Genomic DNA, 56,315 nt, shown 5'->3' on the forward strand with positions numbered 1-56,315 from the left:
AAATCACCGCAGACAGCCAGATCATCCAGGGTCTGGCGCTGCGGTCTTCTGTTCTGCCCGATGACACCGTGTCGGATCAGGTTGCCTCTGCCGTGCTGGCCGCCAACAGCCGTACCGCCGAGGCAGAGCTGCGCGCCGCCACCCTCCGCTCGGAAGCGGCGAGCAAGAACTGGTTGCCCAAGATCGGGCCGCAGGTCAGCTTGACATCTTTGGGGTCGCTGGCCGCCAATTTGGTGGTGGATCAGGTGCTGTTTGACAATGGCCGCCGTGCGGGTGAACGCGCCTTTGCCGTGGCCGATGTCGAGGTCGCTGCCGTGTCGCTGGCGCAAGATACGAACGACCGCGTGGCGACCGCGCTGAAGCTCTATACCAACGCGATCGAGGCGCGCGATACCGCCGCGCTGAACCGTGTCGCGCTTAAGGATATGACGCATTTCGAATGGGTGATGCAGGAACGGGTCAAAGGCGGCGTGTCCGATGTGTCCGACCTGACCATCCTGCGCCAGAAACTCCTTGAAATCCGCGCAACGCTTGATGCCTCCGTCGAACGCGAAGCCACGTCGATGTCCGAGCTGAACGCCATGTCGATCCGCCCGCTGGATACGCTGCACGGCCTGCCCGAAGTGCCCGTGAACAGCTTTGCCGGTGCGCCTTTGTCCGTGGTGCGTGCCGAGGCCGAAAAGACCCGCGCCATCGCCGCCGCCAAGGTGGAACGCGCCGGATTGCTGCCGGGGCTGTCGGCGGGTGCGACCATCGGTGAAGGGGGCGGCGCAGGGCTGAGCCTTGAATCGGATCAGCTTCTGGGTCTGGGCACCAAAGCCTCGCTTGATGCGTCGGCGATGGCCGAGGAAACCGCGACCCGCAAGGTCCGGCAATCGGTCGAGGATGCCAATCGCGCGCTTCGCCGTCTGGAAAAACAGCTTAGCGCCACGACCCGTCAGACCGCCGAAGCAGCGACCCTCGCGACACAGGCCAAACGCAACCTCGACCTGTTTCAGGAACAATATGACGCCGGTCAGCGTCAGGTCATGGATGTTGTCGGCGTCTACGAGACCTATTCGCGTCAGCAGCAGTCGCAGATCACCCTCAAGTACGAGGCCGTGCGTCTGAAGATCGAGATGGCGCAGATACAGGGCGTGTTGGCGGACGGGAGCGCGATTTGACCCAGAAGCCGACCTTTACGCTGACAATCACCAACGGCAATCAGGGTCGGATGGCGGCGGCGGATGCCCCCCAGCCCAAGGCAGAGAACGCCAACCGCCCCGAAGACCGTCTGATGGCGCGGGCCAAACTGGCCGCGACCTATGCCGGATTGCTGGGCGTCACCACCGCGCCACGCGACATCTTTGAAATCGTCGCGACGGCCCCCTTGCAAGGCAATGATCCGCAGGTAGAGGCCGAAGCACTGGCCCGCGGGATGGAAAGCGCAGGGCTGGTGACACAAGTCAGCCGGGCGCGAGGGATCTCCAAGGATATGTGGCCTGCGCTGGCCTATATGACCTCGGGGCAGGTCTTGCTTGTCATGGGGCAGCAGCGCGGTGATCTGATCCTGTATGACACAACCTGCACCGACAATCGCGCGATGGTGCCAATCAGCGATTTCAAACCCTTCTTTGCGGGGCTGATCCTGCGGGCCGAAGCCTCGCTGAAAACCGTGGCCGAAACCCATAACACCGATGGCGCGCCTGCGCATTGGTTCTGGGGGCAGTTTCCGCGCTTTCGTCGCCAGCTGATAGAGGTCGCGACAGGGTCTTTCGTGGCCAACCTGCTGGCCGTCGCTGTGGCGCTGTTTTCCTTGCAGGTCTATGACCGTGTGATCCCGCATCAGTCCGAAGCGACGCTTTGGGTGCTCGCCGCCGGTGCGGGGCTCGCGTTGCTGATGGAGGCTTTCCTCAAGATGGCGCGGGCGCGTCTGATGGATGGGGCAGGGCGGCAGATCGAGCTGTCGGTGCAAGACATCCTGATGCGTCGATTGCTGGGGATGCGGTCCGACACGCGCGGGCAAGCCCCCAACCAGCTGTTTTCCGCGATGCGAGAATTCGGATCGGTGCGCGAATTCTTTACTGCGTCGACCATTGGCACGATCGCGGATATCCCCTTTATCTTCGTGTTCCTCTTCCTCGTGGCCAGCATTGCGGGCAATGTGGTCTGGGTGCTGGTGCTTGGCGGTATCTTGATGCTGGTGCCGGGGTTCTTTCTGCAAAAGAAAGCGATCCAGCTGACGCAGGAGACCCAAGGGGCCTCGACCAAATCCTCGCGGCTGCTGCACGAGGCGATATTCGAACTGGATACGGTCAAGACCCAGCGGGCAGAGGACCGCGTGCTGCGTCTGTGGACCGAACTGAACACGCTGTCGTCCGTCAAATCGTCAGAGCAACGCAAGCTCGCGTCCTTCCTCACGTTCTGGAGCCAAGGGGTCCAGCAGGCCACCTATGTCGCGGCGGTCATCGTGGGCACCTATCTGGTGTTTGCGGGGGAATTTACCGTGGGGTCGATCATCGCGGTCGGTATCCTGACGGGCCGGACGCTGGGGCCGCTGACGCAGCTTTCGGGCACGATGGCGCGGTGGGGCAATGTCAAAGGCGCGCTTGACGGGCTCGACGCGATTGTCGCCGCGCCGCAGGACACCGCAGAGGCGCGCACCTATCTGCGCCGCGAAAAGCTGAAAGGCCAGTTCGAACTGCGCGACGTGATCTTCCGTTACGAAGATGACGGCGCACCGACGGTGGACATTAAGGGCATGTTGATCCAGCCGGGGCAGCATGTCGCCGTGCTGGGGGCCAATGGATCGGGCAAATCGACACTGCTGAAGATGCTCAGCGGGCTTTATGCTCCGACCGAAGGGCGCATTCTGGTGGACGGCACAGAGCTTGGCCAGATCGAGCCGCGCGACCTGCGCCGGCTGATCGGCTATCTGGGACAGGACGTGCGCCTGTTCTCGGGCACGCTGCGCGATAACCTGAACCTCACCATGCTGGAACGCGACGACGACCGCCTGCACGCCGCGCTTGATTTTGCGGGTCTGGGGCCGTTTGTGCGCAACCACCACAAGGGGCTGGACCTAGAGATCAAAGACGCAGGCGCGGGCCTGTCCATCGGGCAGCGTCAGTCCATCGGCTGGGCGCGCCTGTGGTTGCAGGATCCGGCGATCTGCCTGCTGGACGAACCCACCGCAGCGCTGGACCAAAGGCTGGAGGCGACGCTGGTCTCGCGGTTGCAAAGCTGGATGGCAGGGCGCACCGCGATCATCGCAACCCACCGCGCCCCGATCCTTGCGCTGACCGAACGCACACTGGTGCTGCAGGATGGCCGCATGACCATCGACGGGCCCAAGGAAAAAGTGCTTGCCCATCTGGCGGGCCAGAAGGGGCATGTGGCATGAACAGTCTCAGCACCACGCCACTGGGCGCGCAGATGTCGGGGCAGATGCGGGGGCCGTCTATGGTGATCTGGCTCTGCGGCGCATCGGTGCTGGTCTTCCTGCTGTGGGCTGCCTTTGCCTGGGTCGATGAAATCGTGCGCGCCGAAGGGTCGATGATTTCCAGCTCGCGGCCCCAGATCATCCAGAACCTTGAAGGCGGTATTCTGGCAGAACTTGCCGTGGGCGAGGGCGACCATGTGGAAAAGGGCGACGTGTTGGCCCGTCTGCATGGCACCCAGTTCCAATCCGCCGTGGACGACCTGCGCGACCAGATCAGCGCCTTTGAAATCCGCCGTCTGCGTCTGGAGGCAGAGCTGGCCGGACAGTACGACTTTGACGTGCCCGACGCTTTCGCCACGCGCACGCCCGATATCGTCGCCTCTGAACGGGCATTGCTGAAAGCGCGGCAATCGGACTTTGTCTCGCGCTCCGAAGGGGCGGGGCGGGTGCTGACCGAGGCGTTGAAAGAGCGTGAGCTGCTTGAGAATATGCTCAAGAAAAAGATCGTTTCGCTGATCGAGGTGACGCGCGCGCGCAAGACCCATGCGGATGCGCGGATCAAGCTGGACGAGATCGTCACCGGCACAGAGCTGGAGCGCGCGCAGGAATATTCCGATGTCCTCAAAGAACTGGCGACGCTGAAACAGAACCTCAAGGCGAGCACGGACCAGCTGAACCGCACCGTCCTGGTCAGCCCCCTGCGCGGCATCGTCAACAATCTTAGCGTGACCACCATCGGCGGCGTCGTGCGCCCGGGCGAGGAGATTTTGCAGATCATCCCGTTGGACGAAGAGCTTTTCGTCGAGGCCCGCGTCAAGCCCGAAGACATCGCCGGCGTGCGCCCCGGCCAAGAGGCGACGGTAAAGCTGTCGGCCTATGACTATACGATTTACGGCACGTTGAAGGGCACGGTCAAATTGATCTCGGCCGATACGTTCAAGGACGAACGATCCCGCGCGCCGGATGGGGATCCGCACTATAAGGTCACGTTGCAGGTGGACACAGAACACCTCACCCCGCGGCAGGCGTCTTTGCAAATCCGACCCGGCATGCAGGCAAGTGTGGAACTGCACACAGGGTCAAAGACGGTTCTGCAGTATCTGTTGAAGCCGCTTTACAAGTCCAAAGAGGCGTTTCGGGAGCCGTAGGCTTGGCAAGGGGGGCTGTCTGCCCCCCTGACCCCCCGAGGATTTTGGACCATTTGGAAGATCAGGGGTTTTCTGTGTCGAGCCAGAGGGTGACGGGGCCGTCGTTGGTGAGCGCGACGGACATATCGGCTCCGAATGAACCGGTTTGGACGGGAATGCCGAGGGCGTCGACGCAGGCTATGAAATCTTCGTATAGCGTTTTGGCCTGATCGGGCTTGGCGGCGCGCGAGAAACCGGGGCGGGTCCCGCGGGAGGTATCGGCGGCAAGGGTGAACTGGCTGACAATCAGCGCGCTGCCGCCCGTATCCGGCAGGCTGCGGTTCATTTTGCCCGCGTCATCTTTGAACAGACGCAGTTTGGCGATCTTTTGTGCCAGTCCTTGCGCGGTCGCATGTGTATCGTCGGGCATGGCGCAGACGAAGATCAGCAGCCCGTGTTCGATTTGACCGATGATCTGACCGTCGACAGTGACGGAGGCGTTGCTGACGCGTTGTAGGAGTGCGCGCATATCAGGATTTCCAATCGATGATGTCTTCAGGGGTGGCACGCTGCGTCCGGAACCGGTTGATCGGTGCTGTGTCATCTGCATAGCCAAAGGAGATCGCGCAAAGGATCAGGCGGTCTTGCGGCAGGTCGAAATGCTGTCGCACGGTGGGCGCATAGGCAGCCACGGCGGCTTGGGCAATGGTGGCCACCCCAAGCGCCGTTGCCGCCAGCGTAAAGGCCGTGACAAAGCCGCCGCTGTCCATCGCGCCGTAGGCCCCAAGCTCTGCCGGGGAGGTCACGATCGCCACATGGGGCGCGTCAAACAAGGCATAGTTCCGCATCATCTGCGCCATGCGGCCCGCATGGTCCGATTTCTCGATCCCGACGGCGTCATAAAGCTGGAACCCGCAGGTCCGCCGCCGGTCGCCGTAGACGCCGCTGTAAGAGGCGGGCCAGTCCAGATCCGGGGCGGGGGGCGTGCCTTTGGCAATCTCTAGCGCCAGGGCGTCGCGGAAGCGGTCGGTCGCGGCCCCTTTGGTGATGGTGAGCTGCCAAGGCTGCGCATTGCACCACGACGGCACGTGGCGCGCCGCGTCGACGATACGGGTGATGATCGCGTCGTCGACCGGATCGGGGCGAAAGGCGCGGCACGAAGAACGCGCGCGCAAGATGTCGGTGAATGTATCGATCGGGGTCATTTTTGCAGCGCCATAAAATAGCCAACGACCCCGGCGACAATCAGGCCAAGGATCACGGCAAAGGTGATTTTTACAGCGGAATAGGGGCGTTCGCCCTGTACGCTGCCTGTGCGGCCGTTGACCACAAAACGATAGGTCTTGCCGCGATACTTGTAAGCTGCCAGCCAGACCGGCAGCAGGATATGTTTGAACGTCACATCGCCGACCTGCGTCTGGATATTGTGGATGCGCTGACGGTCGCCGCCGATATCAAAACGCACATCACGCTGGATCATCGCGTCCATCACCTCGCGTGCCTGCGCATAGCCTTCATCAAGCGTCACCGCATAGGCTTCGGCGCGAAAACCGGCGAGGTATTCCGGGGCATAGGGTTCAAGGGCCGCCAGATCCCACGGGGCCAGCGCATCGGTGAACCTTTTGGGGAGCGATTTCGACGCCAGCACCAGCACATCATCAAAGAACCGCGCCACCCGACCCGAGGTCGCCCGCCAGCGGATTTTCGGCACCTGCTGCTGCACCCGTTTGCCGTCGCGCATGACGGTCTGGGTGACGTAATAGACCGTGCCCCTTTCGCCCGAATAGCTGGAGCGCGTGTCGGCGTCATAGGTCCAGTAGGGCACATAGATGCCTTGCATCTTGCGGCCCTTGCGTGCGTATTCCTGCAGGCCATTGGGGGCAAACCACAGGCTGCCCAGCCAGTCAGTCATGGCATCGCGTGCGGTATTTTCGGTCAGGCCAAAGGGCAGTACGGCGCGGGGTTTGATGTGGCGGTTCACACCGGTATCGATCACCACAGGGGTCGCGCAGAACGGACATTCGGTGGCGTGTTTGCCGGGGTCGAACTCTACCTGTGCGGCGCAGTTGGGGCAGGTTGTGACCCGTGTATCCTCCATCTGCGATTGGGGTAGCGCGCTGGCCAGTGCGGCCTGGAAATCAAGCTCGGCGATGGGGTTATGCAGGCCGCGCGTGCCTGAAATCTCTTCGGTATTGCCGCAGTGGTCGCAGACCAGCAGATATCTTTCGGGATCAAACCGCAGATCGGACCCGCAGGTGTCACAGGGGAACCGGTGTTCCTCGGCCGGTGTGGGGGGCAGGTCGGGGTCGTCAAAGCCGGTGCTGGCGGGCATAGATCTGTCCTTTGGTCAGGCCTGCCCCAGACATAGGGCAGTGCGCCCCCTGCCGCCAGAGCAGGGTCACAAAAAACGGTGCAGCACTTTAGGGGCCATGATGCGCAGGGCGTTGTCGTGCAGGCGAAGGTGACGCCAGATGTGAAATACGGCATGGGCCAGTGCGATGCCTGCAAGAGCGTAGAATTCGATGCTGTGGATCAGCCCGACGAGGTCGTTGGCGCGCGGCATATCAAGGGGCACGGCAATCGGGACGATCCCACCGGCCCAAAGCTGCACGGTCGAGGTCACCCCGATCAGCAGCCCTGTCAGGGCGACGCCGAAGATACCCCAGATCAATGTCTTGTGCAGCACCGGATGCAGCCAACGGGCCCAGCCCCGAAGCTTGGGGCCGGGGCGCCCCAGCAAGCCGCGCCGGATGTAGGACACCCACCACAACAGGGCCGCGCTGACAAAGACCAAGCCCATGACCGAATGGAACCGCACCGCCGCAGGCCCGATCCGCGCCACATCCGCCGGCTGCACCAGCAGGAACCAGATAAACAAAGGCACCATGCCCCAATGCAAAAGCTTCATCAGGGTCCGACGGTGGGGCAGCAAGGGGCGACGGCGTGGGGTCATAGCCTAGACACGCGCCTTGCCCGTTCCAAGTTTCACAGAGCCTTACGCAGGAGGCGGCGGGGGCGGCAGCACGGTAAAGAGCTGCGCCAGCTCGGCCACATCGTCTGCTTTAAGCCAGCCATCCTGACCGGGGGTCCAGACATAGGTCTCGCGGGTCAACCCGCCATCTGTGGCCATTCGGCCCAATGCGGCCTTTGAAAACGGGCCCTTGGTCTGGCCGTTCTCTGCCAGATGCCAGACCTTTTCAGGTTGCGGCGGGGGCGGTGGCGTCTGTGCAGCGGGGGCCGCAGCCGCGGGGCGCGGGCCCCATGGGCCTGCCTGCGCGGCGGCGGCCTGGCCCATCTGCATGCCCAATCCGGCGCCCAGACCGGTCTGCATTGCTGCGCCCGCAGCGCCCTCGTGGCCCAATGCCTCTGCCGCCTGGAACTGCGTGAACTTGTTCAAATCCCCGATCACCCCCATCGACGACCGTTTGTCCATCACTTCCTCCACGGCGGGGGGGAGCGAGATGTTTTCGATATAAAGTTCGGGGATGGTCAGCCCGTATTCTGCAATGGTGGCCGAGATTTCGGTGCTCACCAGTTTGCCCAGCTCACGGGTATTGGCGGCCATATCCATGACCGGAATATTGGACAGCGCGATGCTGCGCGAGAATTCCTGCACGATGATATTGCGGATTTGATAGCTGATCTCGTCCATGGTGAATTCACCATCGGTGCCCACAATTTCGGTCAGGAACCGCGCGGGGTCCGACACTTTGACAGAGTAAGTGCCATAGGAACGCAGGCGCACGGGGCCGAATTCGGGGTCGCGCACGATGATCGGGTTCTTGGTGCCCCATTTCAGATCGTTGAAACGGGTGGTGTTGACGAAATAGATCTCGGACTTGAAGGGGCTTTTGAAGCCGTGATCCCAATGCTGCAGCGATGTCATGATCGGCATGTTGTTGGTTTCAAGCATATAAAGGCCGGGCGTGAACACATCAGCCAGCTGGCCTTCGTGGACAAAGACCGCCGCTTGCCCTTCGCGCACCGTCAGCTTGGCCCCGTATTTGATCTCGTGGCCTTCGCGCTCGAACCGGGACACCATCGTGTCGCGGGTGTCGTCCGTCCAATGGATAACGTCGATGAATTGGCCAGAGAGAAAATCGAGAATACCCATGTCTTGGTCCTTTCGGGGGAGGTCGGTGGCGGGTTAAACGGGCCCGCCGATCAGTTCGAACGCGATCTTGCGGGCCACGGGGGTTGCCTCTTCGGCGGTCATGCCGGCGTGCAAGCGCGGGTCATAGAGCATTTTCAGCAGCAGCTCGTCGTGACGGGTGAGCAGCGCGAATTCATCGTCATCGTTAAAGATCGACGGGCGTGCGGTGGGGCTGTCGTTGGCAAGGCCAAGGCCCTGCGCAAGTTCTTCATGGATACACGACAGCCGCATAAGCGATGGGTTCTCGGCTCGGATGACGGCAACGGCAGCGGTATAGGTGCTTGGGTCCGCGCCACCGGCATAGGCGGCGACGATGCAATAGGTATCGCGGCGCAGATCGCTAAGCGCGGCAAGGCTTTCGGCGGTCACACCGGGGATGCGTTCGGCGGCTTGGGCAAGGGCGGCGGGGCGGTCATCCTCGCCCGCGATAATCACAATAAAGTTCGGCTTGCCGCCCACGGTGATGGAGTGCTGCGTCGTGGCGGCGAGGCGGGTGGCATAGTCGCGGATCGAGGCCGCATCGCGGTCACGTTCGGACGGGGGGACGCTGTCGCCAAAGACGACCTCCATCCGGACGGGGCGTTCCCAGCGGCGCATGGGGGTTTTGTCGCCGCGTCCGGTCAGGGTGGCGTTATATTCGTTGTAAAAAGCGATCTGTTCAAAGTTACGCACCAGCATGTCGGCGGTAAAGGGCGTGTCCTGCCCGCCACCATCCCGGCGCAGCAATCCCTGGCTCAACTGGGCCTGCTGCACTTGGTTGAAATAGCTGCGCAGCTTGGCGCTTTTTTGCGACGTCGGCTTGGCCACCACGGGGGGAGGGGCCGGCGGCGTGTCGGGGCGCGCGATGGGTTTCAGCGTCGGTTCAACAGGGGGCTGCGGGGTGCAGGCGGCCAGCGCGGCGACCACAGCCGCCGTGCCGATCCATCCTGTTCGCCCCAACCGTTGCCATACCATATCGCGCGCTCCAGGTCTTGACGGGGTTATGCCGCAGGGGACGCGGGCTTGGCCGCTTTGGCAGAGGCCAGCGTGTCGCGCAGATTGGCCTCCATCTCTTGCAGGTCTTTCTCGGCAGAGGCACGGCGCGCCTTGCCTTCGTCGGCGATCTGTAGCGATTCCTGAATGGTCCCAATCAGGTCGGCATTGGCTTGTTTGACGGCTTCGATGTCGAAGACACCGCGTTCCATCTCGGTCCGGATGACCTTGTTACTTTCGCGCAGGTTCTGCGCGTTAGAGGTCAACAGCTCGTTCGTCAGGTCATTGGCGTCACGCACAGCGGCGGCAGCTTCGGCGCTGCGCTGGATGGTGACCGCCTGTGCCAGCTGGGTTTCCCACAGCGGCACGGTGTTCACGAGGGTCGAATTGATCTTGGTCACCAGCGACTTGTCGTTTTCCTGCACCAAGCGGATCGAGGGGAGCGATTGCATCGTCACCTGACGGGTCAGTTTCAGGTCATGCACACGGCGTTCCAGATCGTCCCGCGCGGCGCGGATGTCGCGCAGTTCCTGTGCGACCATGACCTGATCCGCCTCTGGTGCGGCGTCGACCTCTGCCTGTTTGGCGGGGATGGTGGTCGCGTCAAGCTCTGCCAGTTTGGCCTCGCCTGCGGCGATATAAAGCGCAAGCTCATCATAGAACTGCAGCGTCTTTTCGTACAGCATATCAAGGGATTTGATATCCTTGAGCAGGGTATGTTCGTGGGTCAGCAGCTCGTCCGTGACGCGGTCGATCTGACCCTGTACCTTTTCGAACTTGGCGGTGAATTTGGCAAAGGGGGCCGCGCGGCCCAAAAGGCGCTCCCACCAGCTGCGATCACGGCGCACGTCCAGCTCGGACACGGAAAAACCGCGGATGGTTGTCACGATCGTGCGCAGGCTGTCACCGGCGGGGCCGACATCCTTGTTGCGCACGTCCTGCAACATCGCCTGACTGATCTCCTGCAGCTCGGCCTGTGCGCCGGACCCGAAACCGATGATCGACTGCGTGTCGCCCATGTCGATCTCTGCCATGCGGCTTTTGATCTCTGCCGATTGTGGCGCATCGGCTTTCTCAAGCGAGACGACGGCATCCGCAGGGGCGGGGTCGGGCAGGATCTGCGCGTTGACCTCTTCCACCAGCGCTACGGATTGGGTCGCTTTGTCACGAACGGTATCAGACATGTTTCAAGTATTCCTATGCTTTTGGGGCGGGGCGCGTCAGTCGAGACGCACGCCTTCTCGGGAAAGCCGCTCGCGCAGCACGTCGATTTCGATGTTCAGGTCGGTCTTGTCTTCCAATAGCGATTTTTGGGTGCGCGCGGCAAAGTTTTTGTCCAGATCATCCAGCAAAGCCAGATAATCGGCGCGTGCCTGCGCATCGCCGGTGCTGGCGTAGATATCCGCGAACTTGATCGTCGCGTCACGTGCGCCCAGCAGATAGACCGACAGGTATTTGCGCGCACCGGTCAGATCACGTGGATCATCCTGCACGGTGCGGATCAGGGTGCGCGCGGTGTCTTGAAACTGCGCCAGCCGGTCGCGCGCCTTGCGGTCGCCCGCGCGTGCAATGGCGGTGTTCATCGCGGCAAGATGCTTTTCTGCCTCGTCCACGACACGGGCGACGCGGTCTTTCTGGAAGCTGTCCACGCCCTCCATCCCTTTGGATGTCAGCGGATCGATGCCAAAGGCCGACACATGCAACCCCATCGCGGCCAGCGCATAAAGCACAGGGGCCGCCAGTCCGGGGTCATTCTTATAGGCGGCCAGCGCCACGCCGGCACCGGTCAGAAAGCTGGCGATGATCTTGCGCGGCAGGGCGGGGCGTTCGGCAACCTTGCGCGCGGTATAGGCGGCTTCGGCTTTCAGCCCCTCGCGCAGCATCCATGCGGCACCGGTCAGCGTCGCCGCCGCCAGCAGCCCCAATGCAAGCCCCTGCGCCCCGTCGTTCAACGACATGAACACAAGCGGAATGGCGGGGATGAACAAGATTTTCGCCCGCCCGCTTGCGGGGTCGACCTCTATCCGTTTGGCACGGGTGCCCTGCGGGGGCGGCGTGCTGCCGTTCGTGTCATGATTGCTGTATTTACCGCCAAAGCGCTGCGCCATGGATCAAAGCCCCCCGAGCCAGCCGGTAGAGACACCGAACAGCAAGACGACAAGCGCGGCATAGGTGATTTTCTGAAACGGTGTCGGTGCCATGGGGCGATAAACCTCCTGTCCATGCGCTGGTGTCGATGCACGACGGCCCGCGTCCAGAATCCTTGCGATGATTGTCACCAAAACGGCGACAAACGCAACAATCAGCGCCAGCGTGGCGACAAAGACAAGCAATCGACCCATCGGACCTTCCTTTGCACGACATATAGTCGCAGTGCCCGCCACCCGCTAGGGTCACGCACGCAAAAGTAGCGGCCAAAGGGCCGTAAACCCACAGAAATCAGGGTTTACGAGTGGATTTTACGCGGGTGCCGAACTTGCGCGGCGCGGGGTCGGACGCGGGTCGTGCGGGCTTGGACTTGCCATAACCGGGCTTGGGCTTGCCGGGGATGGTCTTGCCTGTCGCGGTCTTGTCGCCGGGTTCTTTGGGCAGGCCGGGGCGACCGGGGCCCGGCTCTCCGGGTTTGCGGGCCTTGCGCTTGATGATGCGCGCGGGCTTTTTCTTGACCGCGGTGCCGGTGGTATCGGCAATCTCGAGGCCCAGCTGGTCGCGGACCACTTTGCGCTTCAGTTCCTCGACCTCGCCGGTTTTCAGCTCGCCAAGCTGGAACGGGCCATAGCTGGTGCGGATCAGCCGGTTGACCGACAGGTTCACCGCCTCCATCGCGCGGCGGATTTCGCGGTTCTTGCCTTCACGCAGACCGACAGTGAGCCAGGCGTTCGCCCCCTGTTGCCGGTCCAACGTGACCGTCATCGGCTGAAAATCCTCACCATCGACGGTGATGCCCTTGCGCAGCGGTTCGAGCATATCGTCCGTGGGGCGGCCATTGACGCGCACGCGGTAGCGGCGCAGCCACCCGTTCGAGGGCAGTTCGAGGCGGCGCTTGACCTCGCCATCATTGGTCAGCAGCAGCAACCCTTCGGAGTTGAGGTCAAGACGACCGATGCTCATGACGCGGGGCATGTCTTCGGGCAGATCGTCAAAGATCGTGCCGCGGCCCTTTTCGTCGCGGTTGGTGGTGACCAGCCCCGTGGGCTTGTGGAACAGCCAGACGCGGGGTGGTTCGGGCTCTCCTACCGGTTTGCCGTCGACGGTGATCGCGTCCGAGGGCGTCACGTTCAACGCAGGCGAATCGATCTGTGCACCGTTGACGCGCACGCGACCGGCCTCGATCATGCGTTCGGCCTCGCGGCGGCTGGCGATGCCGGCACGGGACAGGACTTTGGCAATGCGGTCACCGGGAGGGGTGCCGGATTTCGGGGGCTGGGAGGGTGTATCTGCGCTCATACTTCAGCGCTTACCCTGTTTCCCGCGCTTGCGAAAGGGCGGCGTTTGCGGGCAAGAGAGGTGTATGAGCTTTACGTCCTACATGTCCGTGGCGCTGGAAGAGGCCCGCGCCGCCGCCGCCCGTGGTGAAGTGCCCGTGGGCGCGGTCATCGTGGCACCCGACGGAAGGGTCGTCGCGCAGGCGGGCAACCGGACGCGCGAGCTGAACGATCCCACCGCCCATGCCGAGATGCTGGCGATCCGCGCTGCCTGTGCGGCGGCGGGGTCCGAAAGGCTGGGCGGGCATGCGCTTTATGTGACGCTGGAACCCTGCGCCATGTGTGCCGCCGCGATCTCTGCCGCGCGGGTGGCACGCTTGTACTATGGCGCGTCAGACCCCAAGTCTGGCGGTGTGGCGCAGGGGGCGCGGGTGTTTTCCCACGCGCAATGTCACCACGCCCCCGACGTCTATGACGCCATCGCAGCGCCTGAAAGCGAACAGCTGCTAAAGGCGTTTTTTGCAGAGAAACGAAAAGGATAGACCCATATGGCCCAACGGGACGAGCTGAGCATTTTCGTGCGCGAGGCCTTGGCCGCAGGCAAGTCACGGGCCGAGATCACATCCGCGCTGACCCACGCGGGCTGGCGCAGCGCAGAGGTGCAGGATGCGCTGAACGGCTGGGACGAGATGCCGTTCTCTCCGCCGATCCCGCGGCCTGTGGCGACGGTGTCTGCGCGGGACTTCTTTACCTATGCGCTGACGTTCTGCGTCTTGATCCTTGGCGCGTTAAATCTGGTTGTCGTATTACAGGCGCTGGTCGATGTGGTCTTTGCCACGGGCGACGGCGGCAGCGACCGGTCGATCCGCTGGGGTGTTGCGGTGCTGATCGTGACCGGACCGATGTATCTGTGGCTGACCCTGCGCGAGCGGCGGAAACTGGCGCGCGACCCTGCGCTGTACCGTTCTGCGATCCGAAAATGGATGATTTATATCGGCCTGCTTTTGGCCGCGCTGACGATGTTAGGGGATTCGATTGCCACCATCTATGCGCTGCTGACCGGTGATCTGACGCTGCAATTCGTGCTCAAGGCGCTGGTGGTGCTGGTCGTCGCCGGGGGCATCTTTGGCTATTATCTGCGGGACCTGCGCGAAGAGGCCCCGGCGTGAACAAGCTGCTGCTGATCTGCATGTCTGTGCTGGTCGGTGGTGCCATCATTGGAGGCTTGGTCGTGGTGGGCGGCCCGCAGCACGCGAGGTTTGCCCAGCAGGACAGACAGCGCCTAAGCGATCTGCGGACCTTGCACACGCATCTGATGTGCCTTGGTCACCCGCGCAAACCTTTGCCGCAAGCGCTTGCCGATGACAGCTATTGCCCCGGCACGCGGCCCGGTCTGCGCGATGTGCTGACCCAAGGCGACCCTGCAACGGGCGCGCCTTACGCCTATCACCGCCTCAGCGATACCGCGTTCGAGGTCTGCGCCACACTGTCGCTTGATCCGGCAGAGGCGCGCAAAGCTGAGTTTGATCACGACACCATCGCCCTGCGCGCCAACGACACCCTCTGTTTCATCGGGGATCGCGCCGGTTCTTCCAATTAAACCGTTTTACAGGCTGATCGGCTTAAGCACCTCAGGCTCGATCACATCCACGCCGGGCAAGCCGTCGATCAGTACCTGCGCCGATTGTTCAAGCGCGTCGAAGGTGCGGTAGTGGCAGGGGATCACGGTCTTGAAGTCAAAATACCGTCTCGCCGCATAGGCCGCCCCGGCCATATCCATGGTGAAGTGGCCGCCCGCGCTGAGGATGCCGATATCGGGTTTGTGATAGTCGCCCATCCAATCCATATCCGCCATAATATCCGTATCGCCCGAGACATAGATCGTGTGACCTTCACCCTTGATCATAAAGCCGATTTCAGCCCCCATATAGATCGGACCCGCGTCCCCATCGACTGAAGAGGAATGCGACGCCGGCACCATCGTCACGTCAACCTTGCCGCAGCGGATCGTGCCGCCCTTGTTGAAGCCCGTGGTTTTTTCCACGCCTTGCGCGCCGAAATACCCCATCAGTTCGACCATGCCTGCAACCGGCGCGCCGGTTTTCTCGGCCACCATCTTGAGGTCCTGGGTGTGGTCGAAATGCCCGTGGGTCATCAGGATTTGCGTGACGCCTGCCAATGCGGCCTCGTGCTGCGCGTCGTCCAGCATCGGATTGCCGGTGAGCCAGGGGTCGACCAGCAGAATCTGATCCTCGATCTCGATGCGAAAGCTGCCGTGGCCTAGCCAGATGATATCCATTTGGGTCTCCCTTATTCCGTGTCTTTAGCGGACTGTAGCGCGTGACGCGGCTTTGGGGAGCCTCCGGCGGGAGTTTATTTGGCAAAATGAAGGGTCAACCGGCGCGATTGCGGGTCAGAGGCAGCCCCCAGACTTGCGGGGGCGGGCAGGGGGCGATAAACGGCACCCAATCAGATGAAGGAGCGCCCATGTCCATTGACGAGTCCACAGCCGCACGGGTGGCGAAACTGGCCCGCATCAAGGTCGAACCCGACGCCTTGCCCGCGCTGGCGCAAGAGTTCAACAATATCCTCGGCTTTATCGAGCAGTTGAACGAAGTCGATGTCGACGGGATAGAGCCGATGACATCGGTCACGCCACAGGTGTTGAAAAAGCGCGAGGACGTGGTGCGCGATGGCGACCAGCAGGCCAAGGTGCTGGCCAATGCGCCCGACGCGCGCGAAGGATTTTTTGCGGTTCCGAAGGTGGTTGAATAATGGCTGATCTGAATAAACTGGGCCTTGCCGATGCACGTGACGCGCTGCGCAAGGGGGATGTGACCTCGGCCGAGCTGACGGCGGCATGTCTGAGCGCAATTGAGGGCGCGGGCGCGCTGAATGCTTTTGTCCACCACACCGGTGATCTGGCGATGGATCAGGCCAAGGCGGCGGATGCGCGGATCAAATCCGGCGATGCGCCTGCCATGTGTGGACTGCCCATCGGCATCAAGGATCTGTTCTGCACCAAAGGGGTGCCGTCGCAAGCTGCGTCGCGCATCCTTGAAGGCTTCTTGCCCGAGTATGAAAGCACCGTATCGCAGAACCTGCTGGATAGCGGGGCCGTCATGCTGGGCAAGCTCAACATGGATGAATTCGCGATGGGATCGTCCAATGAAACCTCCGTGTATGGCAATGCCGTCAACCCGTGGCGGCGTTCGGGCGATGAGACAGCGCTGACACCCGGCGGATCTTCGGGCGGATCGGCGGCGGCTGTGGCGGCGGATCTTTGTCTTGCGGCCACCGGCACCGATACCGGCGGCTCGATCCGCCAACCTGCGGCCTTTACCGGCACCGTGGGGATCAAGCCGACCTACGGCCGCTGCTCTCGCTGGGGCGTCGTGGCCTTTGCCTCGTCGCTGGATCAGGCGGGCCCGATGACCAAGACCGTGCGCGATGCGGCGATCATGCTGGGGGCCATGGCGGGATATGACCCCAAGGACAGCACCTCTGCCGAGCTGGCGGTCCCTGATTTCGAAGCCGCCTTGACCGGCGACATCCGTGGTAAAAAGATAGGCATCCCGCGGGAATACCGTATCGACGGTATCCCTGCCGAGATCGACAAACTGTGGCAGGACGGTATCGCCATGCTGCGCGATGCCGGGGCCGAGATCGTTGATATCTCTCTTCCGCATACGAAATACGCCTTGCCTGCCTATTACGTGATCGCACCGGCGGAAGCATCGTCAAACCTCGCCCGCTATGACGGGGTGCGCTATGGTCACCGCGCCAAGCTCGACCACGGCGACGGCATCACCGAGATGTACGAAAAAACCCGCGCCGAAGGCTTCGGGGCCGAGGTGCAGCGCCGTGTCATGGTCGGCACATATGTGCTAAGCGCGGGCTTCTACGACGCCTACTACAACCGTGCGCGCAAGGTCCGCACGTTGATAAAGAAAGACTTCGAAGACGCTTTTGCGGCCGGTATCGACAGCATCCTGACCCCGACCACGCCCTCGGCGGCTTTTGGTCTGGGCGAGATGACGGATACGGATCCGGTGGCGATGTATCTGAACGACGTCTTCACGGTCACCGTGAACCTCGCGGGGCTGCCCGGTATCGCCTTGCCCACCGGCACCAGCGAGACCGGCCTGCCACTTGGCTTGCAGCTGATCGGCCGCCCATGGGAAGAGGCTGATCTGCTGTCTACCGCCTATGCGCTGGAGCAGGCGGCGGGCTTTGTAGCCAAGCCGCAGAAATGGTGGTAAACCCCCGCCGATAAACCAGAGCAGATAAAGCAGGTCCGATGATGATACGTTGTTCAATTGTTGCAGCCTTGGGGCTCGCCCTGGCGGCCTGCCAGCCCGCAATCCCCGACAGTGGACGGGGTGTCGGTTTTGACGGGTCGTTCGACGCCGCGCAATCCCAGCGGGATACAGCTTTGGCAGGCGGGGCGGTGGCAACGATGCCAGCACCCGCCACGGTGGACGCCACGCCGCTGGACGCTGTCGATGATGGCTCCGCTGCGGCGACGGCTGCGGAAACGGCACGTATCCTGGATGCCACGCGCCCCGGTGGGCTTGGCAATGATGCCGCGACCAATTCGGGCGTGGCCCCTGTGAACGCCAGCCCGTCCAACCCTGCGCCACCGGTGCTGGGGGCAGGGGGAATCTCGCAAGAGAACAACTTTGACGCCGTGGCTGATGAGCGCAGCATCGAAGGCGACGCGGCCCGCATCGCGGCCAACCGCGCGCAATACCGTGTGGTGCAACCCGAAGCCCTGCCGGACCGCGCCGATGCCGGCCCCAATATCGTGGCCTATGCTTTGCAGAACAACCACGCGGTCGGCACCCCGATCTACACCCGTCGAGGGTTCAACAAGCAGCGCAAATTCGCACGGGCCTGCGCCCAGTATTCGCACCCGGATCAGGCGCAGATCGCCTTCCTCAGTGCGGGCGGCCCTGAAAAGGACCGCTCTGGCATGGACCCTGACGGCGACGGATACGCCTGCAACTGGGACCCGAGCCCCTATCGCAAAGGGGTGCAGGGCTAGGCCCTATGGCAGACGCGCCTGACCGCTACCTTTCCCCGAACCATGGGCCGCGCCGCAACGGGCTGCGGCCCTCTTTGATCGTGCTGCACTATACCGCGATGGACAGTGCAGAAGCGGCCTGCGCGCGTCTTTGCGACCCCGCGGCCGAAGTCTCCGCCCACTATCTGATCACGGGCAAGGGCGAGACTGTACCACTCGTCCCGGAAGACCAGCGTGCCTGGCACGCCGGTGCAGGCGAATGGCAGGGTCAGGATGATATCAATTCACGCTCAATCGGGATAGAGTTGGATAACCGCGGCAATCACCCCTTCTCCGAACCGCAGATGGTCACGCTCGAAACCCTGCTGCGCGGGATTATGGAGCGGTGGTCGATCCCGCCCGAAGGGATCATCGGCCATTCGGATATGGCCCCCGGACGCAAGATCGACCCCGGACCGCGATTCGACTGGCCACGTCTGGCGCGTCAGAACCTTGCCGGCAAAGGCAGTCCGTACGCGGAAAACGACCGCAGATCCGACCCAACGCCGGCTGCCTTTATCGCGGCGGCACATGCGGCAGGCTACACCGCCACCGATGATATTGACCTCCTGCTGCACAGCACGCGTCTGCGGTATGCCCCTTGGCGCAAGGGGCCGCTCTGCGCCGCGGATATGACCCTCGGGCATGATCTCTAGCACCACACCCGTTTCCAAATGGTTAAAAATCCTCGCCGAAGGCATCCTGCGGGTGAAACTGATTGACCCCACCTGAAGTTAGGCGCTAGGCGTGCAGCGCGCGGAAGGCTGGATGGCCGCGGTCTTGGCAACAAGGTCGAGGAAAGTCCGGACTCCCAGAAGAAACGGTGCCGGGTAACGCCCGGGCGGGGTAACCCGACGGAAAGCGCCACAGAAAACAGACCGCCGCTTCGACGGGTCGGGCAACCGATACCACCGAGGAGGTAAGGGTGAAACGGTGCGGTAAGAGCGCACCGCGGAGGTGGTAACATCTCTGGCAAGGCAAGCCCCACCGGGAGCAATGCCAAATAGGGACCGCGCGCCGCGTCTGGCAACAGGCAAGGCGGGGCCACTTCTGCCCCAGCAGGTCCGGGTTGGCAGCTGTAGCTGTGCAGGCAACTGCATGGTCAGAGGAATGGTCATCCCCTGTCGCAAGGCGGGGACAAAATCCGGCTTATAGGCCTTCCGCGCATAATCATGGTCTTTACCCCTGTTCTTCGGGGGATTGGACCGAAAAACTTCAATTTTTCCGGTTCGTTTGGGCCATGGGCAGGAAATAGCGGTTGACTCAGGCGCAGGCGTGACTAGAACCCAAAACTCAGGATTTCACGAGCGGTCGATCAGCGGCCGGCTCGTCGTTGCAGGAGAACGACTATGGCGAAGCCAACCACGATCAAGATCCGTCTGAACTCGTCCGCGGGCACAGGCCATTTCTACGTAACCAAGAAAAACGCACGTACCATGACCGAGAAAATGGTCATCAAAAAGTACGACCCCGTTATTCGTAAGCACGTTGAATACAAAGAAGGCAAGATCAAGTAAGATCTTACCGTCGACGCGATATGAAGGCCGCGCCTCGTGCGCGGCCTTTTGCGTTTTTCTACCTCGGACATGGGAACATTCCTGCTGTCTCGGGTCAGTTGCGGATGTGATCGCAAGGAGACGGGCAATGCCCAAAGAAGGCCATTACATCAATCGAAGCAACTGGTTGCGCGCCGCTGTACTGGGGGCGAATGACGGGATTGTTTCCATCTCTAGCCTTCTGGTCGGCGTTACCTCGGCGGGGATGGCGACCGGAAATGTCGCCCTAACCGGTTTCGCCGGATTGACCGCTGGCGCACTGTCCATGGCCGCGGGGGAGTATGTCTCTGTCTCGGCGCAGGCCGATGTGGAAGCCGCCGATCTGGAGCGTGAGCGTATCGCGCTGGAGGAAGACCCAGACTACGAGCTGGAAGAGCTTGCCGAAGGGTTGGAGAACCGCGGCGTCGATGCCGCGCTCGCCGTTAAGGTTGCCACGCAGATGACCGACCACGACGCTCTTGGTGCGCATGCGCGCGAAGAGCTCGGTATGTTTGGCCTGGCAGGGCAGGCAAATCCGCTGCAGGCCGCCGGGGCTTCCGCGCTCGCCTTCGCTCTGGGTGGGGCCTTTCCGTTGATCGCAGCACTTGTCGCCCCTGCCGGATACGCTTTGATCGCGATTGCCGTGACCGCTGTGCTCGCTCTGGCGCTGCTCGGCGGCGGCGGTGCACGGCTTGGCGGTGCGCCCATGCGTTCGGCGATTATTCGTGCGGTGGTCTGGGGCGCGCTTGCGATGGCTGTGACCGCTGCCTTGGGGCAAGCCTTCGACATTGCGGTTTAGCTTGGGCGACGGGGGGGCGGCGCTTAAGCTAAGACTTCTAAAGTCGTCATTTTAGTGAGCATTCAAAGACGTGGCTCACTCCTCTGCGGATGTGCTTTTCTGCACGCCCGACTGGAAGACGTGCCGTTGCAAGGTCGTGTCGGCACGCTCGTCGCGCCGAATGTTGCTGAACACACTGCTTAGACGGATCGCAGTTGAGCGGACGCGGCGCGGGCAGATTAGGTAGTCATACCGACGGTTGTCATCACGCCGAGGGCAAAAGAAAAACGCCCACCGAACGGATGTCGACGGGCGCTTACTGTCACATATTTCCCGCCTCGCGGGGTCGGTCTGTTATTCGCGGTTGCCGAACAATTGCAGCAACATCATGAACATGTTGATGAAGTTCAGGTACAGGCTCAATGCGCCCATGATACCGGACTTCTGCAGCCATTCTTGGTCACCGTGATGTGCATGCGCCAAGTAAGTGTTCTTGATGTTCTGCGTGTCATAGGCGGTAAGGCCAGCGAAAATCAGAACGCCGATAGCCGAGATCGCGAACACAAGGGCAGGGGAGGCGAGGAAGATGTTCACGATCGACGCAACGACCAGGCCAATGACGCCCATGATCAGGAAGCTACCCCAGCCGGAGATGTCCTTTTTCGTGGTGTAGCCCCAAAGCGAGAGACCCGCGAAAGCGATCGATGTGACCAAGAATATCTGGATGATAGAGTAGCCAGTGAACACTAGGAAGATCGAGCTGATCGAAACGCCCATGACGGCAGCGAAAACATAGAACAATGTCTGCGCAGTCGCGGCCGAGATTTTATTCATCGCGGCACCCAAGCCGAAAACAAAGGCCAAGGGTGCAAACATCACAACCCATTTCAGCGGCGACATATACAGCGCGGAGCCGAAGGAGGTGAGGTATTTATCCGCGCCAATCTGCGCAACCGCGCCGGAAGGATCGGTCGTCACGGCCAGACCGGAAATGGCCCAAGCCGCTGCAAAGGTGATCAACATGCCAATCGACATGGTGCCATACACCTTATTCATGTGGGTGCGCAGCCCTTCATCGATAGCGGCGGCGCGGGATCCGGCTGCAGACCGGATTGTGTTCACGTCGGCCATGAATATCCTCCAAATAATAGACGTGTTGCAAAGTCGGTTTTCCGACCTCGGTATTGGGTCAAATATCGGCACACGCGTCTTTGTTTTCAAGAGCTTTCGCATCCAAATCTAGCGCAGTGGGCACTATTGGCGTATTACTTTGCCAAATATGGCGCAACATGGGCATTTCCATCGTCGAACGAGGCAGCCTTTCCTTTGGACATCTGCCTGACCATGATGAATGAGCTAAAGAACAGATATGAAGATTTGCCTAACGCGTTTGCGCATTTTGCGTGACAAAGGGTGCACGGTGTCATCCACGGTGCTCTGAACGGTATTTTAAGATTTAGACTGCAAGCCTTTTGTCCATGAAAAGGATGATTCTCCCTCGCGATATGCGCAATTGTGCCGTAACGATTTCGTTATTTGCGCTATTTGCTCGGTATTTAGATGCCGTGAGCAAAACATCGCGCACCCGAACAGAATGTAGTGGCGAAACCGATGGGTGGGGCTATCTTACTGACAAATATGATATTCTTAAGCGTGAGGGGAGCGGATCGCACTGTGTTTGAAGTGCTGACACACAGGATTGCGGCGAATTTATGCTGTTCGGCTCAGTTAAAAAGTTTTGCGAGTTTCCGAACGCTTGCTACGTTCAATTCGCGCATAAGGGGTATTTTTCTCGCAGAAACAACGCTTGATTAAGTGCTGGCGCTGATTGGAATGATAACTGAACGTATGTCCATTTTCATTTTATTTGCGCATGGTGAGTATATTTGCAAGTAGCACGTTTTGTCGGAAATGACCACGTGAATTGGTCACTTCCTCACCACAAGTACAAGCGTCGAAATTATGGGCGCTGAGTTAGAAAGAAGATCGTGATGCCTCATAAAGTAGATGTTCATGTTGGTCAGCGAATACGGCAGCGCCGTTGGCTGACGGGCATGACACAGCAGCGCTTAGCAGAACTTGTTGGCATAAAATTCCAGCAAATCCAAAAGTACGAAACCGGTGCAAACCGTGTCAGCGCGTCCAGACTTTGGGACATCGCCTTTGCCTTGAACGTTGACGTCGCCCATTTCTTTGAGGGTCTGGAAGCCGAAAAGCCGCAGCCCGAAAAGGCCTTGGACAATATCCCCGCCGATCTGAGCGGCGATAAAGAGGCGATGGATTTGATCCGCTCTTACTATGCGATTCCCGAAAACCAGCGTCGCCGCCTGTTCGAATTGGCGCGTGTCCTCAGTGATGTTGCTTAACCTTTAGCGGGAAGTGTTATCTTGCAAGGATCTGGCGAAAGTGTCAGATCGGTAGCTATGATACCAAATATGCACTCCGATCCCGATATATTGCGTGTGGGCCATTTGCTGGCGGACGCCGCGCGTGCCGCGATACTTCCCCATTTTCGTCAAGCAGATCTGATAGCGGACAACAAATTCCAGTCGGGGTATGATCCCGTGACGGAAGCGGATCGGGCGGCCGAACGGGCCATGCGCGATATCTTGGCGCGCGAACGCCCCAACGACGCCATCCTAGGCGAAGAATATGGTGCTGCGGAAGGTACCTCTGGGCTCACCTGGGTTTTGGACCCGATTGACGGCACGCGGGGTTTTGTATCCGGCACGCCGACCTGGGGCGTGTTGATCGCGGTCAGCAATGCGGATGGGCCGTTTTTCGGGATCATCGACCAGCCCTATATTCGCGAGCGTTTTGTAGGGCATAGCGGCCAAGCCGAGGTTGCGGGTCCGTCTGGCGTTCATCCGCTACGGACGCGTGCTGCGCGTGCACTGTCACAGGCGACCGTTTTCACAACTTTTCCAGAAGTCGGAACGACATTCGAAGGGGCCGCCTTTGCCGAGGTGGCGCGACATGCGCGTTTGGCGCGCTTTGGGATGGACTGCTATGCTTACGCTTTGGTGGCCTCGGGGCAGGTCGATCTGGTCATCGAAGCGGGCCTGCAACCCTATGATATTCAAGCACCAATCGCCCTTGTCCAAGCCGCAGGTGGCATCGTTACAGACTGGGATGGCGGCCCCGCCCATCATGGTGGACGTGCCATTGCGGCGGCCAATGCTGATATTCACGCCGAAGCTTTAGAGTTTCTTAGGAATAGTCCGATATGACCGAACTGCTGATACGCAACGCTGATTATCTTTTGACGATGGATGAAACGCGGCGCGAATTGGTATCGGCTGATGTTTTGCTGCGCGATGGTGTCATTGCTGCGGTGGGGCAAAACCTGACAACACAAGGGGAGGTGATAGAAGCATCGGGATGCGTTGTGACACCAGGGTTGGTGAACACCCATCACCACCTTTATCAAAGCTTAACACGTGCCGTGCCGGGAGGGCAGGATGCGCTGTTGTTTGGCTGGTTGAAAGCGCTTTATCCGATCTGGGCGCGGTTTACGCCGGAGCACATGTATGTCTCGGCTCAGGTGGGGATGGCAGAGCTTGCTTTATCCGGCTGCACGTTAAGCTCGGACCACATGTATATGTATCCGAACGGCAGCCGGTTGGAGGATACAATACACGCCGCGGCAGAGATCGGGATGCGGTTTCAGCCTACGCGCGGCGCGATGAGCATCGGGGAAAGCGACGGTGGGCTGCCACCTGATGCTTTGGTGGAACGCGAGGCTGCGATACTGGAGGATTGCATTCGTGTGATCGACGGTTTTCATGATCCATCGGTCTCTTCCATGTGTCGGGTTGGGATAGCGCCCTGTTCGCCCTTCTCGGTAAGTCGGGACCTGATGCGGGACGCAGCGCTGTTGGCGCGGGACAAAGGCGTGATGCTGCATACGCATCTTGCCGAGAACGACGAGGATGTTGCCTATTCATTGGCGCAATTCGGCTGTCGTCCGGGTCAATATGCGCAGGATCTGGGCTGGGTCGGGCCCGATGTATGGCATGCCCATTGCGTGAAACTCGACCCGAGCGAGATCGCGTTATTCGCGCAGACCAAGACTGGCGTTGCACATTGCCCCTGTTCGAACTGCCGCTTGGGCTCGGGGATCGCGCCCCTTCGTGCGATGCGAGATGCCGGGGTTCCCGTAGGGCTTGGGGTCGATGGATCCGCAAGCAATGACGCCGGTAATCTGGTCGCAGAGGCACGGCAGGCGATGCTTTTGCAGCGCGTTGCTGGCGGGGCGGATGCGATGAGCGCGCGCGAAGCGCTCGAGGTTGCCACGCGCGGCGGTGCAGACATCTTGGGCCGCCCCGAATGTGGGCGGATCGAGCTGGGGGCACGCGCAGACATCGCCATCTGGGACGTGAGCGGGATTGAAAGCGCCGGCAGTTGGGACCCTGCGGCACTGTTACTTGCGGGGCCGACAACGGTCCGCGATTTGCTTGTTGAAGGGCGCAGCGTCGTGCGGGACGGGCAGATCGTGACCATAGATCTACCCGCGCAGATAGCGCAGCAAAACAAATTAGCGCGGGCGCTGCGCGACGCGATATAACCAACAGCGGCCCGATCTCGGGAGAAGGTAGAGGCCGAGACAGCGCGAAGGCGGGGGAGTTGACGGTATGAATATTCGGCGCAGGCTGGCTTTGGCGGTGGCTCTGATGATTGCCGCGATATCGCCTTTGCGGGCCGAGCCACAGGCGGTTCAGATGTTGAATGCCATGCGCGCCCAGCAGGGGATGGCCCCGCTTTCCTATGCACCACGGCTAGAGGCCGCCGCGCGGGCACATGCGCTGGACATGGCGCGGCACGGATATTTCGCGCACACGGGACGCGATGGGTCTGGTGTTGGTGATCGGGTGCGGGCGCAGGGCTATCGCTGGTGCTATGTGGCCGAGAATCTTGCCAAGGGGCAGGGGGATCTGACGCAAGTCATGCGGGGATGGGCGCAGTCGGCACCGCATTACCGCAATATGATGAGCCGGAATGCCACGGGTTTTGGCCTATTTCAGGGGCCGGACCGGATTTGGGCAATGGTTCTGGCCGCACCCTGTTAGGATGGGCCCGAAGCCGCCTCGCAAGGCGCGCCTGCGGGACGCGTCGCGGGGAGTTTAAAGGCAAAATGAAGGAGACTGGCGTCAGCCTCGGCGCACCCCGTTGACCCAGACATCGCTGATGGCGCGGTCGTCGCCCATCATGATTGTGGCGAAAAGCTGATCCCATATGCTGTGCGCATTGTCGCTGCGCTGCTTGATCGCGGGGGTGGAGGCGAGGTCGAGCACGGTGATATCAGCCTCGAACCCTTCAGCGAGCGTGCCGATCTTTTCGTGCAGATGCAGGCTGCGGGCAGAGCCGGCGGTGGCAAGCCACATCAACTGCGCCGCATGGGTGGGGGTGCCGCGCAGCTGGCCGATCTCGTAGGCCGCAGCCATTGTGCGCAGCATCGAGAACGACGACCCGCCGCCGGTGTCCGTGGCCAAGCCAATCGGTATCTGGCGCGTGGCGAGATGCGCCATGTCGAACAGTCCCGATCCGATGAAGGTGTTCGAGGTGGGGCAATGCACCACCGATGCGCCGCTTTCGGCAAGGCGGTCGACCTCGCGCGGGGTCAGGTGGATGGCGTGGCCAAAGACGGCGCGATCGCGCACCAGCCCGTGTTCCTCGTAGGTGTCCAGATAATCGCGAGCGTGGGGCACAAGGTCTTGTACCCAAGCGATCTCGTCGACCTGTTCGCTCAGGTGGGTCTGCATCAGGCAGTCGGGGCGCTCAGTCCAGAGCGCACCCAAGGCTGCGAGTTGTTCCGGCGTCGAGGTCGGGGTGAAACGGGGCGTAATCGCATAGCTGGCGCGGCCTTTGCCATGCCAGCGGTCGATTAGCGTCTTGCTGTCGTCATAGGCCGATTGCGCCGTATCGCGCAGCCCGTCGGGGGCGTTGCGGTCCATACAGGTCTTGCCCGCCACGATGCGCTGGCCACGTTCTGCCGCCGCGTCGAATATCGCGTCGACGCTGGTGGGGGCGATGGTGGCGAAAGTGCAGACGGTAGTCGTGCCGTTGGCCAGGGTCAGATCCAGATAGCGCCCGGCGATGTCGCGGGCATAGGCGGGGTCTGACAGGCGCATTTCCTCGGGGAAGGTATAGCTGTTGAGCCAGTCGATCAGCCGTTTGCCCCAGCTCGCGATGATGGCGGTCTGCGGATAATGCACATGGGCGTCGACAAACCCCGGGCAGATCAGCCGGTCGCCATAGTCCTTCACCGTTGCCTGCGGGTGCGCCTTGCGCAGGTCGTCGGCGCGGCCCACGGCCTTGATCTGCGCGCCCTCGATCAGCACGCCGCCAGCGCTGTCGATATGGACCGTCTCCTCCCACGGGTCAGAGAGGGGATTGCCCGTGAACCGGAGCGTTTGGCCGAGGAGAAGTGTTTGTGTTTTCATGCCGCCTGTCTAACCGCAGCCTGCCGTGCCGACAATCCGATAGCGCAGGGTTCCGCGCCATTGTATCCGCGCTGTGGCACGCTTATGGTCTGCGCAAAATCGCAAGTGGGGGCAGCCATGGTTGACGACGCACAGGAACTTGAACTCTCCCCCGACGCCGAGGATGAAGGCGAGGCATATCGGCTGAACAAAAAAGCCGTCGCGTCCATTCTCTATGCGGTGGAAATTGATGACGCCGCCAAGCTGACTGAACTGATGGAGCCGCTGCACGCGGCCGACATCGCCGACCTTCTGGAACAGATCAGCGCCTTTGAACGGACCAAGCTGATCCGGCTGTATGATCGCGAGTTCGATGGCGAGATTCTGTCGGAGCTCGACGAATCGATCCGCGAGGAAGTCGTCGCGATCCTGACGCCCGAGGTGCTGTCAGACGCCGTGCGCGACATGGACAGCGACGATGTTGTCGATCTGATCGAAGACCTTGAGGATGCGCAGGCCGAGACCATTCTGGGGGCACTGGAAGATGCGGACCGGGTCGCTGTCGAACAAGCGCTGACCTATCCCGAATATTCCGCTGGTCGTTTGATGCAGCGCGAAGTTGTCATGGCCCCCGAACACTGGACCGTGGGCGAGGCGATTGATCACCTGCGCGCCACGCCCGAGGAAGACCTGCCGGACCAGTTCTATCACATTGTCATGGTCGATCCGCGGTTGCACCCTGTTGGCAATGTCACCCTTGGCAAGCTGATGCGGTCCAAACGCGCCACCCCCATGCGCGACATTCTGGAGGATACGTTTCAGGTCATTCCCGCCCTGCGGGACGAGGGCGATGTCGCCTACGCGTTCAACCAGTATCACCTGATCTCCGCGCCCGTTGTCGATGACGAGGGGCGTTTGATCGGGGTGATCACCATTGATGACGCCATGTCGGTGCTGGACGAGGAACACGAAGAAGACATCCTGCGTCTGGCCGGTGTTGGTGAAGGGTCGCTGTCTGACCGTGTGATCGAGACAACCAAGCAGCGGTTGCCCTGGCTGGCGGTGAACCTGGTGACGGCCATCGCGGCCTCTATGGTGATTTCGCAGTTCGAGGCGGCGATCGCGCAGATCGTGGCGTTGGCGGTGTTGATGCCCATCGTGGCCTCCATGGGGGGGAATGCCGGTACGCAAAGTCTGACCGTGGCCGTGCGCGCCATCGCGACCCGGGATTTGACCGGATCGAATGTCTGGCGCGTGATCCGGCGTGAATGTCTTGTGGGACTGGTGAACGGCCTGATTTTCGCGATCATCATGGGGATCGTCGGTATTCTGTGGTTCGGGTCACCCGCGCTTGGCTATGTGATCGCGACGGCAATGGTGATTAATATGGTCGTGGCGGGGCTTGCGGGGACTGGCATCCCGATCCTGCTGGAACGTTTTGGCGTGGATCCGGCCCTTGCCTCTGGTGCTTTTGTGACGACGGTGACGGATGTCGTGGGCTTTTTCGCCTTTCTGGGGCTGGCGGCGGCGGTCTTGCTGTGACGGATATGGCGGCGGTCAAGGGGGCAGCGCGCAAGGCGGCCTTTGCCCGTCGCAAGCCGCTGTTTGATGGTGCCAACGCCGCGCAAGCCGGCTATCTGAGCGAAGTGCTCGCGGGGTATCGCGGCGTACCGCTGTCCGGTTTTCTGCCCATACGCACAGAGATTGACCCGCGCCCCGCCATGGCCGAGGCGGCAGCCCACGGCCCCGTGGGCGTGCCGGTGATCATGGGCGCAGCGCAGCCTTTGCGGTTTTCGCGCTGGACCCCGGATACCCCTTTGGTGGACGGTGCCTTTGGCGCTCAGATCCCCGCAGTCGAGGATTTCTTTGACCCGGAAATCGTGATTGTACCGCTGTTAGCGTTCAACCGCGCTGGCGGGCGTCTGGGGTATGGCGGCGGGTTTTATGACCGGACGCTGGAACAGCTGCGTGTGCGGCGGGCGACCTTGGCGATCGGTTTTGCCTTTGCGGGGCAAGAAGTTGACGATCTGCCGCTTGAACCCACCGACCAGCCGCTTGATCTGATCGTGACAGAGACGGGCGTGATCGAGATCGCCTAGGCGCGCCCGCACCCCGCGCGCAAAAACCGCAGCTCCGCCCCTTGCCCTCCGGCGCTGCGCAGCCTAACGCTTGGGGCATGAAAATACTCTTCCTCGGCGATGTCATGGGCCGCGCGGGCCGCCGCGCAATCAGCGAAAACCTTCCCCGTCTGCGGACGGAATGGAAGCTGGATTTTGTGGTGGTGAACGGTGAAAACGCCACCTCTGGGATGGGGCTGTCTGGCAGCCACGCCAAAACGCTGCTGGACGCAGGGGCCGATTGTCTGACCCTGGGCGACCACGCCTTTGACCAAAAAGACATGCTGAGCTTTATCGAACAGGAGCCGCGTGTCATCCGGCCGCTGAATTTTTCGAAAAACGCACCGGGCAAGGGCGCGCGTCTGTTCACCGCCAAGAACGGGCGCAAGGTGCTGGTCACCCAAGCGCTTGGTCAGGTCTTCATGAAACGCCCCTTTGACGATCCGTTCTCGGCGCTTGAACCCGTGCTCAAGACGCACCCTCTGGGCGGCATGGCATCGGCGGTGATTGTCGATATGCACTGCGAGGCGACCTCGGAAAAGATGGCGATGGGGCATTGGTGTGATGGCCGCGCCAGCCTTGTTGTGGGCACGCATACCCATGTGCCTACGTCTGACGCGATGATCCTGCCGGGCGGGACGGCCTATCTGACAGATGCAGGCATGACTGGCGATTACCATTCGGTGATTGGCATGGAGAAGACGGAGCCTTTGCGCCGTTTCATCACCGGCATGCCCAAAGACCGCTTCACCCCCGCCAACGAAGAAGCGACCCTGTCCGGCGTCTATATTGAGACCGACGACCGCACCGGCAAGGCGACCCGTATCGTGCCCGTGCGTCAGGGCGGCAAGCTGCAGCAAAGCGCGCCCTGACCGCGTCGCCGCTGGCACGCTTAAACCCGTATCCGGAATATCGCAGGGCAGGCGCATCTGACGCTTGCCCCAAGGCGACGCTTGCCGTGGACGTTGCAATCAACGACACTGCAGTTTGATTTTCATCTGCCCAAGGCCGGATATACCTGAATGGACTTTCTAAACCTGTCGGATAGCACCTCTGCCATCCTGGCATTGACCGTCGTTGTGATCATGTTTGTCATGTTCTTGCGCGAATCTCTCCCGACCGAGGTCGTGGCCCTGTCAGGGGCGGCCATCATGCTGGCGCTTGGTATCTTGCCCTATGACGATGCGCAGGCGGTGCTGCAGAACTCTGCCCCCTGGACCATTGCCGCGATGTTCATCGTGATGGGCGCGCTGGTGCGCACGGGGGCGCTGGATGTGCTGACGCGGATGGCCGAACGCTATGCCAAGACGCATCCGAAAACGGCGGTGGTGGGGGTGATCATAGCGGTCATGGCGGCCTCGGCGGTGATGAACAACACGCCCGTGGTGGTGGTGATGATTCCGGTCGTGGTGCAGCTCAGCCAGACGCTTGGCACCAAAGCCTCCAAGCTGCTGATCCCGCTGAGCTATGCGGCGATCATGGGCGGCTCCCTGACGCTGATCGGGACCTCGACCAACCTTCTTGTGGACGGTGTCGCACGGTCGCAAGGGCTTGAGCCGTTTGGCATTTTCGAAATCCTGCCCATCGGTCTGGTCGTCTGTGCCTGGGGCCTGATCTATATGGCCGTGGTTGCGCCCAAACTGCTGCCCGCGCGCGACAGTATGGCGAATATGCTGTCCGACCGCTCAAAGATGAAATTCTTCACCGAAGCCGTGATCCCGCCCGACTCCAACCTGATCGGGCGCGAGGTGCTCGACGTGCAGCTGTTCAAACGCGAAGGCGTGCGGCTGATCGACGTGGTGCGCGGCGATCAGTCGTTGCGCCGCGATCTGGCCAGTGTCGAACTGCGGGTCGGCGACCGTGTGGTTCTGCGCACCCAGATGACCGAGCTGCTTAGCCTTCAGGCCAATAAAGAGCTCAAGCGCGTCGATCAGGTCTCGGCGGTGGAAACCTCGACCGTAGAGGTGCTGATCACGCCGGGCTGCAAGATGGTGGGTCGCACGCTCGGGGCGCTGCGTCTGCGCCGGCGCTATGGGGTATACCCTTTGGCGGTACACCGGCGGAACCAGAACATCGGTCGTCAGCTTGACGACCTCATCGTCAAGGTCGGTGACACGCTGTTGCTTGAAGGCGCGATGGAGGATATCCAGCGCCTTGCCTCGGATATGGATATGGTCGACGTCTCGCAGCCGTCGGCACGGGCCTTCCGGCGTGGACACGCCCCGATCGCCATCGCGGCGCTGGTGGGGATCGTGGTCTTGGCCGCGCTGAACGTCGCGCCGATCTTGCTGCTGGCGGTGCTTGCTGTGGCGCTGGTGCTGGTCACGGGCTGTATCGACGCGGAAGAGGCCTTCAGCTTTGTCGATGGCCGTCTGCTGGCACTGATCTTCTCGATGCTTGCGGTCGGGGCGGGGTTGCAAAACTCCGGCGCGATCAGCCTGATCGTTGACAATATCGCGCCCTTCCTCGGCACGCTGTCGCCTTTCTATGTGATCTTCGCGGTGTTCCTGCTGACGACAACCCTGACAGAGATCGTGTCGAACAACGCGGTGGCGGTGATCATGACCCCGATTGCCATCAGCCTCGGGTCCGCGCTTGGCATGGACCCGCGCCCCTTGGTCGTGGCGGTGATGATCGCGGCGTCTTGCGCCTTTGCCACCCCCATCGGCTACCAGACCAACACGCTGGTCTATGGCCCGGGCGGCTACCGTTTCACAGACTTCATGCGCATCGGTATTCCGCTCAACCTGTCGATGTCGCTGCTCGTCTCCATGATGATCCCGCTCTTCTGGTAGCGCCGAACCCGCGCTTCCAAATGGCAAATATCCCGGGGGCCCGGGGGCTGGCCCCCGGCACCTCCAATGGGTGGGTGCCCTAAAGCGGCCAGAATACCAGAATGGCCGGAATGGACACCGCGACGACGATGATCTCAAGGGGCAGCCCCATGCGCCAGTAATCGCCAAAGCTATAGCCCCCGGGCCCAAGGATCAGCGTGTTGTTCTTATGTCCGATGGGCGTCAGGAACGCGCTCGATGCGGCGACGGCGACCGCCATCAGGAACGGGTCGGGCGAGACACCAAGGCTCGTCGCCATCTGGATGCCCACGGGGGCGGCGACGATGGTGGTGGCGGTGTTGTTCAGCACATCCGACAGGGTCATGGTGACCAGCATCAGCACCGTCAGCACCACCCATGCGGGCAGCCCTTGGGTCAGCCCGACAAGCGCGCCGGCAATCAGCTCCGTCCCGCCAGAAACTTCAAGCGCAGCCCCCAACGGGATCATCGACCCCAGCAAAACGACGACGGGCCATTCGATATGGGTGTAAAGCTCCGACAGCGGGACGATCCGCGCCAGCACATAGGCGATTACGACCAGCCCCAGGGCGACGGGCAGGTAGACCAACCCAAAGCTCGCCGCCGTGACTGCGCCGCCAAACAGGCCGATCGCCAGCCAGACCTTGTGATTTTCGGTCACTGCCAACCCGCGGTCAGCAAGGGGCAGCACGCCCAGCCATTCGACCACATGGGACGCGGTATCGCGCGGCACGAGCAGCAGCAGAATATCACCCACCTGCAGCTCGGTCTTGCGCAGTTGCGAGGTGATGCGTTTGCCGCGCCGCGATACCCCCAACAGCACGGACCGTTGCCGCCACGACAGGCCAACCGCCTGAGCCGACCGGCCGTTCAGGCGGGAATCGCTGGTGACCACGACCTCGATGATCTCTACCCCTTCGCCATCGGCGCGCAGGCGGTCTTCGCGGTCGGCGTCGGCGACATGCAGGTCTAGCGTGCTGCGGAATTCGTCCAGCGCGTCGGGCGTCGCCTCAAGCACCAGCGCGTCGCCTGCGCGCAGGGGCAGGTTGCGTGACTGGCCGTAGCGGCGCTTGCCGTCCCGGATCACCCCCAGCATGGCGACATCGGCCTTCTCGGCTGCGTCCTGAAGCTCTGCCAGACGTTTCCCGATCTGGGCATTGCCTTCGGGAATTGTCAGCTCTGCCAGATAGGGGGACAGGTCTTCGGGGCCCAGAACGTTGTTTTCGCGCTGCGGGATAAAACGCCAGCCGATCAGCGCGACAAAGGCCAGCCCCGCCGCCGCTGCAATCCCGCCGACAGGGGCGAAATCAAACATGCGAAACGGTGCGCCAAGGGATTCCTGTCGGATCGAGGCGATGATGATATTAGGCGGCGTCCCGATCAGCGTCGCCATGCCGCCAAGGATCGTGGCAAAGCTCAGCGGCATCAGGCTCAATCCCGGGGATCGTCCGGCTTTGCGGGCGGTCTGGATGTCGACCGGCATCAGCAGCGCAAGGGCTGCGACGTTGTTCATGAAGGCTGACAGCACCCCGCCGATGACCCCCATCAGCGTGATATGCCCGCCAAGGCTACGCGAGGCATCGACCAGCGTGCGCGTGATCAGCAACACCGCGCCAGATCGCGTCAGCCCCGCCGATACGATCAGCACCAGCGCGACCACCAGCGTCGCAGGGTGACCAAAGCCCGCAAAGGCATCCTTGCTGTCGACCACCCCCAGCACCACGGCAACCATCAGCGCAGCAAAGGCGACAAGGTCATAGCGGAACCGCCCCCACAAGAGCATGCCAAACACGGCGGCAAACAGGGTGAACAGGATGATTTGATCGGTGGTCATGAGCGTACCTTGCGTGAACTGCGACCAAAGCCCTAGCAGCCGCCCGTGCGCCTGTCTGCCCCAAACCCAGCCATACCGCCCGCGTGCGCGGTGGCTTGTTCAGGCGCGTGGCCTGCCGTATAGAGAGCCAACCGAGAATTTTAGCATGTGAGGTCACCATGGCAGGTCACTCAAAATGGGCAAATATCCAGCACCGTAAGGGCCGTCAGGACAAACTGCGCGCCAAGGTGTTTTCCAAGCTCTCCAAAGAAATCACCATCGCGGCGAAGATGGGCGAACCCGATCCGGACAAGAACCCGCGTCTGCGTCTTGCGGTGAAAGAGGCCAAGGGCCAGTCCATGCCCAAGGACAACATCGAACGCGCGATCAAGAAAGCCGTCGGCGGCGAGGGCGAGGATTACGAAGAAATCCGCTATGAAGGCTACGGCCCCAATGGTGTTGCCGTCATCGTCGAGGCGATGACCGACAACCGCAACCGCACCGCATCGACCGTGCGGTCCACCTTCACCAAGAACGGTGGCAATCTGGGCGAGACAGGCAGCGTCGGCTTCATGTTCGACCGTAAGGGCGAAATCACCTATCCCGCCAGCGTTGGCGATGCCGATACCGTCATGATGGCCGCCATCGAAGCCGGTGCGGAAGACGTCGAAAGCTCGGATGACGGGCATGTGATCTGGTGCATGGATACCGACCTGAACGATGTCAGCACCGCGCTAGAGGCCGAGTTGGGCGAATCCGATAGCACCAAGCTGGTCTGGCGTCCGACCACCACGACCGAAATGGATCTGGAAGGGATGGAAAAGCTGATGAAGCTGATTGACGCCCTGGAAGACGACGACGACGTGCAGCGGGTCACCGCGAACTTCGAAGCCTCTGACGAGGTGATGGAGCAGCTGTAACACTTACGCCCCGCCAGTGATCAATGTCGCGGCGGGGCTTTGCTTTGGCGGGGGCAGGCGTTTGCGTCACACCCCCGCAAGACATAAAAAAACCGCCCCTGGCTTAGCTGCGGGGCGGTTTTTTTATGTCAGCTTTTGGGGCCGAATTTATCCCAAAAGGCGCGCCATGCGAAAAAGACCACACCACGCTGGTTTGGCCGAGGTTTCGCGCACGCGCTGCTGCGAGATAGAGGCGAGGACGCGTTTGACATCGTTCAGGTGCCCCAAGGCCTTTGATCCGCCTGCGCTTGCCTGAACGCTCAGGATCTTGGACTGTGTGTGCAGGGCTGCTTCGATAAGCGCCAATTCATCTTGGCTGATTTCCAGCTTCTGTTTGTCGTCGAACATGACATTATTCCTTGGTTGTATGCGGGTCAGATAGGCGCTGTATCTGTGGTTCGCTAGTAGTAACGGGCCCAATCACGCAAATGTTTCGCGGCCGCAACAATAAAGTTGGGGTTGCAGGGGATGAAAATTTATTTTTGGGTGGGGTCCGGCGGTGCATCTTGCCCGAGACCGGCTTAGATTCCCGACGGAGCTTTTGACATATGACCGCCTTTTTCCCCGGCTTTGCCTTGGGCCTGACCTTGATTCTGGCCATCGGGGCGCAGAACGCCTTTGTCTTGCGCCAAGGCTTGCGGTTGCAGCATGTGTTTTGGGTCTGCCTGACCTGCGCCTTGTCGGATGCGGTGCTGATTGCCGCAGGGGTGGCAGGGTTCGGTGCACTGGCAAGCGCGGTGCCGTGGTTTGAAACGCTGATGCGCTACGGCGGGGCGGCGTTCCTGATCTGGTACGGTTTTCAGAACGCCCGCTCGGCTTGGCAGGGCGGCCATGCGCTGGCCGCTGACGGGGCTGCGCAAACCAGCCTGCGCCGCACGATCCTGACGCTGCTGGCCCTGACCTGGCTGAACCCGCATGTCTATCTGGATACCGTCGTGCTGCTGGGGTCCATCGCCGCGCAATATGAAAGCCGCCTTGCCTTCGGGGCAGGTGCGGTCACGGCGAGCTTTGTTTTCTTTTTCAGCCTGGGCTATGGCGCGCGCCTGTTGGGGCCGTTTTTCAGCAAGCCGCGCAGTTGGCAAATTCTGGATGGTGTGATTGCGCTGACCATGTGGGCGATTGCTTTGAAACTTCTGCTGATGTGACCTTGCCCTTGGGGAAGGGTTGGGGAATGTTGCGTCCATGACAACTGCACATCCCCAAAGCCCCGTCACCGGTATCTTCTGGATGGTCGTGACCGGCCTGTGTTTCATCTGCGTGACCGCCCTGGTCAAACATATGGGCCCGCGCCTGCCGTCCTCCGAAGCTGCATTTATCCGTTATGGCTTTGGCTTGGTGTTCCTGCTGCCCGCGATTGGCGCGCTGCGCGAGGCAAAGCTGTCACGCCGCCAATGGGCGCTTTTTTCGGTACGCGGCGGGCTGCATGGGGTGGGCGTCATCCTGTGGTTCTACGCCATGACCCGTATCTCTATCGCCGAGGTGACGGCGATGAACTATCTTGCGCCGATCTATGTCACCATCGGGGCCGCGCTTTTTCTGGGCGAGAGCTTGGCCCTGCGCCGTATCATTGCGGTCGTGCTGGGGCTGGTCGGGGCCGCGATCATTCTGCGACCGGGGTTTCGAGAGCTGACCGGCGGGCATTTCGCGATGCTGATCGCGGCGGTGGTGTTTGGTGGGGCCTATTTGCTGGCCAAAGTGCTTGCGGATGAGGTGCGTCCGTCGGTCGTCGTCGCGATGATGTCGCTGTTCGTGACGCTGTTTCTGGCCCCCTTCGCGCTTGCCAACTGGATTACCCCCACGTGGGAGGAGATCGGAATCCTCGCCGCTGTCGCCTGTTTTGCAACCGCAGGTCACTATACGATGACGCTGGCTTTTGCCGCAGCACCGCTGACGGTGACCCAGCCGGTGACCTTCCTGCAACTGGTCTGGGCCACGGCCCTTGGTGCTATCGTCTTTGCTGAACCCATTGATATCTGGGTCGTTCTTGGCGGGGCGGTGATCCTTGGGTCGGTGACCTTTATCACATGGCGCGAGGCGATGCTGAAACGCCAGATCACGCCCGCCACGCCGGCGACCAAATTCTAGCAACACAATTTGCCAGATCGTGACTAAACCTTGGGTTGATCCGCTCTCAGGTTTTTATTGACTTACTAGTCAATCAACGTAGTTTTGATGGCCAGATGCTATCAACCTACTAAGGATTCTTTATGCCCAAAGTCGGAATGGAGCCTATTCGCCGCGACGCATTGGTCAAAGCGACGATTGCCGAAATCGGTGCGGCGCAATCACTGGATGTAACGGTCGGGCAAATCGCGCGCCGCGCGGGGATGTCCTCGGCGTTGGCGCACCACTATTTTGGCGGCAAGGACCAGATATTCCTCGCGGCCATGCGCTATATCCTGACGGAATACAGCACCGAGGTCCGTCGCGAGCTGCGTCTGAACAAATCCCCCCTGGGACGGGCCGAGGCGATCATCCGCGCGAGCTTTGACGAAAGCTATTTCGATCCGGCAACGGTCAGCGCCTGGATGACGCTCTATGCTTCCTCGCGGACCAATACCGAAACCTACCGTTTGCTGGTGGTGTATCAAAAGCGGCTGCGGTCGAACCTGACCTATGCGCTGCGCCCGATCTCGGATGATCCGGCCGGGGACGCCGATACGCTGGCCGCCCTGATCGACGGTCTTTACCTGCGTGCCGCCTTGTCGGACGAAGGCAGCGCCCGCGCCGCCAGCGACCGCGCCCTGTCGGTGCTGCATATGCTTGTGGGAGCCAAAGAATGACCCAGCCCAATATCCTTATCCTGATGGTCGACCAGTTGAACGGCACGCTGTTTCCCGACGGCCCCGCCGACTGGCTACATGCCCCGAACCTCAAAAAGCTGGCGGCGCGGTCGACGCGGTTCAAGAACGCCTATACCGCCAGCCCGCTATGCGCGCCGGGGCGTGCGGCGTTCATGTCGGGGCAGCTCCCGTCGGCCACAGGCGTCTATGACAACGCGGCAGAGTTCGCGTCGAGCGTGCCCACCTACGCCCACCATCTGCGGCGTGCGGGCTATCAGACCTGCCTGTCGGGCAAGATGCATTTCGTCGGCCCCGATCAGTTGCACGGGTTCGAGGAACGCCTGACCACCGATATCTACCCCGCCGATTTCGGCTGGACGCCGGACTATCGCAAGCCGGGGGAACGCATTGACTGGTGGTATCATAATATGGGGTCGGTGACCGGCGCAGGTGTGGCGGAAACCAGCAACCAGATGGAATATGACGACGCCGTGGCCTATGAGGCGACGCGCAAGATTTACGATCTGTCCCGCGGTCTGGATCCGCGCCCGTGGTGCCTGACCGCCAGCTTTACGCACCCGCATGACCCCTATGTCGCGCGCAAGAAATACTGGGATCTGTACAACGATTGCGACCACCTGCTGCCCGAGGTGCCCGATCTGGGGTATGAAAATCAGGACAACCATTCCAAACGTATCTTTGACGCGAACGACTGGCGCAGCTTTGACATCACCGAACGCGACATCACACGTTCGCGTCAGGCTTACTTTGCCAACATCAGCTATCTTGACGACAAGATCGGTGAGATCCTTCAAACGCTTGAAGACACGCGCCAAGAGGCGATCATCATCTTCTGCTCGGACCACGGTGATATGCTGGGCGAGCGGGGGCTTTGGTTCAAGATGAGCTTTTTCGAAGGCTCGTCCCGCGTGCCGATGATGATCGCCGCCCCGCAGATGGCACCGGGCTTGCAGACCACGCCGGTCAGCAATATCGACGTTTGCCCCACCGTCTGTGATCTGGCAGGCGTTTCAATGGACGAGGTGCAGGAATGGACCACAGGGCAATCGCTGGTGCCCATGGGGCAGGGGGTGGAACGCACCGAACCCGTCGCGATGGAATACGCGGCAGAGGCGTCTTACGCGCCGATGGTGTCACTGCGCTACGGCAAGTGGAAGTTCAACCGCTGCGCGCTTGACCCTGACCAACTGTTCGATCTGGAAACCGATCCGCACGAACTGACCAACCTTGCGGAAGAACCTGCCCATCAGGGCACGCGGCTCACCCTGTCGGCCAAGGCCGACGCCCGCTGGGATCTGGCCGCGTTCGACGCAGATGTCCGTAAAAGTCAGGCCCGCCGCTGGGTCGTCTACGAGGCGCTGCGCAAGGGCGGGTACTATCCGTGGGATCACCAGCCGCTGCGCAATGCGTCAGAGCAATACATGCGCAACCACATGGATCTGAACGTGCTGGAAGACAACAAACGTTTTCCGCGCGGCGAATAGAACGACTGCCCAAGGGGTGCGGGCAACCAAACCAATAATGCACCCCCAACACGGAGGGACACAATGTTAACGACCATCATTTCGTTCGGGGTCATACTGGCTTTGGGCTTAACTATTTTCTGTACGATCAAGTGGTGGAACCTGCCGCTGACCGGCGTGACGCCGGTGCCGCTGTTCACCTTTATCGCGATCCTCTTTACGTCGGGGCTGGATGTGGGGCTGATCATGTTCCCGCTGGCCTTCGACTTCCCGCTTTATGCGGATACGGCCACCGAGCCAGCCTATGGGTTCACCAACCCGCTGGCGCTTGAATTCGGGTTTTGGGGCTTTCTGATCTGGGCGTTCTATTTCCTGACGACCTTCTATTTCTGCGCCATCGAGCCGCGGGTGAAGTTCTTTGAGATCCCCGCGATCAAGCTGCTGAACAACATCGTGATCATCACCACTTGTGCCTTCACCGGTGCGTTGTTCCTGATCTATATGCCCTATTACATCGCCGAGGTCGGCGACGGAGAGACGATCCTGCCGGTCTTCTACCTGATCTGCTTCCTCGTGATCTTGATTGCGGCCTTCAGTTCGACGGACCTCAAGTTTGTGCGCGTGCTGTCTGTCAGCTCGACCCTGCTGTTTCTGGCGTTGATTGCTTACATGTGGCTGAACGCCGGCATGGGACTGGGCGAATTCACCTCAACGGCAAGCAACCTTGGTGGCTATTTCGCGAACATCCACAAGTTCATCATCCCGCTGACGGATTACCACGAATTCTACCTGTTCTGGTGGTTCGCCTGGTCTATCATGATCGGGCAGTTCGTTAGCCGCTTTGTCGGCGGGCTGAAGACGTGGCAACTGCTGGCATCCTTGCTGGTATTCCCGTCGATCCCCTTGGGGCTGTGGTTCTCGGTGCTGTACTACTACCACCTGAACGGCATCGGTACCGCGGGCTTCCCGAACTGGGCCATGACCATCGTGGGCATCGTGTTCGTGATCAACTCTTTCGACAGTTTGATCCGGCTCTACACCGATAACCTCAACTTCACGACCGAGCGCTTTGGCACGGTGTCTTACGTGCTGGCGAACGCCATCGGCCTATTCGTGCTGACCCTGCTGTTCCAAAGCCAGTGGCTGCAAATCCAGTGGGTCGGGACCATCGTGATCGGCATCTACCTGCTGGCGCTTGGCTATATGTTCTTTGTCAAACGCCGTCACCTGCACGGGCTGGATGGCAACGCCAATATCCCGGCCGAATAACCCTTAAACCTGAGCGGCCCCGCCATACGGGCGGGGCCCAACCGAAAAGAGAGACCTATGCAAACGCAACCCACCGCCAGCCATTTCATCAACGGCGAATATGTCGAAGATACCAACGGCACCCCGATCGAGGTGATCTACCCGGCCACGGGCGAGGTCATCGCGACCGTCTATGCCGCCACGCCGGAAATCGTCGAGAAAGCCATCACCGCCGCGCGGGACGCGCAAGTTGCTTGGGCCGCGATGACCGGTACCGAACGGGGCCGTATCCTGCGCCGCGCCGCCGACATCATGCGCGAACGCAACCACGATCTGTCGATCCTTGAGACGTATGACACCGGCAAACCCTATCAGGAAACCTCGGTTGCGGATGCGACCAGCGGTGCGGATGCGCTGGAATATTTCGGCGGTCTGGCGGCCTCTCTGACGGGCGAACATATCCAGCTGGGCGAAGACTGGGTCTATACCCGCCGCGAACCTTTGGGCGTCTGTGTCGGTATCGGCGCATGGAACTATCCGACGCAAATCGCGTGCTGGAAAGGCGCACCGGCGCTGGCCTGCGGGAACTCGATCATCTTCAAGCCGTCCGAGACGACGCCGCTTTGCGCGCTGAAAGTCGCGGAAATTCTGGTAGAGGCAGGGCTGCCCGCCGGTCTTTATAACGTTGTGCAGGGCATGGGCGAAGTGGGGGCCTCCCTTGTGACCGACCTGCGCGTCGACAAGGTCTCGCTCACCGGCTCTGTACCCACGGGCCGCAAAGTCTATGCCGCCGCTGCCGAAGGTATCAAGCACGTCACGATGGAACTGGGCGGCAAGTCCCCGATGATCGTGTTCGAGGACGCCGACATTGAAAACGCCATCAGTGGCGCGATCTTGGGGAATTTCTACAGCTCGGGTCAAATCTGTTCGAACGGCACCCGTGTCTTCGTACACCGCGATATCAAGGAGGCATTCCTGAAACGCTTGGCCGAGCGGCTTGAGACTGCTGTGATCGGCGACCCGATGGACCCTGACACCAGCTTTGGCCCGATGGTATCAAAGCGCCAGATGGAGATCGCGCTTGGCTATGTCGAAAAGGGCAAGGCCGAAGGCGCGCGTCTGGTCTATGGCGGGGCGGCGATCGACCGCGACGGATTTTACATGCAGCCCACTGTCTTTGCTGATGTGACCGACGACATGTCCATCGCGCGCGAAGAGATTTTCGGGCCGGTCATGTCGGTGCTGGATTTCGAGACCGAGGAAGAGGTCATGGCCCGTGCCAATGCGACCGAATTCGGTCTGGCCGCCGGTGTGTTCACCAAAGACCTGTCCCGCGCGCACCGCGTCGCGGCGGGGTTCGAGGCGGGCACCTGCTATATCAACACCTATAACGACGCACCGGTCGAAGCCCCCTTTGGCGGCATGAAAAATTCGGGCGTGGGGCGCGAGAACTCCAAGGCGGCGATTGATCACTATAGCCAGCTGAAAACCGTCTACGTGCGCATGGGCGATATGGAAGCGCCTTTCTAGGGGCTGATCCAACGCTGCGCTAACGCGCATGCGATACTTGGGGCACGCATTTGGCCCGGGCTTTCCTTCGGCAAGAATGGGGGCTTGGGCAGGGCGTGCCGGAATATGCTGAGAGGTGCTTGACGGATCGGTCTGATCCTCAAGTCACCGCGACAATGTTGGGATGCGAGTCTTGCGCGCGTCAAGGACCAGCCGCGCCGGGGCGCGGGGCCTGCGGCCTCGTTGACCCGCACAAGACTCACGGAAGGAAGGCGATAGGATGGAAGCTGAATTTATTATCGTAGGGGCGGGCAGCGCGGGCTGCGCGATGGCGTACCGCCTGGCCACGGCAGGGCGCAAGGTATTGGTGATCGAACATGGTGGCAGCGATGCGGGGCCGTTCATCCAGATGCCGGCGGCGCTGTCCTACCCGATGAACATGAAAACCTACGACTGGGGGTTCCAGTCCGAACCCGAACCGCATTTGAACAACCGTCGTCTGGCGACCCCGCGTGGCAAGGTGATTGGCGGATCGTCCTCAATCAACGGGATGGTCTATGTGCGCGGGCACGCGATGGACTATGACCACTGGGAAGAACAGGGGGCCGACGGCTGGGGCTATGCCGATGTGCTGCCCTATTTCAAACGCATGGAAAGCTGGCACGATGGCGGCCACGGGGGCGACCCCGACTGGCGCGGCACTGACGGCCCGCTGCATGTCAGCCGTGGCCCCCGCGAAAATCCCTTGTTCGAAGCCTTTGTCGAGGCGGGCAAACAAGCGGGATACGAGGCGACCGACGATTATAACGGCGAGAAACAGGAAGGCTTCGGCCCGATGGAGCAGACGGTCTGGAAGGGCCGGCGCTGGTCCGCGGCCAACGCCTATCTGCGGCCCGCGCAAAAGACCGGCAACGTCGAACTCGTACGCGCCTTGGCGCAGCGGATCGTGATCGAAGACGGTCGCGCTGTCGGGGTCGAGGTGCTGCGCGGTGGCAAGACCGAGGTGCTGCGCGCCAGCGGCGAGGTGATCATCGCGGCGTCCTCCATCAACTCGCCCAAGCTGCTGATGCTGTCGGGCATCGGCCCTGCCGCGCATCTGGCAGGGCATGGTATCGAGGTGATCGCCGACCGTCCCGGTGTGGGCCAGAACCTGCAAGACCACCTTGAACTGTATATCCAGATGGCCGCCAGCCAGCCGATTACGCTGTACAAGCACTGGAACATCTTTTCCAAGGCCGTGATCGGCGCGCAGTGGTTGTTCACGAAAACCGGCATGGGCGCGTCGAACCAGTTTGAAAGCGCGGCCTTCATCCGGTCGAAGGCGGGGATCAAATACCCTGACATCCAGTATCACTTCCTGCCGATCGCCGTGCGCTATGACGGGCAGGCCGCCGCCGAAGGCCACGGGTTTCAGGCGCATGTGGGGCCGATGCGGTCGACCTCGCGCGGGTCTGTCACCCTGGCCTCGGGCAATCCGGCCGACGCGCCGAAAATCTTTTTCAACTACATGTCGCAAGACAAGGATTGGGAGGAGTTCCGCACCTGTATTCGCCTCACCCGCGAGATCTTTGCGCAGGACGCCTTCAAACCCTTCGTCAAACACGAGATCCAGCCGGGGGCCGATGTGCAAAGCGACGAGGAGCTTAATGCCTTCATCCGTGAACATGCCGAAAGCGCCTATCACCCCTGTGGTACCTGCCGCATGGGCCGCGCCGATGACCCGCAGGCGGTGGTCGATCCGCAGGGCCGTGTGATCGGGGTAGAGGGGCTGCGTGTCGCCGACAGCTCGATCTTCCCGCGGATCACCAATGGCAACCTGAACGCCCCGTCCATCATGGTGGGCGAGAAAATCTCGGACCATGTGCTGGGGCTTGATCCATTGGCCGCGGCGAATGACGCGCCCTGGATTCACCCCGACTGGGAAACCGCGCAGCGCTAAGGGGCTGGACCCTTGGTCGAGAGGCCACAAGTGTTAACGAAAGTTAACCTTAGTTAATATCTCTGGTTGATTGGGGCGTGGAAACACCCCAATCAACGGGATATGAAAGCCATCCTTCACACATGTTTCGCAGCGGCGCTGGTCGCCGTTTTCACGCAGCCCGCTGCGGCGGTCGAACCGCGCCTGACGGGCGAGATCCGGGTGATCGACGGCGATACGATCGCATTGGGTGAGACGCGGATCAGGCTTTTCGGCATCGATGCGGTCGAAGGGGATCAGCCTTGCCGTTCAGCGGATGGGCGCGTGTTGAACTGCGGCGCTTGGGTGACGGCGCAGGTGCGCGCCACCTATGACGGACAGCGGGCCGACTGCCAGCGGGTGGATACCGACCGCTATGGCCGGATTGTCGCGCGCTGTGCCGCCTTGGGGCAGGACATGGGGCAAGCCTTGGTCGCGGCGGGGCTGGCCTTTTCCTACGCGCGCTACAGCCGCGCCTATGTCGCGAGTGAAGCGGCGGCCAAGCGGGCAGGACGCGGGGTGCATGTCTATGAAACGCAGCGCCCCGATGCCTATCGCAAAGCCTCTAGAACGGTGGCGAAACCCGTCGCCTCGGCAGGGCCGGGCGGTTGTGTGATCAAGGGGAATGTCAGCAGCAAGGGCACGCGGATCTTTCACGTGCCCGGACAGCACGACTATGACCGTACCGTGATCCGCACCGACAAGGGCGAACGCTGGTTCTGCAGCGCGGCGCAGGCGCGTGCCGCCGGATGGCGGGCGGCTAAGCGGTAAGCGGTCAATCCACCTGATAGGGCAGCACGTCGCGCAGGTTCGGGTCTACCACCAGTTGGCGTTCCAGCGGCGGCACAGACCGCTGGTGGCAATGTTTACGTTCGCAGATACGGCAAGATATGCCGATAGGTTCAAACGCAGAGGCGCGGGTGGTGTCCATCCCGTCGGCATAGACCAGCGCGGGCGCATGGCGCACCTCGCACCCCAGTGAAATCGCATAGCGCCGCACCGGTGCGCCAAACCGCCCCGCCGGTTTCGAGATGTCCCGCGCCAGCGAGATATAGCGTACCCCGTCCGGCGTTTCGGCCAGCTGGCGCAGGAAGCGGCCCGGCGTTTCAAAGGCGCTGTGCACGTTCCACAGGGGGCAGGCTCCGCCAAACCGCGCGAATTGCAGACGGGTGGCCGAATGGCGTTTGGTGATCGTGCCCGCCTGATCCACACGGACAAAGAAGAACGGAATCCCCTTTGACCCCGGGCGTTGCAGCGTCGACAGCCGATGCGCGACCTGTTCGATCGACGCCCCAAAATCGGAGGCCAGCACCTCAAGGTCATGGCGGCAGCTTTGGGCGCGCTCCAGAAACCGAGCGTAGGGCATCAGCGCGGCCCCGGCAAAGTAGTTCGCCAGCCCCATCTTCGCGATGTCACGGGCCGCAGGGCTGTTGAAACGCGCGAAATCCAAGGTTGCCTCAAGCAGGTCGTTCTGGCGCACAAGGGCGACCTGTAGCAGCATCTGGAACGTCTGTGTGGCCTGCGAGGCGCGGGCCGATACATGCAATACGCCGCTGGCCGGATCATAGCGGCGCAGGGCATCTGTCTCGTCGAAGGCGACGGTGATGCCTGCGCTGGACAGCGCCTCTAGCGTGGTGTCGCGCAGGCTTTGGCCGGTGCCGGTGTCGCGGGCGAAATACTCCGCGGCGCGGTCCACGGCATCCAGATAATTGTCGCAATAATGGAAGAAGTCGCGCACCTCTTCCCACGGGCTGGGGGAAGGGCGGGCATCTTCGCGGCCCAAGGCTTCGTCCAGATAGGCCAGCCGTTCCTGGGTCTGGCGGTGGCTTTGGTGCAGCTTGATGAATGCCCGCGCCAGCCCCGGCGCGTTGGAGGCCGCAAGCTGCACATCGGCCAGCGGCAGCACATCGCCCTCGAACACCGGATCGGACAGGACTTCGCGCATGTCGCTGACCAACCGTTCGCTGTCCCCGCTCGACAGTTCGGTGACATCCATCCCGAATTCAGACGCCAGCGCCAACACGACCGTGGTGCTGACGGGTCGGTTATTGTTCTCCATCTGGTTCAAGTACGGAAGGGATACGCCAAGGCGCGCGGCGAATTCTTTCTGGGTATGAGCCAGATTTGTGCGCAGCTCGCGCAGTTTTGCGCCAGCGTATAGCTTTTGGATCGCCATCGGGGTGGGGCCTTTGCAAAGTTATTGGTTCTGCAAACCGTATCTTTGCAAACTAGTGGCGGCAAGGCCCGTCAGGCGATACCAAGCGCCCGTTCACGGCGGATCACGACCAAGATCGACGCGACACCCGCGACGGCCGTAGCCAGCATGATCCAGAGCAGCGGATAGGCTCCGGTTTCTTCGCTCAGCAGGGCACCGGCCAGAATGCTCAGCCCCGCACCACCGCCAATCATGATCGCGCCGCCAAGCCCGGATGCCGTGCCCGCCAGATGCGGGCGTACCGACAACAGGCCCGCGGTCGCGTTGGGGATGCACAACCCGTTGCCAAGGCCCACCAGCGTCATCATGCCAAAGAAGGATAGCGGCGATCCATAGCCCAGCAGGAAGATCATCATCGACACCGAACCGCCAATCGCATTGGCCAAACAGCCCCAAAGCACCAGCGTGTTGACGCCGACCACGGTCGCTTTGCGGGCCGTGATAAAGTTGCCAAGGAAATAGCCCACGGCAGGCGCGCCGAAATAGATGCCAAGCTCGGCCGGTTCCATGCCGAAAACGACGCTGCCTACAAAGGGCGCGCCGCCAAGGTAGGCAAAGAACGCCCCCGAGCAGCAGGCCGCCGCCATCGAATACCCCCAGAACCGCGGAGAGCCGAGCAGCTCGGGGTATTCGGCGAATTGCTGGGTCAGCGTGCGCCCTGACGCGACGTGGGTCTCGCCAAGGTCGAACCATGTGATCGCCAGTACCAGCGCCCCGATCCAGAACATCGCCCAGAAGGTCGCCTGCCAGCCGAAGGATTGTTCCAGCAACCCGCCCACAGCGGGGGAGATCATGGGCACCAGCGCCATGCCCATCGTGACATAGCCGATCATCGAGGCGGCTTTATCTTGGGCGAACATATCGCGGACCACTGCACGGCTTAGCACCATCGACACGGCGACGATGGCCTGCACGCAGCGGAAGGCAAGGAACACAGCCGTCGTGGGGGCGTAGATACAGCCCACCGTCGCAACCATATATATCGCCAACCCCCACAGCAGCACATTGCGGCGGCCTAGATTATCCGAAATCGGGCCGATCAGCACCTGCAATACCGCGCTGCACAGCAGATAAAGCGGCACGGAAAGCTGCATCACAGAGTAATCGGCGTCGAAATATTCAGCCATAGCGGGAAGGCTTGGCAGGAACATATTCATCGCCAGCGCCCCGATCCCAGAAAGAAGGATCAGCGTGGAAATATGCGGGGGGGATGTTTTATCCAGAAAACGGACGGGGTTATCCTTGATCATTGCATATCAGTATGCCTGCGGTTGCATCTTGTCTATCCAGAACCATACGGTAACCGAACGATTTGCAAGTTTTCAATTAGCAAGGAGAAGGGTGTATAGTTTTTGCAAATTTGCAAAAATGCGCTTTGGTTCGCGCGGGGGCGGCGTTACGGTGGCGGAAATCTTATAGAGGTGCGTGATGAAAGATATTCTGGAACAGCTTGAAACCCGCCGCGACGACGCCCGACTGGGCGGAGGGCAAAAGCGCATTGACGCGCAGCACGCCCGTGGCAAGCTGACCGCCCGCGAGCGGATCGACCTGTTGCTTGATGATGGGTCGTTTGAAGAATTCGACATGTTCGTCACCCACCGCTGCACCGACTTCGGGATGGAGCAGCAAAAACCCGCAGGTGACGGCGTTGTCACCGGTTGGGGCACGATCAATGGCCGTCTGGTCTATGTCTTCAGTCAGGATTTCACGGTCTTTGGCGGATCGCTGTCCCAGACCCACGCGCAGAAGATCTGCAAGATTCAGGATATGGCGATCCAGAACGGTGCGCCTGTCATCGGGATCAACGATTCCGGCGGTGCGCGTATTCAGGAAGGCGTCGACAGCCTCGCGGGCTATGCCGAAGTGTTCCAACGCAATATCGAGGCCTCCGGTGTGATCCCGCAGATCAGCGTGATCATGGGGCCATGTGCGGGCGGGGCGGTCTATTCCCCTGCGATGACCGACTTTATCTTCATGGTCAAAGACACGTCCTATATGTTCGTGACAGGCCCTGACGTGGTGAAAACCGTGACCAACGAACAGGTCACCGCAGAGGAATTGGGCGGCGCGACGACGCACACGCGCAAATCCTCCGTCGCGGATGGCGCGTTTGAAAATGACGTCGAAGCACTGGCCGAGGTGCGTCGTCTGGTCGATTTCCTGCCTGCCAACAACCGCGACCTGCCGCCCGTGCGCCCGTTCTTTGACGAGCCCGACCGAATCGAGGCGTCGCTTGATACTTTGGTGCCCAGCAACGCCAACACGCCCTATGACATGAAAGAGCTGATCCACAAGCTTGCGGATGAAGGCGATTTTTACGAAATTCAGGAAGACTTCGCCAAGAACATCCTGACCGGCTTTATCCGTATCGAAGGGCGCACCGTGGGTGTGGTCGCAAACCAGCCGATGGTGCTGGCGGGGTGCCTTGATATCGACAGCTCGCGCAAGGCGGCGCGGTTTGTGCGCTTCTGCGATGCGTTCGAGATTCCGATCCTGACGCTGGTGGACGTGCCCGGCTTCCTCCCCGGTACGGGGCAGGAATATGGCGGCGTGATCAAACACGGTGCCAAGCTGCTGTTCGCCTATGGCGAAGCGACGGTGCCGATGGTGACGGTCATCACCCGCAAAGCCTATGGCGGCGCTTATGACGTGATGGCGTCCAAGCACCTGCGGTCCGACTTCAACTACGCGTGGCCCACAGCCGAGATTGCCGTGATGGGGGCCAAGGGCGCGACAGAGATCATCCACCGTGCCGATCTGAACGACCCCGAAAAGATCGCACGACACACCGCCGACTACGAAGAGCGTTTCGCGAACCCCTTTGTGGCGGCAGAGCGTGGCTTTATCGACGAAGTGATCCAGCCGCGTACCACGCGCAAGCGGATTGCCCGCGCCTTTGCCTCGTTGCGCAACAAGAAAGCCGCAATGCCTTGGAAAAAGCATAACAACATCCCGCTCTAACGTCGTTTAATCCATATCCCTTGCGGTGCCTTTTCAGGCACCCCGAGGGGCAGGAGACCGCTTTGCTTTCCGTTCGATCCTTTCTTTCCGCGTCTTTGCCCTACGGGCTGCATCCAGCGGGTGCGGCACCGAAGTGGCTTGCGGTTTGCGCAGCTTTGGCCGCGGCCTCTGCCGCGGCGCAGCCGGTCGAGGTGCCGTCGGGCGAAAGCATCGAATTGCAAGAGGTGCTGATAGACGAGGTGGGGGTGCAGACATGGCTGCGCTTCCGTTTTGTCGCCCCTTATATCGCGCGCGATACGGGCGCTGTGGACTTTGCGCAGGTTGGGGCCGATATGACCTATCTGTGCGACGCGCTGGCCATTCCCTATATGGCGCAACATGCGCTGGACGGAGAGGTCATCGTGATCTCTTTGGCTGATCGCGTCACGGAATTCGGGGTGTCCGACCCCGATGCCACACAGTTTTTCGAGGCATTTCGCCTGAGCAACGACACCTGTATCTGGGAGGGCCTTTGATGCACCCACAACATCTTGCGAGCGCTGCGGCACCAGCGCGCCGAACTGCGGCTTTGGCGTCACATTTGGCCGCATTGGAAAGCACACCGTATGCAACGCCAATGAACTGCGATAATGTCGCGGCGGGGAATACCGACGTATTTCTTACTTTAAAACCGGGGTCTGATTGGCATGAGGCAGTGCCGGGCCCTTTAAACAGTGACAGGAGACTTAGATGTCCAAGAGCATCACAATGCTGGCCGCATTCGGCCTTATCGCAGCCGTTTCGGCATGCGCACCCAAGCAGCAAGAAGAATTCGTCGTGGTCGCACCCGAGCCCATCTCGGTTGAGCCCGTGTACACAGGCAAGTACAAGTAATGCTTGCTGGGGGCAGGCGTCTGCGCCTGTCTCCAACCTCTCTGCGGCACGTAACGCAGGGATAGCACCGCGCATCGCTCTCGCAGTCTGGGGGGTATCATGCTGAAACATCGCGGTTTTCCGGGGCGTATGCCCGGATCAGACTATCAATTCGTTATCCGTCGCGCCAATCCGCGTGGGGTCACCCCGCTGACCCGTCGCGAACGCCGTTCTGACCGCAAGGCGGCGGACCGTCGCGTTGACACCGCCTTTATGCGCGCGCTGTGGGAAGCCTTTGGCGACGAGCCGTTCGAAAGGGGCAATCTGGACGCGGGCCGTCTGTCGTGGCTCTTTGGCCGCGAGGTCGTCGCGGTAGATGACCCCTTTGATCCAGCCGACTACGAAGCGATGCTGGTCATCAACGAAGCCCTTGCCCGGGCGTCTTTCCCCGACGCGTTCGAGGATTGATCATGCGCGTCGCCCCCTTCCTTTCAGCTGATTTTCGCCACATGCGCGGCATGTTGGGCGGTAATTTGCCCGTTGGGGCAGGGGCGCGCGCAGAATTTCGAACCGCGGTGGAACCTTCTGCGAAACCATGCGTTTATCAGCATCACATCACGAATAACGCACGATCAATAAAAGGTTTAATCCCATGTCCATCAAAACAATTCTTCTCGCCGTTACTGCGTCCGCTGGCCTCGCTGCATGCGGTGACACACTGGGCGAACAAGCGCTCGGCGGTGGTGTCGTGGGTGCCGGTGCTGCAGCCGTCACAGGCGGTAGCCTCGCGCAGGGCGCGGCCATCGGTGCTGGTGCAAACGTACTGGCGTGCCAATCCGGCGCAGTGCGCTGCCAATAATCTGACATCTGCCGCGGCCTCGGGTCGCGGTAGCTGCAGTGCCAAAGATTTTGCCCCGCTCAGCCGCGTGCTGATGCGGGGTTTTTCCGTTCACTCAAGACCAAAAGGGACAGTCGATGTTCAATAAGATCCTGATCGCCAACCGCGGCGAGATTGCCTGCCGCGTTATCAAGACCGCCAAGAAGATGGGCATCGAAACCGTCGCCGTCTATTCCGACGCTGATGCGCAGGCGTTGCACGTCCAGATGGCCGATGAGGCGATCCACATCGGCCCGCCCGCCGCGAACCAGTCGTATATCGTGATCGACAAGATCATGAACGCGATCAAGCAGTCGGGCGCGCAGGCCGTACACCCCGGCTATGGCTTCCTGTCCGAGAACGCGAAATTCGCCGAGGCGCTCGACGCCGCTGGCGTCGCCTTTGTCGGCCCCCCTAAGGGCGCGATCGAGAAGATGGGCGACAAGATCACCTCCAAGAAAATCGCGCAGGAAGCCGGTGTTTCCACGGTCCCCGGCTATATGGGGCTGATCGAAGACGCGGCCGAGGCGGTGAAGATCTCGAACGAAATCGGCTACCCGGTGATGCTGAAGGCGTCTGCCGGTGGGGGCGGCAAGGGGATGCGTATCGCGTGGAACGACGAAGAGGCCCGTGAGGGGTTCCAGTCGTCCAAGAACGAGGCCGCCAACAGCTTTGGCGATGACCGTATCTTTATCGAGAAATTCGTGACCCAGCCGCGCCACATCGAAATTCAGGTGCTTTGCGACGCCCACGGCAACGGCATCTATCTAGGCGAACGCGAATGTTCGATCCAGCGCCGCAACCAGAAGGTCGTGGAAGAGGCCCCGTCGCCTTTCCTTGACGAAGCCACCCGCAAAGCCATGGGCGAGCAATCCGTCGCCTTGGCGCAGGCCGTTGGCTATACCTCTGCCGGTACGGTCGAATTTATCGTGGACGGCGACAAAAACTTCTACTTCCTCGAAATGAACACCCGTCTTCAGGTGGAACACCCTGTGACCGAGCTGATCACCGGTGTTGATCTGGTCGAACAGATGATCCGCATCGCCAATGGCGAAAAGCTGACCATCACCCAAGACGATGTGAAACTGACCGGTTGGGCGATCGAAAACCGGCTCTATGCCGAAGATCCATACCGCGGTTTCCTGCCCTCCATCGGGCGTCTGACGCGCTACCGTCCTCCGATGGAGATCGCGGCCGGCCCCTTGCTGACCAACGACAAATGGCAGGGCGATGCGCCTGCGGGCGATACGGCTGTGCGCAACGATACCGGTGTGTACGAGGGCGGCGAGATCTCGATGTATTATGACCCGATGATCGCCAAGCTGTGCACATGGGCGCCGACGCGCGCCGAGGCGATTGAACGGATGCGTGTGGCGCTGGATAGCTTCGAGGTTGAAGGCATCGGGCACAACCTGCCGTTCCTCTCTGCCGTGATGGATCACCCGATCTTTGTCGAAGGCAACATGACCACCGCCTTCATCGCCGAACAATACCCCGACGGGTTCGACGGGGTAGAGTTGCCTGACGCAGAACTGCGCCGGATCGCGGCGGCCACCGCCGCCATGCACCGCGTCGGCGAGATCCGCCGGACTCGTGTGTCGGGCCGCATGGACAACCACGAACGCAAGGTCGGCACCGCCTGGAACGTCGCGCTGCAAGGCCAGTCGTTTGATGTGGAAATTCAGGCCGATCCAAAGGGCGCGACGGTGACGTTTGACGAGGGCACAGCGCTGCGCGTTGCGGGCGACTGGACACCGGGCGACCAACTGGCCGAGATGACCGTCGATGAAGCACCGCTGGTGTTCAAGGTCGGCAAAATCTCTGGCGGGTTCCGCGTGCGGGCCCGTGGCGCGGATATGAAAGTGCATGTGCGCAACCCGCGTCAGGCCGAACTGGCCCGTCTGATGCCCGAGAAACTGCCGCCCGACACATCGAAAATGCTGCTGTGCCCGATGCCGGGTCTGGTGGTGAAGATCGATGTAGAGGTTGGCGACGAGGTTCAGGAAGGCCAGAACCTCTGCACCATCGAGGCGATGAAGATGGAAAACATCCTGCGCGCCGAGAAGAAGGGCAAAGTGTCCAAGGTCAATGCCGCAGCGGGGGATAGCCTCGCTGTGGATGACGTCATCATCGAGTTCGAATAAGCGCTATGCCAGCCGTTGCCATCATGGGATACGACACGGCGCTGCGGGGGACCCCTTCGCAGCACCGGCCCATATTGCAGCGGCTGGTGGCTGTTCAGTCGAAGATTTTACCTGACTTCTCCTTTGCTTCGCGAATTTCGCGTTGCCGGATGGTCATTTTGTCGATGCTGCGGGTGATCTCGCGGACATCCCACGGGCGGGGCTTGCGCAGCTTGATCCCGCCGTCTTTGCCCACCAGCACCAACATGAACCCGCGCGGCCGCATCCGCAGCCGCAACGGGCTGCGCGCCGCTGGGTCAGTATCGGTCAAGACAATCACGTCACGTTCGATCAAGTCTTCGGGCTGCTCGCGCAAAAGCTCCATCTGGGATTGGAAGGCGGGGTCATCCTCGCTGTCCGCAAAGACCAGAACCGGTCTTTTTTTCCAGTGGAATTCACTCAAATCTTCCATATCTGCGGGCAGGAACAACGTGGGAACCTCGGGTTCCGTGGCCGTTTGCGCCCCCGCCGAGACCGCAAACAATCCTGCAAAAACAAGGGCTATCACTGGTTTCATTTTGTCTCCTGTCCGTACAGATATAAGCTTGCGCGACGCAATTGCGATGCGCAACCGGACATCTGCGCATATTAAGCACTCTGCAACAGGTTTGCGGGCATGACTGTGGCTCAAACTCTTAGTGGGCCACAGTGGCTGGCCCCCGTTCAAGGATTGGGCAAGCAGATCATGGATATTCTTCTTCACGTCGGTGCACACCGTACAGGAACCACCAGTTTTCAACGCTATCTGGCGGATCACGCCGATCCCATTGCGGCGCAGGGCACCTGCGTCTGGGGGCCGCGCCAGACCCGTGGCGGGCTGTTTGCAGGGCTGTTTCCGGCGTCGGGAATTCTGGCCTCGGGGCCGAATTTGGTAAACGGGCGCGTATCGCTGCTGATGGGCAAGGCGCGGGACCTCGGGGCGGATCAATTGCTGATCTCGGACGAGAATATGATCGGGTCGGCGCGCCATTCGGTGCGCAGCGGGCGGCTGTTTCCGGCCATCGGCGAACGTATGGCGCGGTTCGGGGCCAGCTTTGGCGGGCGCGTGACACAGGTGGTGCTGACCATCCGGCAGACGGACCATTGGTGGGCCTCGGCGCTGGCCTATACCGTGGGGCGCGGGCATCCCGTCCCCGACGCCGACCAGATTGACCGGATCGCCCATGACCAGCGCGGCTGGCGTGACGTGATCACCGATCTTGCCTGCGCGCTGCCCGAGGCGAAGATCAGCATCGCCCGTTACGAAGATTACGCTGGCCGCCCCGATGCGCTGTTTACGCAGCTCACCGGTCGTGCCGCCCCCGCCGCCCACGGCTATTGGCTGAACCGCCGCCCGGACGAGGCGAGCCTGCGTGCGCAGATGGGCCCCGCCGCGGCAGGGCTGCGCAGCGACGGGCTGGGCAACTGGCACCCCTTTAGCGACGCGCAGGCCGCGGCCTTGCGTGAAACCTATGCGGACGATCTGTTCTGGCTGACGGCCGGTGCGGATGGTCTTGCCAATCTGACAGAGACATCAACCGCCCCAAGAGCCGGCACAAGCTGGCCAGACGGCGATAGAAGAAAAGGACACCACCATGACAGCGGACAAAGAAAACTGGCGCAATCTGGCTGAGGCGGAGTTGCGCGGGCGTAGCCTCGATGACCTGACGTGGCACACGCTGGAAGGCATTGATGTCAAACCGCTTTACACCGCGGAAGACACCGAAGGGCTGGACCATCTGGGCGGCATCCCGGGGGAGGCACCCTTTACCCGCGGGGTGAAGGCGACCATGTATGCCGGTCGCCCGTGGACGATCCGCCAATATGCGGGTTTCTCTACGGCAGAGGAATCGAACGCCTTTTACCGCCGCGCCCTTGCGGCGGGGCAGCAGGGGGTGTCGGTGGCCTTCGATCTGGCCACCCACCGCGGCTATGACAGCGACCACCCGCGCGTCGAGGGCGACGTGGGCAAGGCGGGCGTGGCCATCGACAGCGTCGAGGATATGAAGATCCTGTTCGACGGTATCCCGCTCGACAAAGTGTCGGTCTCGATGACGATGAACGGCGCGGTGATCCCGATCCTGGCGAATTTCATCGTCGCGGGCGAAGAGCAGGGGCATGATAAATCCGTGCTTTCGGGCACCATTCAGAACGACATTCTGAAAGAATTCATGGTCCGCAACACCTATATCTATCCGCCCGAGCCCTCGATGCGGATCATCGGGGATATCATCGAATATACCTCGGACCACATGCCGAAATTCAACTCCATCTCGATCTCGGGCTACCACATGCAAGAGGCGGGCGCGAACCTTGTGCAGGAACTGGCCTTTACCCTTGCCGATGGCCGCGAATATGTGCGCACAGCGATTGCCGCGGGCATGGATGTCGACCGGTTTGCACCCCGGCTGAGCTTCTTCTTCTGCATCGGCATGAACTTCTTTATGGAGGCCGCGAAACTGCGCGCGGCGCGTCTGCTGTGGTCGCGGATCATGGATGAATTCAAACCGAAGAACCCCAAATCCTCGATGCTGCGCACCCACTGCCAGACCTCCGGTGTAAGCCTTCAAGAACAAGACCCCTATAACAACGTGATCCGCACCGCCTACGAGGCGATGAGCGCGGTTCTGGGCGGTACGCAGTCGCTCCACACCAACGCCCTGGACGAGGCGATTGCCCTGCCCACCGATTTCTCCTCGCGCATTGCGCGCAACACGCAGTTGATTTTGCAGGAAGAAACCGGCGTCACCAATGTCGTCGACCCGCTGGCCGGCAGCTACTATGTCGAGAAGCTGACCGCCGATCTGGCTGACGCCGCGTGGAAGCTGATCGAAGAGGTGGAAGAGCTGGGCGGGATGACCAAGGCCGTCGCCTCCGGCATGCCGAAACTGCGCATCGAAGAGGCCGCAGCCACGCGTCAGGCCAAGATCGACCGCGGCACCGAGGTTATCGTCGGGGTCAACAAATACCGCCGCGAGGTCGAGGACGAGATCGACATTCTGGATGTTGATAACGTCAAGGTGCGCGACAGCCAGATCAAACGTCTCGAAGCGATCCGTGGCGCGCGTGACGAAGACGCCTGCAAAGCCGCCCTGGCCGAGCTGACCCGCCGCGCCGCAGAGGGCGGAAACCTGTTGGAAGGGGCGGTCGAAGCCGCCCGCGCCCGCGCCACCGTAGGGGAGATCAGCATGGCGATGGAAGAGAAATTCGGACGTCACCGCGCCGAGGTCAAGACATTGGCCGGCGTCTATGGCGCGGCCTATGAGGGCGACAGCGGCTTTGCGGAAATCCAGAAATCGGTCGAGGATTTCGCCGAAGCCGAAGGCCGCCGCCCGCGTATGCTGGTGGTCAAGATGGGCCAGGACGGGCACGACCGCGGGGCCAAGGTCATTGCGACCGCCTTTGCCGATATCGGGTTCGACGTGGATGTGGGGCCGCTGTTCCAGACCCCCGCCGAGGCCGCGCAGGATGCCGTGGACAACGACGTGCATGTCATCGGAATCTCGTCCCAGGCGGCGGGTCACAAAACGCTTGCCCCACAGCTGATCAAGGCGCTGAAGGATCAGGGGGCCGAGGATATTCTGGTTATCTGCGGCGGGGTCATTCCGCAGCAGGATTACAAGTTCCTCAAGGACGCGGGGGTCAAGGCGATTTTCGGGCCGGGGAC

The 56,315-nt window shown here is 61.4% G+C and carries 55 protein-coding genes and 1 other RNA gene (2 of these 56 running past the window's edge); 38 read left to right on the forward strand and 18 right to left on the reverse strand.

Features of this window, described 5'->3' with window-relative positions:
* The 3 genes in view from GLP43_RS06795 to GLP43_RS06805 are tightly spaced (each overlapping or abutting the next) and all read left to right on the forward strand, a layout consistent with a single transcriptional unit that may run on beyond the window.
* Positions 1–1,163, forward strand: partial view of a TolC family protein gene (locus GLP43_RS06795; protein ID WP_443069476.1) — the 3' portion only. Its footprint begins 145 nt before the window's first position; only the last 1,163 of its 1,308 coding nucleotides appear in the window; its start codon lies beyond the left edge, outside the window; its stop codon occupies positions 1,161–1,163.
* Complete coding sequence (locus tag GLP43_RS06800) at positions 1,160–3,382, forward strand: ATP-binding cassette domain-containing protein (RefSeq protein WP_237278722.1); 2,223 nt, start codon at positions 1,160–1,162, stop codon at positions 3,380–3,382. Before GLP43_RS06795 ends, GLP43_RS06800 begins: the two co-directional genes overlap by 4 nt.
* A complete protein-coding gene (locus GLP43_RS06805) occupies positions 3,379–4,569 on the forward strand; it encodes an HlyD family type I secretion periplasmic adaptor subunit (RefSeq protein WP_237278723.1) in 1,191 nt (396 codons plus the stop codon). The genes GLP43_RS06800 and GLP43_RS06805 overlap by 4 nt, the downstream gene beginning before the upstream one ends.
* Positions 4,570–4,630: 61 nt before the next feature.
* On the opposite strand, the gene dtd is transcribed toward GLP43_RS06805, so the two are convergent.
* The 10 genes from dtd to GLP43_RS06855 form a co-directional block, all read right to left on the reverse strand.
* The gene (dtd, locus tag GLP43_RS06810; protein WP_237278724.1) at positions 4,631–5,077 is read right to left on the reverse strand and encodes a D-aminoacyl-tRNA deacylase; all 447 of its coding nucleotides are present in this window, start codon (positions 5,075–5,077) and stop codon (positions 4,631–4,633) included.
* Position 5,078: 1 nt separating this feature from the next.
* Complete coding sequence (locus tag GLP43_RS06815) at positions 5,079–5,753, reverse strand: nitroreductase family protein (RefSeq protein WP_237278725.1); 675 nt, start codon at positions 5,751–5,753, stop codon at positions 5,079–5,081.
* The gene (locus GLP43_RS06820) at positions 5,750–6,880 is read right to left on the reverse strand and encodes a TFIIB-type zinc finger domain-containing protein (protein ID WP_237278726.1); all 1,131 of its coding nucleotides are present in this window, start codon (positions 6,878–6,880) and stop codon (positions 5,750–5,752) included. Before GLP43_RS06820 ends, GLP43_RS06815 begins: the two co-directional genes overlap by 4 nt.
* A 66-nt stretch (positions 6,881–6,946) precedes the next feature.
* Positions 6,947–7,501 (reverse strand): cytochrome b/b6 domain-containing protein, encoded by a 555-nt coding sequence (locus tag GLP43_RS06825; RefSeq protein WP_237278727.1) that lies wholly within the window; start codon positions 7,499–7,501, stop codon positions 6,947–6,949.
* 42 nt (positions 7,502–7,543) lie between these two features.
* The gene (locus GLP43_RS06830; protein WP_237278728.1) at positions 7,544–8,662 is read right to left on the reverse strand and encodes an SPFH domain-containing protein; all 1,119 of its coding nucleotides are present in this window, start codon (positions 8,660–8,662) and stop codon (positions 7,544–7,546) included.
* Between the two features lie 33 nt (positions 8,663–8,695).
* Positions 8,696–9,655 carry a DUF2927 domain-containing protein gene (locus tag GLP43_RS06835; protein WP_237278729.1) on the reverse strand — a complete coding sequence of 320 codons (960 nt, stop codon included), beginning with the start codon at positions 9,653–9,655 and terminating at the stop codon, positions 8,696–8,698.
* 26 nt (positions 9,656–9,681) lie between these two features.
* Complete coding sequence (locus GLP43_RS06840; RefSeq protein ID WP_237278730.1) at positions 9,682–10,857, reverse strand: toxic anion resistance protein; 1,176 nt, start codon at positions 10,855–10,857, stop codon at positions 9,682–9,684.
* A gap of 36 nt (positions 10,858–10,893) precedes the next feature.
* On the reverse strand, positions 10,894–11,781 hold the full coding sequence (locus tag GLP43_RS06845; RefSeq protein ID WP_237278731.1) for a 5-bromo-4-chloroindolyl phosphate hydrolysis family protein: 888 nt from the start codon (positions 11,779–11,781) through the stop codon (positions 10,894–10,896).
* Positions 11,782–11,784: 3 nt separating this feature from the next.
* Positions 11,785–12,015: a hypothetical protein gene (locus GLP43_RS06850; RefSeq protein WP_005852271.1), complete on the reverse strand. Its 231-nt coding sequence runs from the start codon at positions 12,013–12,015 to the stop codon at positions 11,785–11,787.
* A 97-nt stretch (positions 12,016–12,112) separates the two neighbouring features.
* The gene (locus GLP43_RS06855) at positions 12,113–13,120 is read right to left on the reverse strand and encodes a pseudouridine synthase (protein ID WP_009826474.1); all 1,008 of its coding nucleotides are present in this window, start codon (positions 13,118–13,120) and stop codon (positions 12,113–12,115) included.
* Positions 13,121–13,184: 64 nt separating this feature from the next.
* Between GLP43_RS06855 and GLP43_RS06860 the strand changes: the two genes are divergently transcribed.
* The 3 genes from GLP43_RS06860 to GLP43_RS06870 are packed head-to-tail and all read left to right on the forward strand — an operon-like array spanning position 13,185 to position 14,698.
* Positions 13,185–13,640: a nucleoside deaminase gene (locus GLP43_RS06860; RefSeq protein ID WP_237278732.1), complete on the forward strand. Its 456-nt coding sequence runs from the start codon at positions 13,185–13,187 to the stop codon at positions 13,638–13,640.
* 6 nt (positions 13,641–13,646) lie between these two features.
* On the forward strand, positions 13,647–14,267 hold the full coding sequence (locus tag GLP43_RS06865; RefSeq protein WP_237278733.1) for a DUF5671 domain-containing protein: 621 nt from the start codon (positions 13,647–13,649) through the stop codon (positions 14,265–14,267).
* Complete coding sequence (locus tag GLP43_RS06870; protein WP_237278734.1) at positions 14,264–14,698, forward strand: hypothetical protein; 435 nt, start codon at positions 14,264–14,266, stop codon at positions 14,696–14,698. The genes GLP43_RS06865 and GLP43_RS06870 overlap by 4 nt, the downstream gene beginning before the upstream one ends.
* A 6-nt stretch (positions 14,699–14,704) precedes the next feature.
* Here the strand turns inward: GLP43_RS06870 and GLP43_RS06875 are convergent, their stop codons facing one another.
* Entirely contained in the window at positions 14,705–15,397 is a 693-nt protein-coding gene (locus tag GLP43_RS06875) for a metal-dependent hydrolase (protein WP_237278735.1), read from the reverse strand.
* Positions 15,398–15,585: 188 nt separating this feature from the next.
* Here GLP43_RS06875 and gatC point away from each other — a divergent pair, with 188 nt between their 5' ends.
* From gatC to GLP43_RS06910, 7 genes are all read left to right on the forward strand, one after another.
* On the forward strand, positions 15,586–15,873 hold the full coding sequence (gene gatC / locus GLP43_RS06880) for an Asp-tRNA(Asn)/Glu-tRNA(Gln) amidotransferase subunit GatC (RefSeq protein WP_237278736.1): 288 nt from the start codon (positions 15,586–15,588) through the stop codon (positions 15,871–15,873).
* Positions 15,873–17,360 (forward strand): Asp-tRNA(Asn)/Glu-tRNA(Gln) amidotransferase subunit GatA, encoded by a 1,488-nt coding sequence (gene gatA / locus GLP43_RS06885; RefSeq protein WP_064217402.1) that lies wholly within the window; start codon positions 15,873–15,875, stop codon positions 17,358–17,360. Before gatC ends, gatA begins: the two co-directional genes overlap by 1 nt.
* A 38-nt stretch (positions 17,361–17,398) precedes the next feature.
* Positions 17,399–18,145 carry a hypothetical protein gene (locus GLP43_RS06890; protein WP_074635520.1) on the forward strand — a complete coding sequence of 249 codons (747 nt, stop codon included), beginning with the start codon at positions 17,399–17,401 and terminating at the stop codon, positions 18,143–18,145.
* A gap of 5 nt (positions 18,146–18,150) precedes the next feature.
* On the forward strand, positions 18,151–18,819 hold the full coding sequence (locus GLP43_RS06895; RefSeq protein ID WP_237278737.1) for an N-acetylmuramoyl-L-alanine amidase: 669 nt from the start codon (positions 18,151–18,153) through the stop codon (positions 18,817–18,819).
* Positions 18,820–18,919: 100 nt separating this feature from the next.
* Positions 18,920–19,331: RNase P RNA component class A (rnpB, locus tag GLP43_RS06900), an RNA gene on the forward strand.
* Positions 19,332–19,512: 181 nt separating this feature from the next.
* Entirely contained in the window at positions 19,513–19,680 is a 168-nt protein-coding gene (rpmG, locus tag GLP43_RS06905) for a 50S ribosomal protein L33 (RefSeq protein ID WP_005852281.1), read from the forward strand.
* 127 nt (positions 19,681–19,807) lie between these two features.
* Positions 19,808–20,497: a VIT1/CCC1 transporter family protein gene (locus tag GLP43_RS06910; protein WP_237278738.1), complete on the forward strand. Its 690-nt coding sequence runs from the start codon at positions 19,808–19,810 to the stop codon at positions 20,495–20,497.
* Positions 20,498–20,830: 333 nt separating this feature from the next.
* Here GLP43_RS06910 and GLP43_RS06915 read toward each other — a convergent pair whose 3' ends face one another.
* Positions 20,831–21,607 (reverse strand): Bax inhibitor-1/YccA family protein, encoded by a 777-nt coding sequence (locus GLP43_RS06915; RefSeq protein WP_237278739.1) that lies wholly within the window; start codon positions 21,605–21,607, stop codon positions 20,831–20,833.
* Positions 21,608–22,467: 860 nt separating this feature from the next.
* Here GLP43_RS06915 and GLP43_RS06920 point away from each other — a divergent pair.
* The 4 genes from GLP43_RS06920 to GLP43_RS06935 all read left to right on the forward strand — a co-directional run bounded on the left by GLP43_RS06920 (position 22,468) and on the right by GLP43_RS06935 (position 25,545).
* The gene (locus GLP43_RS06920; protein WP_132996908.1) at positions 22,468–22,842 is read left to right on the forward strand and encodes a helix-turn-helix domain-containing protein; all 375 of its coding nucleotides are present in this window, start codon (positions 22,468–22,470) and stop codon (positions 22,840–22,842) included.
* A gap of 69 nt (positions 22,843–22,911) precedes the next feature.
* Positions 22,912–23,706: a histidinol-phosphatase gene (gene hisN / locus GLP43_RS06925; protein WP_237278740.1), complete on the forward strand. Its 795-nt coding sequence runs from the start codon at positions 22,912–22,914 to the stop codon at positions 23,704–23,706.
* A complete protein-coding gene (locus GLP43_RS06930) occupies positions 23,703–25,043 on the forward strand; it encodes an 8-oxoguanine deaminase (protein ID WP_237278741.1) in 1,341 nt (446 codons plus the stop codon). The genes hisN and GLP43_RS06930 overlap by 4 nt, the downstream gene beginning before the upstream one ends.
* A gap of 67 nt (positions 25,044–25,110) precedes the next feature.
* Positions 25,111–25,545 (forward strand): CAP domain-containing protein, encoded by a 435-nt coding sequence (locus tag GLP43_RS06935; protein ID WP_237278742.1) that lies wholly within the window; start codon positions 25,111–25,113, stop codon positions 25,543–25,545.
* A gap of 81 nt (positions 25,546–25,626) precedes the next feature.
* Here the strand turns inward: GLP43_RS06935 and guaD are convergent, their stop codons facing one another.
* Positions 25,627–26,919 (reverse strand): guanine deaminase, encoded by a 1,293-nt coding sequence (gene guaD, locus GLP43_RS06940; protein WP_237278743.1) that lies wholly within the window; start codon positions 26,917–26,919, stop codon positions 25,627–25,629.
* Between the two features lie 117 nt (positions 26,920–27,036).
* Here guaD and mgtE point away from each other — a divergent pair, with 117 nt between their 5' ends.
* The 4 genes from mgtE (at position 27,037) to GLP43_RS06960 (ending at position 31,810) form a co-directional block, all read left to right on the forward strand.
* A complete protein-coding gene (mgtE, locus tag GLP43_RS06945; RefSeq protein WP_005852296.1) occupies positions 27,037–28,440 on the forward strand; it encodes a magnesium transporter in 1,404 nt (467 codons plus the stop codon).
* Positions 28,437–28,997, forward strand: coding sequence for a 5-formyltetrahydrofolate cyclo-ligase (locus GLP43_RS06950; protein ID WP_237278744.1), 561 nt, complete (start codon positions 28,437–28,439; stop codon positions 28,995–28,997). The genes mgtE and GLP43_RS06950 overlap by 4 nt, the downstream gene beginning before the upstream one ends.
* 77 nt (positions 28,998–29,074) lie before the next feature.
* The gene (locus tag GLP43_RS06955) at positions 29,075–29,887 is read left to right on the forward strand and encodes a TIGR00282 family metallophosphoesterase (RefSeq protein WP_237278745.1); all 813 of its coding nucleotides are present in this window, start codon (positions 29,075–29,077) and stop codon (positions 29,885–29,887) included.
* A 150-nt stretch (positions 29,888–30,037) separates the two neighbouring features.
* A complete protein-coding gene (locus GLP43_RS06960; protein ID WP_237278746.1) occupies positions 30,038–31,810 on the forward strand; it encodes an SLC13 family permease in 1,773 nt (590 codons plus the stop codon).
* Between the two features lie 79 nt (positions 31,811–31,889).
* Here GLP43_RS06960 and GLP43_RS06965 read toward each other — a convergent pair whose 3' ends face one another.
* Positions 31,890–33,662, reverse strand: coding sequence for an SLC13 family permease (locus GLP43_RS06965; protein WP_237278747.1), 1,773 nt, complete (start codon positions 33,660–33,662; stop codon positions 31,890–31,892).
* 158 nt (positions 33,663–33,820) lie between these two features.
* On the opposite strand from GLP43_RS06965, the gene GLP43_RS06970 reads away from it, so the two are divergent.
* On the forward strand, positions 33,821–34,561 hold the full coding sequence (locus GLP43_RS06970; protein ID WP_005852303.1) for a YebC/PmpR family DNA-binding transcriptional regulator: 741 nt from the start codon (positions 33,821–33,823) through the stop codon (positions 34,559–34,561).
* A 147-nt stretch (positions 34,562–34,708) separates the two neighbouring features.
* On the opposite strand, the gene GLP43_RS06975 is transcribed toward GLP43_RS06970, so the two are convergent.
* A complete protein-coding gene (locus GLP43_RS06975; protein WP_237278748.1) occupies positions 34,709–34,948 on the reverse strand; it encodes a hypothetical protein in 240 nt (79 codons plus the stop codon).
* Positions 34,949–35,148: 200 nt separating this feature from the next.
* Between GLP43_RS06975 and GLP43_RS06980 the strand changes: the two genes are divergently transcribed.
* The 8 genes from GLP43_RS06980 to GLP43_RS07015 all read left to right on the forward strand — a co-directional run bounded on the left by GLP43_RS06980 (position 35,149) and on the right by GLP43_RS07015 (position 44,352).
* Positions 35,149–35,745 (forward strand): LysE/ArgO family amino acid transporter, encoded by a 597-nt coding sequence (locus GLP43_RS06980; RefSeq protein WP_237278749.1) that lies wholly within the window; start codon positions 35,149–35,151, stop codon positions 35,743–35,745.
* Positions 35,746–35,782: 37 nt separating this feature from the next.
* The gene (locus GLP43_RS06985) at positions 35,783–36,685 is read left to right on the forward strand and encodes a DMT family transporter (protein WP_237278750.1); all 903 of its coding nucleotides are present in this window, start codon (positions 35,783–35,785) and stop codon (positions 36,683–36,685) included.
* Between the two features lie 122 nt (positions 36,686–36,807).
* On the forward strand, positions 36,808–37,383 hold the full coding sequence (gene betI / locus GLP43_RS06990; RefSeq protein WP_237278751.1) for a choline-binding transcriptional repressor BetI: 576 nt from the start codon (positions 36,808–36,810) through the stop codon (positions 37,381–37,383).
* Positions 37,380–38,888: a choline-sulfatase gene (betC, locus tag GLP43_RS06995; RefSeq protein WP_237278752.1), complete on the forward strand. Its 1,509-nt coding sequence runs from the start codon at positions 37,380–37,382 to the stop codon at positions 38,886–38,888. The genes betI and betC overlap by 4 nt, the downstream gene beginning before the upstream one ends.
* Before the next feature lie 63 nt (positions 38,889–38,951).
* Positions 38,952–40,136, forward strand: coding sequence for a BCCT family transporter (locus GLP43_RS07000; protein WP_237278753.1), 1,185 nt, complete (start codon positions 38,952–38,954; stop codon positions 40,134–40,136).
* Between the two features lie 57 nt (positions 40,137–40,193).
* Positions 40,194–41,645, forward strand: a complete 1,452-nt coding sequence (gene betB / locus GLP43_RS07005; protein ID WP_237278754.1) for a betaine-aldehyde dehydrogenase — start codon at positions 40,194–40,196, stop codon at positions 41,643–41,645.
* Positions 41,646–41,904: 259 nt separating this feature from the next.
* Positions 41,905–43,563, forward strand: a complete 1,659-nt coding sequence (gene betA / locus GLP43_RS07010) for a choline dehydrogenase (protein ID WP_237278755.1) — start codon at positions 41,905–41,907, stop codon at positions 43,561–43,563.
* A 102-nt stretch (positions 43,564–43,665) separates the two neighbouring features.
* Positions 43,666–44,352, forward strand: a complete 687-nt coding sequence (locus tag GLP43_RS07015; protein ID WP_237278756.1) for a thermonuclease family protein — start codon at positions 43,666–43,668, stop codon at positions 44,350–44,352.
* Positions 44,353–44,356: 4 nt separating this feature from the next.
* On the opposite strand, the gene GLP43_RS07020 is transcribed toward GLP43_RS07015, so the two are convergent.
* Positions 44,357–45,757, reverse strand: a complete 1,401-nt coding sequence (locus GLP43_RS07020; protein WP_005852316.1) for a helix-turn-helix domain-containing protein — start codon at positions 45,755–45,757, stop codon at positions 44,357–44,359.
* Positions 45,758–45,828: 71 nt separating this feature from the next.
* Positions 45,829–47,046: a multidrug effflux MFS transporter gene (locus GLP43_RS07025; RefSeq protein ID WP_064217417.1), complete on the reverse strand. Its 1,218-nt coding sequence runs from the start codon at positions 47,044–47,046 to the stop codon at positions 45,829–45,831.
* A gap of 178 nt (positions 47,047–47,224) precedes the next feature.
* Here GLP43_RS07025 and GLP43_RS07030 point away from each other — a divergent pair, with 178 nt between their 5' ends.
* The 6 genes from GLP43_RS07030 (at position 47,225) to GLP43_RS07055 (ending at position 52,630) form a co-directional block, all read left to right on the forward strand.
* Positions 47,225–48,757: an acyl-CoA carboxylase subunit beta gene (locus GLP43_RS07030; RefSeq protein WP_005852320.1), complete on the forward strand. Its 1,533-nt coding sequence runs from the start codon at positions 47,225–47,227 to the stop codon at positions 48,755–48,757.
* Between the two features lie 62 nt (positions 48,758–48,819).
* Positions 48,820–49,272 (forward strand): DUF6497 family protein, encoded by a 453-nt coding sequence (locus GLP43_RS07035; RefSeq protein ID WP_237278757.1) that lies wholly within the window; start codon positions 48,820–48,822, stop codon positions 49,270–49,272.
* A 214-nt stretch (positions 49,273–49,486) separates the two neighbouring features.
* Positions 49,487–49,630, forward strand: coding sequence for a hypothetical protein (locus GLP43_RS07040; protein ID WP_237278758.1), 144 nt, complete (start codon positions 49,487–49,489; stop codon positions 49,628–49,630).
* A gap of 99 nt (positions 49,631–49,729) precedes the next feature.
* Positions 49,730–50,077 carry a hypothetical protein gene (locus tag GLP43_RS07045; protein ID WP_237278759.1) on the forward strand — a complete coding sequence of 116 codons (348 nt, stop codon included), beginning with the start codon at positions 49,730–49,732 and terminating at the stop codon, positions 50,075–50,077.
* A gap of 184 nt (positions 50,078–50,261) precedes the next feature.
* Positions 50,262–50,468, forward strand: a complete 207-nt coding sequence (locus tag GLP43_RS07050) for a hypothetical protein (RefSeq protein ID WP_037943771.1) — start codon at positions 50,262–50,264, stop codon at positions 50,466–50,468.
* Between the two features lie 116 nt (positions 50,469–50,584).
* Positions 50,585–52,630 (forward strand): acetyl-CoA carboxylase biotin carboxylase subunit, encoded by a 2,046-nt coding sequence (locus tag GLP43_RS07055; protein ID WP_237278760.1) that lies wholly within the window; start codon positions 50,585–50,587, stop codon positions 52,628–52,630.
* Between the two features lie 94 nt (positions 52,631–52,724).
* Here the strand turns inward: GLP43_RS07055 and GLP43_RS07060 are convergent, their stop codons facing one another.
* Positions 52,725–53,186 (reverse strand): DUF4174 domain-containing protein, encoded by a 462-nt coding sequence (locus GLP43_RS07060; protein WP_005852330.1) that lies wholly within the window; start codon positions 53,184–53,186, stop codon positions 52,725–52,727.
* Positions 53,187–53,354: 168 nt separating this feature from the next.
* On the opposite strand from GLP43_RS07060, the gene GLP43_RS07065 reads away from it, so the two are divergent.
* Together GLP43_RS07065 and scpA are read left to right on the forward strand one after the other, a co-directional pair.
* Positions 53,355–54,281, forward strand: a complete 927-nt coding sequence (locus GLP43_RS07065; protein ID WP_237278761.1) for a hypothetical protein — start codon at positions 53,355–53,357, stop codon at positions 54,279–54,281.
* Positions 54,244–56,315, forward strand: the 5' portion of a protein-coding gene (gene scpA / locus GLP43_RS07070) for a methylmalonyl-CoA mutase (RefSeq protein WP_009826511.1). Its footprint extends 58 nt past the window's final position; the window shows 2,072 of its 2,130 coding nt (coding positions 1–2,072); the start codon lies at positions 54,244–54,246; its stop codon lies off the right edge, out of view. The genes GLP43_RS07065 and scpA overlap by 38 nt, the downstream gene beginning before the upstream one ends.

It is taken from the genome of Sulfitobacter sp. M39 (genome assembly GCF_021735935.1).
GTDB lineage: Bacteria > Pseudomonadota > Alphaproteobacteria > Rhodobacterales > Rhodobacteraceae > Sulfitobacter.

Coding starts and splice junctions, on each gene's coding strand:
- GLP43_RS07030 (WP_005852320.1), top strand. CDS start 47,225: ATGAAAGATATTCTGGAACAGCTTGAAACCCGCCGCGACGACGCCCGA.
- gatA (WP_064217402.1), top strand. CDS start 15,873: ATGGCTGATCTGAATAAACTGGGCCTTGCCGATGCACGTGACGCGCTG.
- GLP43_RS06910 (WP_237278738.1), top strand. CDS start 19,808: ATGCCCAAAGAAGGCCATTACATCAATCGAAGCAACTGGTTGCGCGCC.
- GLP43_RS06890 (WP_074635520.1), top strand. CDS start 17,399: ATGATGATACGTTGTTCAATTGTTGCAGCCTTGGGGCTCGCCCTGGCG.
- GLP43_RS06860 (WP_237278732.1), top strand. CDS start 13,185: ATGAGCTTTACGTCCTACATGTCCGTGGCGCTGGAAGAGGCCCGCGCC.
- GLP43_RS06805 (WP_237278723.1), top strand. CDS start 3,379: ATGAACAGTCTCAGCACCACGCCACTGGGCGCGCAGATGTCGGGGCAG.
- GLP43_RS06920 (WP_132996908.1), top strand. CDS start 22,468: ATGCCTCATAAAGTAGATGTTCATGTTGGTCAGCGAATACGGCAGCGC.
- GLP43_RS06895 (WP_237278737.1), top strand. CDS start 18,151: ATGGCAGACGCGCCTGACCGCTACCTTTCCCCGAACCATGGGCCGCGC.
- GLP43_RS07050 (WP_037943771.1), top strand. CDS start 50,262: ATGTCCATCAAAACAATTCTTCTCGCCGTTACTGCGTCCGCTGGCCTC.
- GLP43_RS07000 (WP_237278753.1), top strand. CDS start 38,952: ATGTTAACGACCATCATTTCGTTCGGGGTCATACTGGCTTTGGGCTTA.
- GLP43_RS06965 (WP_237278747.1), bottom strand. CDS start 33,662: ATGACCACCGATCAAATCATCCTGTTCACCCTGTTTGCCGCCGTGTTT.
- GLP43_RS06845 (WP_237278731.1), bottom strand. CDS start 11,781: ATGGCGCAGCGCTTTGGCGGTAAATACAGCAATCATGACACGAACGGC.
- dtd (WP_237278724.1), bottom strand. CDS start 5,077: ATGCGCGCACTCCTACAACGCGTCAGCAACGCCTCCGTCACTGTCGAC.
- GLP43_RS07055 (WP_237278760.1), top strand. CDS start 50,585: ATGTTCAATAAGATCCTGATCGCCAACCGCGGCGAGATTGCCTGCCGC.
- betB (WP_237278754.1), top strand. CDS start 40,194: ATGCAAACGCAACCCACCGCCAGCCATTTCATCAACGGCGAATATGTC.
- GLP43_RS06915 (WP_237278739.1), bottom strand. CDS start 21,607: ATGGCCGACGTGAACACAATCCGGTCTGCAGCCGGATCCCGCGCCGCC.
- GLP43_RS06835 (WP_237278729.1), bottom strand. CDS start 9,655: ATGGTATGGCAACGGTTGGGGCGAACAGGATGGATCGGCACGGCGGCT.
- rpmG (WP_005852281.1), top strand. CDS start 19,513: ATGGCGAAGCCAACCACGATCAAGATCCGTCTGAACTCGTCCGCGGGC.
- betI (WP_237278751.1), top strand. CDS start 36,808: ATGCCCAAAGTCGGAATGGAGCCTATTCGCCGCGACGCATTGGTCAAA.
- betA (WP_237278755.1), top strand. CDS start 41,905: ATGGAAGCTGAATTTATTATCGTAGGGGCGGGCAGCGCGGGCTGCGCG.
- GLP43_RS07015 (WP_237278756.1), top strand. CDS start 43,666: ATGAAAGCCATCCTTCACACATGTTTCGCAGCGGCGCTGGTCGCCGTT.
- gatC (WP_237278736.1), top strand. CDS start 15,586: ATGTCCATTGACGAGTCCACAGCCGCACGGGTGGCGAAACTGGCCCGC.
- GLP43_RS07065 (WP_237278761.1), top strand. CDS start 53,355: ATGGATATTCTTCTTCACGTCGGTGCACACCGTACAGGAACCACCAGT.
- GLP43_RS06830 (WP_237278728.1), bottom strand. CDS start 8,662: ATGGGTATTCTCGATTTTCTCTCTGGCCAATTCATCGACGTTATCCAT.
- guaD (WP_237278743.1), bottom strand. CDS start 26,919: ATGAAAACACAAACACTTCTCCTCGGCCAAACGCTCCGGTTCACGGGC.
- GLP43_RS06955 (WP_237278745.1), top strand. CDS start 29,075: ATGAAAATACTCTTCCTCGGCGATGTCATGGGCCGCGCGGGCCGCCGC.
- GLP43_RS07045 (WP_237278759.1), top strand. CDS start 49,730: ATGCTGAAACATCGCGGTTTTCCGGGGCGTATGCCCGGATCAGACTAT.
- GLP43_RS06930 (WP_237278741.1), top strand. CDS start 23,703: ATGACCGAACTGCTGATACGCAACGCTGATTATCTTTTGACGATGGAT.
- betC (WP_237278752.1), top strand. CDS start 37,380: ATGACCCAGCCCAATATCCTTATCCTGATGGTCGACCAGTTGAACGGC.
- GLP43_RS06980 (WP_237278749.1), top strand. CDS start 35,149: ATGACCGCCTTTTTCCCCGGCTTTGCCTTGGGCCTGACCTTGATTCTG.
- GLP43_RS06875 (WP_237278735.1), bottom strand. CDS start 15,397: ATGGATATCATCTGGCTAGGCCACGGCAGCTTTCGCATCGAGATCGAG.
- GLP43_RS07040 (WP_237278758.1), top strand. CDS start 49,487: ATGTCCAAGAGCATCACAATGCTGGCCGCATTCGGCCTTATCGCAGCC.
- GLP43_RS06865 (WP_237278733.1), top strand. CDS start 13,647: ATGGCCCAACGGGACGAGCTGAGCATTTTCGTGCGCGAGGCCTTGGCC.
- mgtE (WP_005852296.1), top strand. CDS start 27,037: ATGGTTGACGACGCACAGGAACTTGAACTCTCCCCCGACGCCGAGGAT.
- GLP43_RS06815 (WP_237278725.1), bottom strand. CDS start 5,753: ATGACCCCGATCGATACATTCACCGACATCTTGCGCGCGCGTTCTTCG.
- GLP43_RS06855 (WP_009826474.1), bottom strand. CDS start 13,120: ATGAGCGCAGATACACCCTCCCAGCCCCCGAAATCCGGCACCCCTCCC.
- GLP43_RS06960 (WP_237278746.1), top strand. CDS start 30,038: ATGGACTTTCTAAACCTGTCGGATAGCACCTCTGCCATCCTGGCATTG.
- GLP43_RS06985 (WP_237278750.1), top strand. CDS start 35,783: ATGACAACTGCACATCCCCAAAGCCCCGTCACCGGTATCTTCTGGATG.
- GLP43_RS07025 (WP_064217417.1), bottom strand. CDS start 47,046: ATGATCAAGGATAACCCCGTCCGTTTTCTGGATAAAACATCCCCCCCG.
- GLP43_RS06840 (WP_237278730.1), bottom strand. CDS start 10,857: ATGTCTGATACCGTTCGTGACAAAGCGACCCAATCCGTAGCGCTGGTG.
- hisN (WP_237278740.1), top strand. CDS start 22,912: ATGCACTCCGATCCCGATATATTGCGTGTGGGCCATTTGCTGGCGGAC.
- GLP43_RS06975 (WP_237278748.1), bottom strand. CDS start 34,948: ATGTTCGACGACAAACAGAAGCTGGAAATCAGCCAAGATGAATTGGCG.
- GLP43_RS07020 (WP_005852316.1), bottom strand. CDS start 45,757: ATGGCGATCCAAAAGCTATACGCTGGCGCAAAACTGCGCGAGCTGCGC.
- GLP43_RS07060 (WP_005852330.1), bottom strand. CDS start 53,186: ATGAAACCAGTGATAGCCCTTGTTTTTGCAGGATTGTTTGCGGTCTCG.
- GLP43_RS06825 (WP_237278727.1), bottom strand. CDS start 7,501: ATGACCCCACGCCGTCGCCCCTTGCTGCCCCACCGTCGGACCCTGATG.
- GLP43_RS06935 (WP_237278742.1), top strand. CDS start 25,111: ATGAATATTCGGCGCAGGCTGGCTTTGGCGGTGGCTCTGATGATTGCC.
- GLP43_RS06850 (WP_005852271.1), bottom strand. CDS start 12,015: ATGGGTCGATTGCTTGTCTTTGTCGCCACGCTGGCGCTGATTGTTGCG.
- GLP43_RS06820 (WP_237278726.1), bottom strand. CDS start 6,880: ATGCCCGCCAGCACCGGCTTTGACGACCCCGACCTGCCCCCCACACCG.
- GLP43_RS06970 (WP_005852303.1), top strand. CDS start 33,821: ATGGCAGGTCACTCAAAATGGGCAAATATCCAGCACCGTAAGGGCCGT.